At 63.1% G+C, this 57,671-nt stretch carries 48 protein-coding genes, 2 tRNA genes, 1 pseudogene and 1 riboswitch (1 of these 52 cut by a window edge); of the genes and pseudogenes, 26 read left to right on the forward strand and 25 right to left on the reverse strand.

Annotated elements, in window-relative coordinates:
- Position 1: 1 nt before the first annotated feature.
- A tRNA-Arg gene (locus F759_RS0135700) sits at positions 2-78 on the reverse strand.
- Between the two features lie 120 nt (positions 79-198).
- Here F759_RS0135700 and greB point away from each other — a divergent pair.
- Complete coding sequence (gene greB, locus F759_RS0135705; protein WP_027803940.1) at positions 199-768, forward strand: transcription elongation factor GreB; 570 nt, start codon at positions 199-201, stop codon at positions 766-768.
- 102 nt (positions 769-870) lie between these two features.
- On the opposite strand, the gene F759_RS0135710 is transcribed toward greB, so the two are convergent.
- Together F759_RS0135710 and F759_RS0135715 are read right to left on the reverse strand one after the other, a co-directional pair.
- Positions 871-2,016 carry a porin gene (locus tag F759_RS0135710; RefSeq protein WP_027803941.1) on the reverse strand — a complete coding sequence of 382 codons (1,146 nt, stop codon included), beginning with the start codon at positions 2,014-2,016 and terminating at the stop codon, positions 871-873.
- 537 nt (positions 2,017-2,553) lie between these two features.
- A complete protein-coding gene (locus tag F759_RS0135715; protein ID WP_027803942.1) occupies positions 2,554-2,817 on the reverse strand; it encodes a hypothetical protein in 264 nt (87 codons plus the stop codon).
- Between the two features lie 878 nt (positions 2,818-3,695).
- On the opposite strand from F759_RS0135715, the gene F759_RS0135720 reads away from it, so the two are divergent.
- Complete coding sequence (locus F759_RS0135720) at positions 3,696-4,853, forward strand: exonuclease domain-containing protein (RefSeq protein ID WP_027803943.1); 1,158 nt, start codon at positions 3,696-3,698, stop codon at positions 4,851-4,853.
- Positions 4,854-4,960: 107 nt separating this feature from the next.
- On the opposite strand, the gene F759_RS0135725 is transcribed toward F759_RS0135720, so the two are convergent.
- The 7 genes and pseudogenes from F759_RS0135725 to pepN form a co-directional block, all read right to left on the reverse strand.
- On the reverse strand, positions 4,961-5,557 hold the full coding sequence (locus tag F759_RS0135725; protein ID WP_027803944.1) for a chorismate mutase: 597 nt from the start codon (positions 5,555-5,557) through the stop codon (positions 4,961-4,963).
- 283 nt (positions 5,558-5,840) lie between these two features.
- The gene (locus tag F759_RS43575) at positions 5,841-5,990 is read right to left on the reverse strand and encodes a hypothetical protein (RefSeq protein WP_006050185.1); all 150 of its coding nucleotides are present in this window, start codon (positions 5,988-5,990) and stop codon (positions 5,841-5,843) included.
- Positions 5,991-6,958: 968 nt separating this feature from the next.
- Positions 6,959-7,034, reverse strand: a tRNA-Thr gene (locus F759_RS0135740).
- 54 nt (positions 7,035-7,088) lie between these two features.
- Positions 7,089-8,105 (reverse strand): class 1 fructose-bisphosphatase, encoded by a 1,017-nt coding sequence (locus tag F759_RS0135745; protein WP_027803945.1) that lies wholly within the window; start codon positions 8,103-8,105, stop codon positions 7,089-7,091.
- Positions 8,106-8,235: 130 nt separating this feature from the next.
- The gene (locus tag F759_RS0135750; RefSeq protein ID WP_027803946.1) at positions 8,236-8,691 is read right to left on the reverse strand and encodes a HigA family addiction module antitoxin; all 456 of its coding nucleotides are present in this window, start codon (positions 8,689-8,691) and stop codon (positions 8,236-8,238) included.
- Positions 8,692-8,707: 16 nt separating this feature from the next.
- A pseudogene (locus F759_RS39980) lies at positions 8,708-8,990 on the reverse strand (type II toxin-antitoxin system RelE/ParE family toxin).
- A 202-nt stretch (positions 8,991-9,192) separates the two neighbouring features.
- On the reverse strand, positions 9,193-11,898 hold the full coding sequence (gene pepN, locus F759_RS0135765; protein ID WP_027803947.1) for an aminopeptidase N: 2,706 nt from the start codon (positions 11,896-11,898) through the stop codon (positions 9,193-9,195).
- Positions 11,899-12,150: 252 nt separating this feature from the next.
- On the opposite strand from pepN, the gene F759_RS0135770 reads away from it, so the two are divergent.
- On the forward strand, positions 12,151-12,852 hold the full coding sequence (locus F759_RS0135770; protein WP_027803948.1) for a DUF4136 domain-containing protein: 702 nt from the start codon (positions 12,151-12,153) through the stop codon (positions 12,850-12,852).
- Between the two features lie 59 nt (positions 12,853-12,911).
- On the opposite strand, the gene F759_RS0135775 is transcribed toward F759_RS0135770, so the two are convergent.
- A complete protein-coding gene (locus F759_RS0135775; RefSeq protein ID WP_027803949.1) occupies positions 12,912-13,484 on the reverse strand; it encodes a TMEM165/GDT1 family protein in 573 nt (190 codons plus the stop codon).
- 9 nt (positions 13,485-13,493) lie between these two features.
- Positions 13,494-13,712, reverse strand: a riboswitch (yybP-ykoY riboswitch).
- 522 nt (positions 13,713-14,234) lie between these two features.
- Between F759_RS0135775 and F759_RS0135780 the strand changes: the two genes are divergently transcribed.
- The 18 genes from F759_RS0135780 to F759_RS0135865 are packed head-to-tail and all read left to right on the forward strand — an operon-like array spanning position 14,235 to position 31,568.
- Positions 14,235-15,074 carry a beta-ketoacyl synthase chain length factor gene (locus tag F759_RS0135780; RefSeq protein ID WP_027803950.1) on the forward strand — a complete coding sequence of 280 codons (840 nt, stop codon included), beginning with the start codon at positions 14,235-14,237 and terminating at the stop codon, positions 15,072-15,074.
- Positions 15,058-15,852, forward strand: coding sequence for a lysophospholipid acyltransferase family protein (locus tag F759_RS0135785; protein ID WP_027803951.1), 795 nt, complete (start codon positions 15,058-15,060; stop codon positions 15,850-15,852). The genes F759_RS0135780 and F759_RS0135785 overlap by 17 nt, the downstream gene beginning before the upstream one ends.
- Positions 15,827-16,126: a phosphopantetheine-binding protein gene (locus F759_RS0135790; protein ID WP_027804154.1), complete on the forward strand. Its 300-nt coding sequence runs from the start codon at positions 15,827-15,829 to the stop codon at positions 16,124-16,126. The genes F759_RS0135785 and F759_RS0135790 overlap by 26 nt, the downstream gene beginning before the upstream one ends.
- 3 nt (positions 16,127-16,129) lie before the next feature.
- Positions 16,130-16,381, forward strand: coding sequence for an acyl carrier protein (locus F759_RS0135795; RefSeq protein WP_020069032.1), 252 nt, complete (start codon positions 16,130-16,132; stop codon positions 16,379-16,381).
- Positions 16,381-17,055, forward strand: a complete 675-nt coding sequence (locus F759_RS0135800; protein WP_027803952.1) for a COG4648 family protein — start codon at positions 16,381-16,383, stop codon at positions 17,053-17,055. The genes F759_RS0135795 and F759_RS0135800 overlap by 1 nt, the downstream gene beginning before the upstream one ends.
- Positions 17,052-18,761, forward strand: a complete 1,710-nt coding sequence (locus F759_RS0135805) for an AMP-binding protein (protein WP_027803953.1) — start codon at positions 17,052-17,054, stop codon at positions 18,759-18,761. Before F759_RS0135800 ends, F759_RS0135805 begins: the two co-directional genes overlap by 4 nt.
- Positions 18,761-20,485: a glycosyltransferase family 2 protein gene (locus F759_RS0135810; protein ID WP_027803954.1), complete on the forward strand. Its 1,725-nt coding sequence runs from the start codon at positions 18,761-18,763 to the stop codon at positions 20,483-20,485. Before F759_RS0135805 ends, F759_RS0135810 begins: the two co-directional genes overlap by 1 nt.
- Entirely contained in the window at positions 20,472-22,085 is a 1,614-nt protein-coding gene (locus F759_RS0135815; RefSeq protein WP_027803955.1) for an HAL/PAL/TAL family ammonia-lyase, read from the forward strand. Before F759_RS0135810 ends, F759_RS0135815 begins: the two co-directional genes overlap by 14 nt.
- A gap of 2 nt (positions 22,086-22,087) precedes the next feature.
- Entirely contained in the window at positions 22,088-22,519 is a 432-nt protein-coding gene (locus F759_RS0135820) for an acyl-CoA thioesterase (protein WP_027803956.1), read from the forward strand.
- Positions 22,507-23,262, forward strand: a complete 756-nt coding sequence (locus F759_RS0135825) for an outer membrane lipoprotein carrier protein LolA (RefSeq protein WP_027803957.1) — start codon at positions 22,507-22,509, stop codon at positions 23,260-23,262. Before F759_RS0135820 ends, F759_RS0135825 begins: the two co-directional genes overlap by 13 nt.
- On the forward strand, positions 23,262-25,751 hold the full coding sequence (locus F759_RS0135830; RefSeq protein ID WP_027803958.1) for an MMPL family transporter: 2,490 nt from the start codon (positions 23,262-23,264) through the stop codon (positions 25,749-25,751). Before F759_RS0135825 ends, F759_RS0135830 begins: the two co-directional genes overlap by 1 nt.
- A complete protein-coding gene (locus F759_RS0135835) occupies positions 25,748-26,932 on the forward strand; it encodes a beta-ketoacyl-[acyl-carrier-protein] synthase family protein (protein ID WP_027803959.1) in 1,185 nt (394 codons plus the stop codon). The genes F759_RS0135830 and F759_RS0135835 overlap by 4 nt, the downstream gene beginning before the upstream one ends.
- A gap of 8 nt (positions 26,933-26,940) precedes the next feature.
- Positions 26,941-27,426: a hotdog family protein gene (locus tag F759_RS0135840; RefSeq protein ID WP_027803960.1), complete on the forward strand. Its 486-nt coding sequence runs from the start codon at positions 26,941-26,943 to the stop codon at positions 27,424-27,426.
- The gene (locus tag F759_RS0135845) at positions 27,423-28,148 is read left to right on the forward strand and encodes a 3-ketoacyl-ACP reductase FabG2 (protein ID WP_027803961.1); all 726 of its coding nucleotides are present in this window, start codon (positions 27,423-27,425) and stop codon (positions 28,146-28,148) included. Before F759_RS0135840 ends, F759_RS0135845 begins: the two co-directional genes overlap by 4 nt.
- Entirely contained in the window at positions 28,148-29,374 is a 1,227-nt protein-coding gene (locus tag F759_RS0135850) for a beta-ketoacyl-ACP synthase (RefSeq protein WP_027803962.1), read from the forward strand. The genes F759_RS0135845 and F759_RS0135850 overlap by 1 nt, the downstream gene beginning before the upstream one ends.
- Complete coding sequence (locus F759_RS0135855; RefSeq protein ID WP_027803963.1) at positions 29,371-30,609, forward strand: beta-ketoacyl synthase N-terminal-like domain-containing protein; 1,239 nt, start codon at positions 29,371-29,373, stop codon at positions 30,607-30,609. Before F759_RS0135850 ends, F759_RS0135855 begins: the two co-directional genes overlap by 4 nt.
- A gap of 34 nt (positions 30,610-30,643) precedes the next feature.
- Positions 30,644-31,066 (forward strand): hypothetical protein, encoded by a 423-nt coding sequence (locus F759_RS0135860; protein WP_027803964.1) that lies wholly within the window; start codon positions 30,644-30,646, stop codon positions 31,064-31,066.
- A gap of 58 nt (positions 31,067-31,124) precedes the next feature.
- A complete protein-coding gene (locus F759_RS0135865; RefSeq protein ID WP_027803965.1) occupies positions 31,125-31,568 on the forward strand; it encodes an excinuclease ABC subunit A in 444 nt (147 codons plus the stop codon).
- Between the two features lie 16 nt (positions 31,569-31,584).
- On the opposite strand, the gene F759_RS0135870 is transcribed toward F759_RS0135865, so the two are convergent.
- On the reverse strand, positions 31,585-32,313 hold the full coding sequence (locus F759_RS0135870; RefSeq protein ID WP_027803966.1) for a class I SAM-dependent methyltransferase: 729 nt from the start codon (positions 32,311-32,313) through the stop codon (positions 31,585-31,587).
- Between the two features lie 123 nt (positions 32,314-32,436).
- Here F759_RS0135870 and F759_RS0135875 point away from each other — a divergent pair, with 123 nt between their 5' ends.
- A complete protein-coding gene (locus F759_RS0135875; protein ID WP_027803967.1) occupies positions 32,437-33,690 on the forward strand; it encodes an NAD(P)/FAD-dependent oxidoreductase in 1,254 nt (417 codons plus the stop codon).
- Positions 33,691-33,810: 120 nt separating this feature from the next.
- On the opposite strand, the gene guaD is transcribed toward F759_RS0135875, so the two are convergent.
- The 10 genes from guaD to F759_RS0135930 all read right to left on the reverse strand — a co-directional run bounded on the left by guaD (position 33,811) and on the right by F759_RS0135930 (position 47,415).
- Complete coding sequence (gene guaD / locus F759_RS0135880; protein ID WP_027803968.1) at positions 33,811-35,175, reverse strand: guanine deaminase; 1,365 nt, start codon at positions 35,173-35,175, stop codon at positions 33,811-33,813.
- A gap of 107 nt (positions 35,176-35,282) precedes the next feature.
- Complete coding sequence (locus F759_RS0135885; RefSeq protein ID WP_027803969.1) at positions 35,283-36,329, reverse strand: adenosine deaminase; 1,047 nt, start codon at positions 36,327-36,329, stop codon at positions 35,283-35,285.
- A gap of 68 nt (positions 36,330-36,397) precedes the next feature.
- A complete protein-coding gene (gene xdhC / locus F759_RS0135890) occupies positions 36,398-37,414 on the reverse strand; it encodes a xanthine dehydrogenase accessory protein XdhC (protein ID WP_020069013.1) in 1,017 nt (338 codons plus the stop codon).
- 172 nt (positions 37,415-37,586) lie between these two features.
- Entirely contained in the window at positions 37,587-40,037 is a 2,451-nt protein-coding gene (xdhB, locus tag F759_RS0135895) for a xanthine dehydrogenase molybdopterin binding subunit (RefSeq protein WP_027803970.1), read from the reverse strand.
- On the reverse strand, positions 40,037-41,581 hold the full coding sequence (gene xdhA / locus F759_RS0135900; protein WP_027803971.1) for a xanthine dehydrogenase small subunit: 1,545 nt from the start codon (positions 41,579-41,581) through the stop codon (positions 40,037-40,039). Before xdhA ends, xdhB begins: the two co-directional genes overlap by 1 nt.
- Before the next feature lie 667 nt (positions 41,582-42,248).
- Positions 42,249-42,758 carry a disulfide bond formation protein B gene (locus F759_RS0135910; RefSeq protein WP_027803973.1) on the reverse strand — a complete coding sequence of 170 codons (510 nt, stop codon included), beginning with the start codon at positions 42,756-42,758 and terminating at the stop codon, positions 42,249-42,251.
- Between the two features lie 125 nt (positions 42,759-42,883).
- Positions 42,884-44,263 carry an amidase gene (locus F759_RS0135915; RefSeq protein WP_027803974.1) on the reverse strand — a complete coding sequence of 460 codons (1,380 nt, stop codon included), beginning with the start codon at positions 44,261-44,263 and terminating at the stop codon, positions 42,884-42,886.
- 147 nt (positions 44,264-44,410) lie between these two features.
- On the reverse strand, positions 44,411-45,091 hold the full coding sequence (locus tag F759_RS0135920) for a GntR family transcriptional regulator (protein WP_027803975.1): 681 nt from the start codon (positions 45,089-45,091) through the stop codon (positions 44,411-44,413).
- 265 nt (positions 45,092-45,356) lie between these two features.
- Complete coding sequence (locus tag F759_RS0135925; protein ID WP_027803976.1) at positions 45,357-46,706, reverse strand: MFS transporter; 1,350 nt, start codon at positions 46,704-46,706, stop codon at positions 45,357-45,359.
- A 22-nt stretch (positions 46,707-46,728) separates the two neighbouring features.
- Positions 46,729-47,415, reverse strand: a complete 687-nt coding sequence (locus F759_RS0135930; RefSeq protein ID WP_027803977.1) for a DUF2848 domain-containing protein — start codon at positions 47,413-47,415, stop codon at positions 46,729-46,731.
- Between the two features lie 167 nt (positions 47,416-47,582).
- Here F759_RS0135930 and F759_RS0135935 point away from each other — a divergent pair, with 167 nt between their 5' ends.
- The 3 genes from F759_RS0135935 to F759_RS0135945 all read left to right on the forward strand — a co-directional run bounded on the left by F759_RS0135935 (position 47,583) and on the right by F759_RS0135945 (position 52,113).
- A complete protein-coding gene (locus F759_RS0135935) occupies positions 47,583-49,340 on the forward strand; it encodes a cation:proton antiporter (protein WP_027803978.1) in 1,758 nt (585 codons plus the stop codon).
- A 128-nt stretch (positions 49,341-49,468) separates the two neighbouring features.
- Complete coding sequence (locus F759_RS0135940; protein WP_027803979.1) at positions 49,469-51,022, forward strand: gamma-glutamyl-gamma-aminobutyrate hydrolase family protein; 1,554 nt, start codon at positions 49,469-49,471, stop codon at positions 51,020-51,022.
- A 374-nt stretch (positions 51,023-51,396) separates the two neighbouring features.
- Positions 51,397-52,113: a DUF2968 domain-containing protein gene (locus F759_RS0135945; RefSeq protein ID WP_027803980.1), complete on the forward strand. Its 717-nt coding sequence runs from the start codon at positions 51,397-51,399 to the stop codon at positions 52,111-52,113.
- A 68-nt stretch (positions 52,114-52,181) separates the two neighbouring features.
- Here F759_RS0135945 and F759_RS0135950 read toward each other — a convergent pair whose 3' ends face one another.
- Positions 52,182-53,411, reverse strand: coding sequence for a hypothetical protein (locus F759_RS0135950; protein ID WP_027803981.1), 1,230 nt, complete (start codon positions 53,409-53,411; stop codon positions 52,182-52,184).
- 253 nt (positions 53,412-53,664) lie between these two features.
- Complete coding sequence (locus F759_RS0135955) at positions 53,665-54,210, reverse strand: GNAT family N-acetyltransferase (protein ID WP_027803982.1); 546 nt, start codon at positions 54,208-54,210, stop codon at positions 53,665-53,667.
- Between the two features lie 313 nt (positions 54,211-54,523).
- Between F759_RS0135955 and tcuC the strand changes: the two genes are divergently transcribed.
- Positions 54,524-55,825, forward strand: a complete 1,302-nt coding sequence (gene tcuC / locus F759_RS0135960; RefSeq protein WP_027803983.1) for an MFS transporter — start codon at positions 54,524-54,526, stop codon at positions 55,823-55,825.
- A gap of 106 nt (positions 55,826-55,931) precedes the next feature.
- On the opposite strand, the gene F759_RS0135965 is transcribed toward tcuC, so the two are convergent.
- A protein-coding gene (locus F759_RS0135965; protein WP_027803984.1) for a tetratricopeptide repeat protein crosses the window boundary here: on the reverse strand, positions 55,932-57,671 show its 3' portion. Its footprint extends 108 nt past the window's final position; the window shows 1,740 of its 1,848 coding nt (coding positions 109-1,848); the start codon falls outside the window, past its right edge; it ends in the stop codon at positions 55,932-55,934.

Here is a 57,671-nt window from a genome sequence, read left to right on the forward strand (position 1 = left end):
GTGGTGCGGCTGGCAGGATTCGAACCCACGACCCCTTGGTTCGTAGCCAAGTACTCTATCCAACTGAGCTACAGCCGCACGCAGAAACGAGATTATAGCAAAGGTTTCAAAAAAGGGAAGCGTGTAACTGCGATTTGTCCCGTTGGCATGATCGTGTACCCTAGTGAGGCAGTCTTTTGCTGCAGCTTATGGATCATCATGAACAAGGCCTTTGTCAAAGAGTCGAGTGAAGAGAACGATGACGATCTCGACGTCGCCCAGCCGGACATTCCCGCGGGTACAAAAAACTACATTACGCCTGCCGGCTACCGCCGCATGCGCGACGAACTATTGCATCTCATCGATGTGGAGCGGCCTGAGGTCGTCAAGCTCGTGTCGTGGGCCGCGTCTAATGGCGACCGCTCCGAGAATGGCGATTACATCTACGGCAAACGCCGCCTGCGCGAGATAGACCGGCGCATCCGCTTTCTGACTAAGCGTCTGGATCTCGCGGAGATTGTCGACAGCAGCAAGCAGGAGAACGTCGATCAGGTCTTTTTCGGAGCGACCGTCGAATATGCGACCGAAGACGGCGAGGAACACAGCGTGACGATTGTCGGTATCGACGAGGTCGATCTGGATATCGGACGCGTGAGTTGGATCTCGCCGATCGCGCGGGCGCTGCTGAAGGCGAAGGTCGGCGACACGGTGACGTTGTACACGCCGGCCGGTCCGCAGCCGATCGACATACTCGACGTCAAATATCCGCCGCCCGATAGCGGCGGCTAGTCTCCTGTCACATCGAAGCTGACCTGCATAAACTGTTGTCGACGGACAATAAAAAAGGCGCCGCGAACGGCGCCTTCGATGTTGCGAGTACTGCCCGCCGCTTTAGAAGCGGTGACGCAGACCTGCCGTCACAGCAACCTGCTTGTTGTTGCTCGAAGCAGCCAGACCGTTGATGTCTGCACCAACGATAGCGCCCTCGTTGACTTGCTGGTATTCGCCTTGCAGATAGACGTCCGTGCGCTTGGACAATGCGTACGCCGTTTGCAGATTGAACTGGTTCCAGTGCGGACGTGTGCCGGCCAGGCTTGCACGCGTGTACGTGTACGAACCGGCGATGCTCACAGCCGGCGTCAGAGCGTAGCGAGCGTTTGCTTCGAAGTTCTGGAAGTGCGCGCTGTTGCTCGGGAAGCCGATGCCGCCGGTTTGACCCGATGCACCTGCGCCGATGCCGGCGAGGCCCGACAGGTTGGTCTGCGAATAGACGAGGCCGACGGTTGCCGGACCGAACGCATAGTTGGCGCCTGCGCCCCACGTCTGCTGACGGCCAGCGAAGAACGTATTGTCGCTCGACACGGCACCACCCGAGTTGAACGCCGCAGCCGCGCCGGTCGCGCCGTTGCTGTTCAGTTGCAGGTACGCTGCGCCGACGTTCAGGCCGCCCCAGTTGTACGACGCGCCCGCGCTATAGGCGCGGTTGTTGGCGAAGCCATCAGCCTGGTTCGAGAAGCCGTACATGCCGCCGAACTTGAAGCCGCCATAGTTTGCGCTCGTGTATTTCACCGAGTTGTTGACGCGGAACGAGTTGTTCAGGTTGTCGTTGTCAAACGGGTGGGCGAACTGCGTGCCGCCGTATTGCGTGCCGGTCAGCGCCAGCGGGCCGACGAAATCGACCATGCTGTCATATTGGCGACCGAGCGTCACCGCGCCGAACTGGGTGCTCGACAGGCCGACGAATGCCTGGCGGCCAAATTCGCGACCGCCTTGCTTCAGCGAGCCGTCATTGATGCCAAAGCCGTTTTCCAACGTGAAGATAGCCTTCAGGCCGCCGCCCAGGTCCTCAGCCCCGCGCAAACCCCAGCGGCTGCCGTTCACCGAGCCGCTCGTTTGTTGCCAGTTGCTGTGGCCGTGCTGATTGTTGGTGTAGGTGATGCCGGCGTCAATCAAGCCGTACAGCGTGACGCTGCTTTGCGCGTGCGCCGCAGTTGCAAAAACGCCCGTGAGGGCCGCGACCATGAGAGTCTTTTTCATCTTGTTACTCCGAGAGCAAGAGTGGGCAGTGAATCGTGCTTCGGGAACCTTCGAACGGGCGCTGCGAGAGGCGTATCCGTGCAAAGTGCGCCTTAACGGCGGGGCGCTGGTTTCCGGTTACGCAAAGTGTAGAGAGAGCCTCTGACGAATGGACGTTTCGATTCCTGCAATAAAGTATTACGCGATCGGAAACGATATGCGAATCCGCTAGAAGCCCCGCTAGACGGGGCTCTACAGTGTGCGAGGAAGTTATCCGAGAAACGCGCGCACAATTGCGTTGCTAAAGTGCGACGCTAATTCGATGCAGAAAAACAACAGCCGCCAATTGCCCAATCATTGTTGTGATTCGAGCAACAGACGATTGCTATTTGTGTGAATAATCGAATGAGGGATTAAACGCTATACTGAAAGTTCTGCTTTCCGAAGCGGACTTTTTCGTTGACGAAAAAGATCTCCAAACCTTTGTCGGCGCGACTTCCCAGTCGCGCTTTTTTTTCGTCTCATCGGCGCGTCGATGTGGCGGCGTGTGATTGGTAATCAGTGCGCAGATGCGGCGTGATCGGCGTTCCACCACTCGGTGGCCGTCGTGGCGCTCCAGTCTTCCATTACGTAGCGGCGCGCGTCCATTGGCGAGGACAGTAAATTCTGCCAGTGGTCACCGTGCCACATGGGGTCCACTTCCAAGGCTGACGGCGTGCCCCGGTCCGATTCGCCGCGCGACGCGTCCTGCGCTTGCGCCTGCGACAGCAAGCCACGGGGAATGAGCTTCGAAAGGAGGCGGCGGATTTCAAATAGCTGCATGGCAATCTCCTTATGCATTACTGCAGGTACTGACTTTATGATGAGGTTCGGCACCTTCCGCGAATACCCGGAGAAACACTTACCAAAGTCACAAATTGTTACTTTCCGCCTTATGCCGGCAAATATTTCCTTTCGGGTAGTTTGAAGTAGTCTTGGACCGTGTGCATGTATCTAATGATCTACGTGTACGTCATCGAATCATTGCTGCCCTCGGACGCAGTGCTTAAGCGACTAATAACCTCGGCAATAGCTTTCAGTTCCGATCACGGCAAAGCCGAATTCGGAACCGCCTCTAAATGTGCAATGCATCTAGAATATTCTCGATAAGTGAACGGCAATCCATTGAGGCGTTAGGGCATTGCCCAATTGATGATTCGTAAAGAAACACGAACTGAAACTAGGTATTACCAGATAGTTTAACGACGGAAGGGGTTGGCTTCACTACATAGGATACGGGTAGTGACCGTCTCTTTGGATACTTCTTGGACATCTGCATTGAAGCGTTCAGATCGCTGAACGAGAATTACCACGTATGCTCGACGTCAAGGCGGGTCCGGAAAGGCAAGCCGTAGCGAATGTCCGGCCGTTCTGCCCCACAACGCCGCGGCTTGGCGTCATGCCGACATGAATTCGTAACAAGCCCTCGCCTGAAATCCGTAGGTTTTTTCCCCGGAATGGTTCGATCTGAAGAAGTATTGAATTCGGTGTCAAGGCTGTAAATGGAAGAATCTGGAATCGATGTCGCTAGCCAAAGGCTGCGACCCAAGAAAAGAGCTGTCGAAGGGTAGGGCGGATACGATCGGCGCCGTACTCCCAAAGTCAACGGCCGCTAACTAGTGCATACTTGCCGCAAAGTCACGCGTCCAAGCATCCCTTTCATGTCTGAACAGTTTTTGGCAGAACCGGCCCTTAAAGAGCCAATCGTCTTCGTCGATCTCGAAACCACTGGCGGCTCGACGAACGAGCATCGCATCACCGAGGTGGGCGTCGTCGAAGTGGGGCCGACGGGCGTCACGCGCTGGAGCAGCCTCGTCGACCCACAGCAGCCGATCCCGTCGTTCATCCAGCAACTTACCGGCATCACCAACGCGATGGTGCGAGGGGCACCGACATTCGACGCCATTGCGCCCGAACTGTTCGCGCGGCTCAAGGGCAAACTGTTCGTCGCGCATAACGCCAGCTTCGACCGGGGTTTTCTGCGCGGCGAATTCCGCCGCGCCGGTCTTTCATTCGACCCGGACGTACTGTGTACGGTGCGCCTATCGCGCGCGCTGTTCCCGGCTGAAAAGCGCCACGGGCTCGATGCACTGGTTGAGCGTCACTCGCTCGTGCCATCCGATCGCCATCGCGCGCTTGCCGACGCCGATCTGATCTGGCAGTTCTGGCAGCGTCTGCATGGTCTCGTGCCGCTGGACATGTTGCGCACGCAGATCGAGCGCACCACGCGGCGCTATCGGCTTGCCGGCGATATTACCGAAGACCTGCTCGAGACCGCGCCTGCGGGATGCGGCGTCTACGCATTCTATGGAGACGACGATTTGCCGCTGTACGTCGGGCGGAGCGTGCGTGTCCGTCAGCGGCTTCGCGCGCATCTGACAGGCGAGCGGCGTTCGTCAAAGGATATACGGCTCGCGCAGCAGGTGAGGCGCGTCGAGTGGCGCGCGACCGGCGGCGAACTGGGCGCGATGCTGGCGGAGGCGCAGTGGATTGCGACGCTGCGGCCTGGGCACAACCGCGTGCCGCGCGTCGCGAAAAGCGATCCTGCCGGCGCGCCCTGGCCGTTTCAGGGGCCGGTCGTTTTCGAGGAGCGTGAAGAGGCGTCGCAGGCGCGCGCTTTTCATGTCGTCGACCAGTGGTGCTACATCGGCCATGCGCCGTCGCTCGCGCAGGCAACGGAGCTACACGCTTCGCGTGTGACCGGCGGATTTGAGCCGTCGACGTACAAAATTCTGCAAAGCCACCTCGCACGCGGTTTGCAGATGATGCCGCTGAGCGTGTCGGCGTGCACCGTGCCTGTCGCAGTAGGCCTCGTTTGATTGCGTTTGCTTGATCGCGCAGTCAGCGTTGCGCAGTCACGCAAATTTGCGTCGTTCCGTCGGCGCAAATGTCGTCTTCGTCACGGTGCCTTCGGTCTTATGCGCTGTCAGCCGGTTGCGCCGACACCGCCGCTTGCACACACGTGTCCAAGCGCGCGAGTCAATGCGTTTGACCGCGACGAGTCGTAGCGAGTCAGGGATTTCCAGTTGGCCAGCGACTGTGCGACGCGCGTCGGACAATCCGGCGCCGCGCGCAGCGGTTGCACGCGAGCAAGGCCGGCGACGAGCGATTGCGTCAGGCGATCCAGTTGGGGCCGCGTGCTGGCCGCGAGGTCGGGCGCCGGCTCCCGCGGCGGCTGCGTTGCACGCCAGCTTGCGAATAGCGCGTTCTGCACGTCTTTGCTGGCGTCGATCTGATCCTGGAAGAAGGCGCGCGCGAACGCCGGATCGACGTTGGCTGCTGCCGCGCGTCTCTCCACGTCGGCGAGCAGCGCCTGTTCGCGTGGCGTGTCGGTGATCACTTGATGATTGGCCCACTTCCAGCGCGCCACCGGCTCCGCGAGCGCAAGTCGCTGTGATGCGAGCGCGATCAGATTAGTGAGCGCCGTATCGTCGCCGTCTGCTAGGGCGGAGACGGGCGTAAAGGCGAGGCAGGCGAAGAGCGCAAGCGCGCAGGGCGCGGCAAAGCGAAACAAACGATTCATGGGTGAACGACGGCCGGACGGCCGCGGAAGAAAACCAGAGAATAGACGATGTGTCGTCGCGGACGATTTCTCGCCCGCAGGCAATCGATGTTGCAAGTGGCAGCAGACGGGCAGTTCACGAGCAACGGCGCGCTCGAACCTGAATCTGGAGCGAGAGCAGCGACACTAGGCGGCGCTAATCCGCCTGACTGACGCAAGCGGCCAAAAGCACTTCAGAAACGGGCGAGCAGCCGCGCCTCGTGCGGTAAACACGAGGGCCGCTACCACGTCGCGCCAGTGTCTATTACTTCGCGTCGCACGACTTACGTTGTTCGTCGAAAAAGGCGCGCACGTGCTCCGGCAGTTCGGCCCCCAGAAATTCGACGCCGACAGGTTCCGGATCCGGGCTAAAGACTTTATCCGGGGTCGGAATCTTCGGTGGTTTCGCATCCATGGTCTATCTCCTTTACAAACCGATTATCGGCCTCGGGCCCCGTTTTGCACCAGCGTCCGATCAGCATCCCGCCTTCTTTGTTGCTTTAACGGCACAGCGCACCATTTCAGGCACGTGTTCTGATTAAATTTATAGATTCAATGCTTTCATTCTTCTGCGGTCTCGCGCACGGTTCACGTAGCGATTCTTCGGTTTATTCGCCTCGGGCCTTGCGTGGCGGGCGTTTCCCGTAAGAGTCGCACCGTTTCAAGCACTCACTCCCCTAGTCCATTCCGGGTATTCCCCGATTCAGTGGAAGTTTGTGCAATGCCGCATCGGAACCATTTTCCGATTAAAGGCGAACGTTCGTTTATTACCGAGGGACGTTTATCGGGCACAAGTCCTTTACTCAGTAAACGAACGATTCACCACCTCGTTGACGACTTACAAAACTTTAAAACGCGACCAAGAAATGTAGTGACGTCCGCAAATTTCGTGGGCCACTTCATGCTGCCGGTATTCACATCGCGCACTTTGCGCCAAAACATCGTCTGATTCGATGAGAAGGTCGGCCGCGCCAACATCGGCTCCTATGATCGGAACTGGTATCGGCGGTCCACGGTGCGTGAGCAACGGGCGCCGGCCGCCGACGCGCAAGATGGTTCTCACCGCCTTCAGAGAGTCGGTCATGGAAAACGCTGTTTACTGGAATGGACGCCAGGTCGGGATCGAAATATGACGGCCGCATTTCGTGGTTTCCGTCAGCGCCCCAGGAGGCAATCGCCGCCTATGGTGCCTATAGCGGCACGCAGCGCGCGGGACAGAAGCAGGCTGATGGGACACGAGCGATGCAGTCGTCGCGCGCAACCTCAGCACGATTGCGCACTTCGATAGACCACCTAACTTGCGCGGCTAGGAAGCGAGCCGAAGAGGTCGACGAAAAGCAAAAAGCCCAGTCGCAAGGACTGGGCTTTTTGCTTGAATCTTGATGGTGCCGGAAAGAGGAATCGAACCCCCGACCTTCGCATTACGAATGCGCTGCTCTACCGTCTGAGCTATTCCGGCATCAGGAGAAACGAGATTATAGGGACTTCTTTATTGGCTTGGCAAGTCCTCGAATCACTTTTTTGTTTCGAGATGGTAGCGGGTTACGCGGTCCACTTCGTTCTTCGAGCCGAGGAACACTGCGACGCGCTCATGCAGGCTCTTCGGCTGAATGTCCAGAATCCGTTTCTCGCCGTTCGTTGCAGCGCCGCCCGCCTGTTCGACGATAAACGCCATAGGATTCGCTTCGTACATTAGCCGCAGCTTGCCAGGTTTGTCCGGCGTACGCTTGTCGGCCGGATACATGAAGATGCCGCCGCGATTCAGAATACGGTGCACGTCCGCGACCATCGAGGCGATCCAGCGCATATTGAAGTCGCTCTGGCGCGGACCGTCTTTACCCTGCTTGAGTTCGCCGATGTACTGCTCGACCGGCGGATACCAGTGGCGCTCGTTCGACGCATTGATCGCATACTCGCGCGTTTCGACAGGAATGCGCATATCGCTTTGCGTAAGCACCCACGAACCGAGTTCACGGTCGAGCGTGAAGCAGTTAACGCCATTGCCGGTAGTGAGCACCAGCACGGTTTGCGGCCCATACACCGCATAACCCGCGGCGACCTGTTGCGTGCCCGGTTGCAGGAACGACTGCTCGGTGGGTTGTTGGCCGTCCGGGCAGCGCAGCACCGAAAAGATCGTGCCGATGGAAACGTTCACGTCGATGTTCGATGAACCGTCGAGCGGATCGAACACGAGCAGATACTCACCCTTCGGATAATTGGCGGGGATAGGGAAGAACTGCTCCATTTCCTCCGATGCCATGCCTGCCAGGTTGCCGCCCCATTCGTTGGCTTCGAGCAGAATCTCATTTGACAGAATGTCGAGCTTCTTCTGCACCTCGCCTTGGACGTTCTCGCTGCCCGCCGTGCCTAGCGCGTCGCCCAACGCACCCTTGCTGACGTGATAGCTGATCGCCTTGCATGCGCGCGCGACAACTTCGATCAAAAGCCGCAGGTCGGCCGGCAGGTTATTGGTTTCCCGCTGCTGCTCGATCAGGTACTTCGTAAGAGTGGTACGACGTTGCAAGGACATTGCTGTACTCCAGAGGCTTGAGGAATATCCCGATTTTAACCGCTCGGTGTGTCCGCTCCGTGCTTTTGACATCGAAGCGCACATGCAACGGCGCTCTGTCGGGCCGAGCGGCAGCGGATGACCGACACGATCAGCCTTTGCGCCGCGCCTTACCGGTCGTGGCAATGCCGCTCACGCTCGCTGCGAGTGCCGCGGCCCGAGCGTGCTCCGCCGATATCTTCGGCAGCTTCGGGCGGTCCGCCTTGGGCATGGGTTCGATTTCGCGTTCGATCTGTTCGCCCGCCGCCGCCGTGGCGACGCGCAGGTCGTATGCGATTTGCAGATTGAGCCAGAACTGTGCGCTCGCGCCGAAATAGCGCTCGAGCCGCAGCGCGGTGTCGGCCGAGATCGCGCGCTTGCCGCGGACTACGTCGTTGATGCGCGGCGCGGGTACGCGCAACGCAAGCGCGAGCGCATTGACGGACATACCGAGCGGTTCGAGGAATTCGCTACGCAGAATCTCGCCCGGATGAATCTCTTCGATGCTGTTTCCCGCGTCGATGTCTGAGAAATCGATACTGTCCAGATCGGAGCGTTTGATGACCATGCCGGTCTCCCAATAATCAGTGATAGTCGACAATCTCAACATTCAGCGCCTCGCCTTCGATAAAGTGAAAACAGATGCGCCACTGCGCATTGATCCGAATGCTCCATTGCCCGCTGCGCTCGCCTTGCAACGCTTCGAGCCGATTGCCGGGCGGCGTGTGCAAGCTGTGAATGGAGTTCGCCGCGTCGATCATGAGCAACTTGCGGTACGCGAGCGCCTGGATATGACGCGGCAGCGCATGCACAAACTTGCCCTGAAAGATTCTCGCCGTAGCTTTGTCGCCAAAATGTCGTAATCATGGGATGATATAACGTCATTCGTTAAACGTAAACCGTTAAATGAATGTGTTTACTTTCACCCCTCGCGGCGCGAACGAACAGTCAGCCAGATGGCTAACGTCGACGCGAGCCTGCGCCGCCCGAGTCGTCTGAAAACAAAAGGCGAAAAAAAGCCGGCAGGCGTGCCGGCTTTTCAAGAGCGATAACCGCGCTCAGACGTGCGTCACGCGAGCGCCTTTTCAACGATTTCGCGTACGTCGCGGGATTTGACCTGCGATGCCACTTTCTCCAGCGCCGCGCGCATGCCCTCACGCAGCGTGGGCGTGAAGCGGCGCCACAATTCGAGCGAGCGTGCGAGGCGAGCGGCCACTTGCGGATTGATCGCGTCGAGCGCGATTACCTGGTCTGCCCAGAATGCGTAGCCCGAGCCGTCTTCGGCGTGGAATTGCGCGGGGTTAGCCGCGCAGAAGCTGAAAATCAGCGAGCGTGCGCGATTCGGATTTTTCAGATTGAAGGCCGGATGCGTCATCAGCTTGCGTACGACGTCGATCACCGGACGCTGCGCGCTGCCCCGCTGCGTGGCCTGCAAAGCGAACCACTTGTCGATCACGAGCGGTTCCTTCTCGAAGCGCCGATAGAAGTCGTCGAGCGCATGCTGCGCTTTCGGGCTGCCGCCATGTGCCGCCGATGCATTGAGCAGCGCGGACAGCGCCGCCGCGCGGTCCGTCATGTTATTCGCCGCATCGTATTGCGCCGACGCGAGCCGTACAGCTTCGGCCGGATCGTCGAGCTCGGTGAGATAGGACAGCGCCAGATTCTTCAGCGCGCGGTGGCCTGCCGCCGCCGGCGTGGCTTCGTACGGGCCGGGCGTGCGGTGCTCTTCGTAGATTTTCAGCCACTCGTCCTTGAGCGCGTTGGCAAGGCGCTTGCGCACGAACTGCCGCGCGGAATGCACGGCAGCCGGATTCGATTCGGCCATCTGCTCGGCGAGATACGCCTCGGACGGCAGCATCAACGCGAGTTCACGGAACGCCGGCGACAGCGATTCGTCCGTGAGTACGCGTGCGAACGCGGCGGTTACCGAGTCGTCGAGTTGCAGTTCTGCGCCGCTTGCAGCCCGCCCGGCGAGCGTCAGCAGCTCGCGCGTGGCGAGCCGTTGACCGGCTTCCCAGCGGTTGAACGGATCGCTGTCGTGCGCGAGCAGGAACGCCAACTGGTCCGCCGGGTAATCGTATTCGACGATCACCGGCGCCGAGAAATTGCGTAGCAGCGACGGCAACGGTTCCTGCACGACATTGACGAACGTGAAGGACTGTTCGGTCTGTGTGAATTCGAGCACACGCGTGGTCGAATCCGAAGCTTGCGCCTCGCCTTCCAGTTGCAGCGGCAGATCATTGCCGTCTTTGCCGATCAGCCCGATCGCGAACGGAATCAGCAGCGGGCCTTTTTGCGTTTCGCGCGCGGCCGGCGCGGCGTCGCCGTAACCTTGTACGAGCGTCACGCTATAGCGCCGCTGCGCGGCGTCGTAACGCGTGCGCACGGAGACGCGCGGCGTGCCCGCCTGGCTGTACCAGCGCTCGAACTGCGCGAGATCGCGGCCGTTCGCATCGGCGAGCGCGTGGCGGAAATCGTCGCAAGTCACGGCCTGGCCGTCGTGCCGCTTGAAGTACAGATCCATGCCTTTGCGAAAACCGTCGCGGCCGAACAGCGTCTGATACATCCGCACGACTTCGGCGCCTTTTTCGTAGACCGTCATCGTGTAGAAGTTGTTGATCTCGACATAGCTTTCCGGGCGCACTGGATGAGCCATTGGGCCGGCGTCTTCGGCGAACTGCATCTGGCGCAGCACGCGCACGTCTTCGATGCGCTTGGTGGCGCGCGCGGCTTCGTCGCTGCCGTCGGTCTGGCCGCCTGCCATGTCGGCCGAGAATTCCTGATCGCGAAATACCGTCAGGCCTTCTTTGAGGCTTAACTGGAACCAGTCGCGACAGGTCACGCGGTTGCCGGTCCAGTTGTGAAAATACTCGTGGCCAACCACGGCCTCGATGTTCGCGAAGTCGGTGTCGGTCGCCGTCTCGGGATTCGCCAGCACATACTTCGTGTTGAAGATGTTGAGCCCCTTGTTCTCCATCGCGCCCATATTGAAGTCGCTCACCGCGACGATCATGAAGCGGTCAAGATCGAGTTCGAGCCCGAAACGCTCTTCGTCCCAGCGAATTGAATTGATCAGCGAATCCATCGCGTGACGGGTCTTGTCGAGATCGTGCGGCTCGACCCACACCTGCAACAGCTTTTCCTTGCCCGAGCCCGTCTTCACACGCTCTTCCAGCGCAACCAGCTTGCCGGCCACGAGCGCGAACAGATAGCTGGGCTTCCTGAATGGATCTTCCCAGCGCGCGAAATGGCGGCCGTCCGGCAGATCGCCTTCTTCGAGCAGATTGCCGTTCGACAGCAGCACCGGATAATCGGCCTTGCTGGCTCGCAGTGTGATCGTGTAGGTGGCCATCACGTCCGGCCGGTCGAGGAAATAGGTGATGCGGCGAAAGCCCTCCGCCTCGCACTGCGTAAAGAAGTTTCCGCTCGACACATAAAGGCCGGAGAGCGTCGTGTTCGCAGCCGGATTGCAGATGCTCGTGAGTGTAAGCTCGAAGTTCTCCGGCACGTTGTCGAGCAGCAAGCCGTGCTCGTGTGCATGGGCGTTCGGAAACGGCTGGCCGTCGAGCGTGGCGCTGACGAACTCCAGTTGCTCGCCCATCAGCTCCAGATGCGCGGCGCGCGACGCGTCCGGGTTGCGGCGCACGCGCATGCTGTTCTTCACGACCGTGCGTTCGGGCAGCAGATCGAACTCGAGCTCGACGGTGTCGATCAGAAAGGCAGGCGGCGCATAATCGGCGCGGCGAATGACATTGGGCGTTGCGGTATCGGCCATAGCGTTCTGTAGTGATGGGACTCGAGCGGCCGGCGCACGGAGGCACGCGAGCCGGGCTTGTCGAGCCATTGTACAAAGCCTCGGCGAATCGTGCGGAGCGAACTTTTTGCGCTATCGGGAGGCACGCGTATGACCGCCAGCGCGGGCAAAAGACGCTTGCGCGGCACTGGATCGGAACGGCGGGCATGGCCTGCGGTCTACGTACAATACGAACAGAACACGAGCCGACGAAAACGCTTCACGAGGTAGACCATGAAAACAAATCCGTGGGCGCGCCGCGCCATGCTGCTGCTGGCGGCGCTGGTAGTGCTGCTGTCCGGTTGCACGACTTACGTGACCACGCAGGTCACCGCGTTCTCCGACTGGAGCGGCAGCGACGCGACCCGCACGTATGCATTCACGCGCGAGCCGGAACAGCGGAACAACCTCGAACTGACCACCTACGAACGCATCGTCGCAAACGAACTGGCCACGCATGCATTCCGCCAGGTCGGCAGTGCAGAGGCGCGCTATCTGGTCGGAGTCTCCTATGGAATTCGCTCGGACCTGGTAACAGTCGCCGAGCCGGTGTACTACAACCCGTGGCCCGCGCCGTACTGGGGCTGGGGCCGGCCGTTCGATCCGTGGGGACCGTGGGGGCCGTTTCCCGCCGGATATGTGAACCAGAGCTACCCGGTCTTCACGCATCTGCTCGGCGTGCGGATCACCGAACGGGCGACGGGCAAGGAGGTCTACAACGTGACCGCGCGCAACTCGGGCGGCGAGTCGTCGCTCGTGAGGGCCATGCCGTATCTGGCGCGCAGCGCGCTTGCTGACTTCCCGCTCGGCAATGGTGTCGTGCGTACGGTCAAGATTCCACTCGACAAGAAGGCGGGCGCATCCAACGAAACGGCGGTGCCCGCCGCAGCGGCATCCGCGCCGGTGGCTGCGTCCGGTGCGAAAGCCGTGCAGTGACAGAACGGTGAGGGCGGCGCCGCGCGATCCGGCAAGGGGCTCAAATCTCGGCGTCCTGTTCAGGCTGCGGCGCCGAACAGCGCCATCGTACCGAGAACCACGAACAGCACCGCGGCGATGCCGTGCACGAGGCTGGTTGGCAGCCGATGCGCGAAACGGTCGCCGAGCAGGATCGCCGGGACGTTCGCGATCATCATGCCGAGCGTGGTGCCGGTCACCACGCCGAAGAAGTCGTGAAAGCGCGCGGCCAGAGCAATGGTCGCGATTTGCGTCTTGTCGCCCATTTCGGCGAGGAAAAAAGCCACGACGGTTGCGCCGAACACGCCGAGGTGCGTGCGGTTCGTGTTGGCTTCTTCGTCGGCGAGTTTGTCGGGCACGAGAATCCACAAACCCATGCCGACGAACGAGATGGCCAGCGCCCAGCGCATCACCGTGGGCGTAAGCAGCGAGCCGAGCCACGCGCCCAGCGCGCCCGCGCCAGCATGATTGACGAGCGTCGCGACCAGCACGCCGAGAATGATCGGCGCCGGCTTGCGATAGCGCGCGGCAAGAACGAGCGACAGCAATTGCGTCTTGTCGCCGATTTCCGCGAGCGCGACCGCTCCGGTCGAAATGAGAAAAGCGTGGATCACGTTGTTTGAATCCCCGGGCCGAGAAATGAACGAGCGACGACCCACGACACGCCGGGCCCAATTGCGACGGGGTGTGGGTCATCGGTCTCGCCAGGCCGGAGGCTGCGGCTGCCACGGCCGTGATGGCCGAGTTTGTTGACAGGCGCCCCCGCGAGTCGACGTTCTACGGGCCCGGCCTGACTGCCGGACGAACGTGCCGCGGGGCGGCTACTCCCCAATGAGGGGCGGATTATATCAGGCGTGACGGTGAGATATTTTTGCCGCTGACACGAGCGGCGGAAAGATGAATGTATTGAACTGCAACATCGTTCGCAGAAAGTTAATTGAAAGTATTGCAATGATTTCGCGTAAGTGCCGCGATTGGAGTGACGCCGAATCCGGTGCGGAAAGCCACGGCTATAGGTGTATTCCCAAGGCGTTGCCCGAAACGTCCGCAAATTGGAATACCGCCTGAAGCGCACCGTGGCAAAGGTGAGACGGATACAGATGGATACGTCTTTTCCGGCTGATTTAATCCAGAATATTCAGTATGATTTCGGCCACCACGGGAGCCCGAGCCAAACCACAAGGCGAATTGTCAGAGGGACCTAAATAATCTGGCCAATGTGCCGTTAATTCGCTGAACCCTACAAAAGAAGACTGGATTGCCTCCCGGCTGAAAATTGCCGGTCCGCGCGGCCCATACACTGTGACGCTGTGTATTTCGTCAGGCGCTTCAGCCTCTCCTTGCTTCTACGCGCGAACACCGATATGCCCGATCCTCACTGGACCATTCCGGTCGCTCGCTGGTCTAGCTGGCCTGCCGACGCATCTGCCGCACCCGACATCGGCTTTATCGAGCCGATCGTGCGGCGGCGTCTCAGCACGCTATCCAGAACCGCGCTGAAGGTTGCGCACGATTGTGTCGGCGCCGAAGAGGCCCGCGTCGTGTTCGCGTCGCGGCATGGGGAATTGCGCCGCACCACCGACATCCTTCGCGCGATCAGCTCGGGCGAGCCAGTCTCGCCGACCGCGTTCAGCCTGTCGGTGCTCAATGCAATGACAGGCGTGTTCGGCATTGCGCGCGGCGACCGCTCGGCAGCGAGCGCGATCTCGGCCGGTCCCGAAACGCTCGGCTATGCGCTTCTGGAGGCGTATGCGCAATACGCCATGCAGCCCGCGTCGCCGGTGTTGCTCGTCTACGCTGACGAACCCGCCGATCCCGCATACGGCACGATCGAGGACGAAGTGCAGGGCGGCGCCGTTGCGATTCTGCTGAGAAGCGAAGGCGCGTTGGGCGATCTGGTGTGTGAGCGCTCGGCGGCCGGCGGCCCGGACCCAGCGCAGGCAGTCGGGCAGGGCGACGCCAGCCCGACGGCTGCAACGGCTGCAAGCACCGAAGCTGGCGCAACGGCAAAAAACCTGGCGCTGAGTCAAAGCCCGGCAACCGACGCAGCCGGCGCAGCACAATCGCACAACGCCGGCCAACCCGAAGCCCGCTTCGCCACGCAGAGCCAGGCGCTGCTGCATTGTCTGGAAACCGGCACCCCCGCTGCCTGGCAAGGCGCCGGAGCAGTCTGGCATTGGAGATGGCATGACCGCGCGGCTTGACTACGCCTGGCGATTGTTCGCCACGGGCATGGCTTTCGTGGTGTTCGGCATCTGCGGCGTGCTGTTTTCGGTGCTTGTGTTTCCGCTCGCGTGGCTGTGGCCGCACCGCGCGTCCCGGCAGTTCGCGGTGACGGGCGTGATTCACTGGTTCTTCCGCGCGCTCGTCGCCGTATTGCAGCGAGTCGGCGTGATGGAACTCGAAGTATCCGGCGTGCACGCGTTGCGCACGCGCAAGCCGTCGATCGTGGTGGCGAATCACCCCACGTATCTCGATGTGATGGTGTTGCTCTCACTCACGCCGCATGCGTGCTGCGTCGTCAAGAACGCGCACTGGAGCAATCCCTGTTTCTGGGGCATCGTGCGCTCGGCGGAATACGTGAGCAATGCCGATCCGTCGGAACTGGTCGAAGCCGGCGCGAGGCAGCTTGCGGCAGGCTATACGATGATTATTTTCCCGGAAGGCACGCGCAGTCCCGCGCCGAACCGCCTGCATGCGTTTTCGCGCGGTTTCGCGCATATGGCGTTGAAGGCCGGCGCGCCGATCGTGCCGGTGCTGATGGATTGCGATCCACCCGCATTCACGAAGCAGATGCGCTGGTACGACGTGCCCGCACGAGCGTTCCGCATGCGCGTGAACGTGCTCGCGCCGCTTGGCGCGGACCGCCTCGCGGCAGACGACACTACACCGGCTCTCGCTGCGCGCAGCGTGACGAGCGCCGTCGAAGCACACATTACTCAGCACCTGTTCGACTATGGATTCTTTAAAACTGGAAATTAAGCAGCTCCTGATCGAAGCTCTCGATCTGGAAGACCTGAGCCCTGCCGATATCGATGACGACGCACCGTTGTTCGATACCGACGGCATCGGTCTCGATTCGATCGACGCACTCGAAATCGGCATCGTGCTGCGCAAACAATATCAATTGACCATTGCGGCGAATGACGAACGCACCCGCGAACACTTCCGCTCGATTAGCACGCTGGCCGCGCTGGTTGCGAGTCAGCGCGAAGCGGCGCACGCTGCGAACGAAACCAACAGAAAAGGGGAATAAACCGTGTCCGAGGCAGAGATTCTTGAGCGCATCCGCGCCATCTTCAAAGAGAACTTCGCAATCGAGCCCGAGCGCGTGACGCCCGACGCGCATCTGTTCGAAGACCTCGACCTGGATAGCATCGACGCGGTCGATCTCGCGATCAAACTCCAGGAGATGACCGGCCGCCGCATCAAGCCGGAAGAGTTCAAGTCGGTGCGCACGGTCGGCGACGTGATCGGTGCGGTCGAATCGCTGCTGGCGGCCCAAGGCTGATGCCGGCAGCGCGCTCGCGAACGCCGGCGGCGGGGCCGTGTACTGACCCGCGCGTTGCCGCGCCTTCGCTCGCCGGTGAACGTCATTGGGTCAAGGCAGTCGTGCAAGTGCTGGTGAAGCTCGCGTATCCGGCGCTGATCCTCTGCGCATGGCGTTGGGACACTCCGCGTTATGTCGGCTGCATGCTGTTCGCGATCCTGTGGTTGCAGCGCTGGGCCGGCAGCGGTCCTGTCGCGACTTCGCTGCGCCGCCTGTCGGCAATCGACTGGACGGTGGTCGGTTTGCTGAGCTGCGCATCGGCGGCCATCGTGTTGACCAACAGCGAACTACTGTTGCGCCTCTACCCATCGCTCGTCAATCTCGGTCTTTTGATCGCGTTCGGCGCGACGCTCGTGCGCGGGCCGTCGATGATCGAAAAATTCGCGCGCCTCGGCAAGCCCGACCTGCCGCCGGGCGCAGTGCGCCACACGCGGCGCGTTACTCAGGTGTGGTGTGTGTTCTTTCTGCTGAACGGTGCTTTCTCCGCCTATACCGCGCTCTACTGGAGCCGCGCAAGCTGGTCGCTTTATAACGGTGCGATTGCCTATGTGCTGATCGGTGTTTTGCTGATCGCCGAGGTCATTTGGCGCTACCTCGTGGTGCTGCCGCGCGCCGCGCGTTCGGAGGCCGCATGATCGCGTTGCACGATCTGTTGTCGACTCCGCTCGATGCAGACGCTGCCGAGGCTCCGGTATGCCGCGATCGCGGTTTGCTACTCGATCGCGCCGCATTTCGCGCACGCGTTGCGACGCTGCTGGCGGTCATTCAATCGGAAGCGGCACAGCGCTACGCATTGTGTATCGACGATCCCTTCGATTTCGCCTGCGCGTTGTTCGCGCTGTTCGCATGCGGCAAGGAGCCGGTGATTCCCGCGAACGCGACGCCCGGTTATCTCGCCGATCTCGCCGACGCCTACGATGTCGTGCTCACCGACGCTACGCTGCCTTCCCATACACAAGAAGATAACGCTCATACGCTGAACGCACGCATCGACCCGCAAGCACCGCTCACGCTCTACACGTCGGGCAGCAGCGGCCGCCCCAAGCCGATCCGCAAAACGCTCGCGCAGTTCAACGCGGAAGTGCATACGCTCGAGAAGCAGTGGGGCGCTCTGATTGGCGACGCGACCATGCTTGCGAGCGTGCCGCATCATCACATCTACGGTCTGCTGTTCCGCGTGATGTGGCCGCTGGCCGCCGGCCGCGCATTCGACCGTGAGATCAGCATCGAACCGCTGCATCTGCAAACGCAGCTTGCTCAGTGCGGCGCGGCCGCGATCGTGTCGACGCCCGCGCAGTTATCGCGCTGGCCCGCGTTGCCTGGCTTCGCCGCATTGACGCCCGCGCCGCGCGCTTTTTTTTCGTCGGGCGGTCCGCTTGCACTCGAAGCCGCGCACGAATATGCCGCGGCTTACGGCGCCGCGCCGCTCGAAATTTATGGCAGCACGGAGACGGGCGGCATTGCATGGCGCCGCCAGGATCAGACCGATGCGTGGCAACCGGTGACCGGCATCGAAGTGCGTCGCGACGAGGAGGGCGCGCTGAACGTGCGCTCGCCGCATCTGGACCACAGCGGCTGGCATCGCACCGACGACAAAATCGCTTTCGACGCGCAAGGCCGCTTCCGTTTGCAAGGCCGCCTCGATCGCGTGATGAAGCTCGATGGCAAGCGCGTGTCGCTGCCGGAACTCGAAGCGCGCCTCGCGCTGCATCCGTATGTCGTGCAAGCGGCAATCGTGCCGCTCGAAGGCGGCGCGCGTGAACGCGTCGGTGCAGTAGTGGCGTTGACCGAAGCCGGCAACGAGGCATTGCGCGACGCAGGCCGCGTGCTGCTCGCGAAAACTTTGCGGCGCCACCTCGCCGATTATTTCGATGTCGTCGTTTTGCCGCGTCATTGGCGCTTTCGCCTCGCGTTGCCGTTCGACGAACGCGGCAAGCTGCCGGTGTCCGCTGTTGCCGCCGCGTTCGAGCCACGTGCGGAAGGTGTCGAAGTGCTCGCCGAAGCCCGCTGTGGCCGCAGTGGCGGCAGTGAAGACACACTGCACTACGAGTTGCGCGTGCCGCCCACACTCAAGCATTTCACCGGCCACTTCCCCGGCTTGCCGATTCTGCCGGGGGTGGTCCAGGTCGATTGGGCGATGCGCCTTGCCGCAGAGCAACTGCCATGCGTGCGCGGGTTTGCGTCGATCGATCGATTGAAGTTCATGGCGCCGGTGCCGCCTGGCGCCGTGCTCACGCTCACGCTCGCGCACGATGCCGCGCGTCGGCGAGTGCAATTCGCATACCGGTTGAACGAGCGCGAATGCGCGTCCGGCGTGATCGTCTATCGTGAGGGTGCGTGATGAGCTTCGCTCCCTGCATCGTGATCCCGATCTACAACCATAAGGACGCCATCGGCGCGACCGTCGCGCATCTCGCGGTACACGGCTTGCCGATTTTCATCGTCGACGACGGCAGCGACGAAGCAACTCAGCAGGTGCTCGCACAACTCGCGAGCGACTACGCGGCGCAGCTCACGTTGCTGCGCCTGCCGGTCAACGGCGGCAAAGGCGCGGCCGTGATGGCGGGCCTGCGCGCCGCGCGCGAAGCCAACTACACGCACGCGTTGCAGATCGACGCCGACGGCCAGCACGACGCCAGCGACGTGCCGCGCTTCATCGAAGCGGCGCGCGCAGAGCCTGGTGCGGTGATTCTAGGCCGCCCCGTCTACGACGAGAGCGTGCCGAAAGCGCGTCTCTACGGCCGTTATCTGACGCATGTGTGGGTGTGGATCGAAACGCTCTCGCTGACCATTCGCGATTCGATGTGCGGCTTCCGTTCGTATCCGCTTACGCTCGCTTGCGATCTGATCGACAGCGTGCAACTGCCCACGCGCATGGACTTCGACATCGAGATACTGGTGCGCCTTTATTGGCGGCGCGCCGCATTCCGCTCGATCCCGACGCGCGTCACCTATGCGAACGACGGCGTTTCGCATTTCGACGTGCTGTGGGACAACGTGCGCATCAGCCGCAGTCATACGCGGCTCGTGTGCGGCATGCTCGTGCGTCTGCCGATGCTGCTCGCGCATAAGTTCATGCCCCGGCGCGCCACGCTCGCGAATACACGAAGCGAGCCGAACGCGCAGGACTGGTGGCGTATCGCCGAACGTGGCAGTCATCTCGGCATGTCGTTGCTCGCGCTCAGTTGCAAGCTGTTCGGCCGCCGTTTCACCGCGCTGTGGCTGCATCCGATCGTCGCTTATTTTCTGCTGACGGGACGCGCCGCGCGCGAGGCGTCGGCCAATTATTTCAGGCGTTTGTGCGAGGCCGCACCGCACGGCGATACGCCTCGTCCGGGCTGGTTCTCCGCGTATCGTCACATGCTGGCATTTGCGCAATCGGGCTTCGACAAGCTCGCTGCGTGGTCGGGGCGCGTCAACAATGCAGACGTCCAATTCGAAGATCCCTCGGCGTTCGAAGCATTGGTCGCGAGTGGCAAGGGCGCGCTCGTGATCGGCGCGCATCTCGGCAATCTGGAGATGACGCGTGCGCTCGCCGCACAGGGCGCGTATGCGAAAGTCACGGCGGTCGTCTATACGGAACATGCGCGCCGCTTCAACAGCGTGCTGGCGTCCGCGAATCGCGAGTTCACGCGGCATCTGCTCGAAGTGGCGGACTTTGGCCCCGAAACCGCGATGATGATGCAGGAGCGCGTCGACGCCGGCGAGTTACTGGTGATCGTCGGCGACCGCGTGCCCGCGCACGAAGCCGGGCGCACCACCGAGGCGCGTTTTCTCGGCGCGACTGCACCGTTCGCTCAAGGTCCGTATGTGCTCGCGCATGCACTCGGCTGTCCCGTCTATCTGTTTTTCTGTCTGAAAGAGCGCGACGGTTATCGCCTTTATTTCGAGCCGTTCGCGGAGCGCATCGAATTGCCGCGCCGCGAACGCGCCCAGCATCTCGCGGCCTGGGCGCAGCGTTATGCGGCGCGTCTCGAACACTACTGTCGCAAGGCACCTTACCAATGGTTCAATTTCTTCGATTTCTGGGCTCGCCCCAAGCGAGGCGCGAATGGCCGAACATGATCTGATCGACACGCCGGATGCCGGCGTGCATGCGGCTTCCCATCGCGGCAGCAATGCGGCTCAAGTGGTGATTGGCGGGCGCAAGCTGAGCATCGAGGAGGTGGTTGCGATTGCCCAGCATCGCGCGCCGGTTGCGTTGAACGCGGACCCCGCATGGCGCGCCCGTATTCAACGCGGCGCGGATTTTCTGCGCCGGCACCTGGCCGCCGGTGCGACGGTCTACGGCGTCAACACGGGTTACGGCGATGCCTGCGTGGTCGACGTACCGATGGAGCTCGTCGAAGCCTTGCCGCTGCAACTCACGCGTTATCACGGCTGCGGCATGGGCCAGTATCTCGACGACGCGCAGACGCTCGCCGTCATCGCCGCGCGTCTGAACTCGCTCGCGTATGGTTTTTCCGGCGTGCGCCCGGTGCTGCTCGAACGCCTCGCGGACCTCGTCAATCATCGTGTGTTGCCGCGTATTCCCGCCGAGGGTTCGGTCGGCGCGAGCGGCGATCTGACGCCGCTCTCGTATGTTGCCGCAGCACTCGCGGGCGAACGCGAAGTCATGTTCGAAGGACATCTGCGTGACGTGCGCGACGTATGGAGCGAACTCGGGCAAACGCCGCTTACGCTCGCACCGAAAGAAGGCCTTGCGTTGATGAACGGCACGGCGGTGATGACGGGCCTCGCATGTCTCGCGTTCGCTCGCGCGGATCATCTGACGCGGCTCACCGCGCGCCTGACCGCGCTTTGCACCGTCGCCCTCGACGGCCGCGCCGCGCATTTCGACGCGACGCTCTCCGAGGTGAAGCCGCACGCCGGCCAGGCGCAAGCCGCCGCATGGATTCGCGAGGATCTGCAAGGCCGCGACGATACGCCGGGCCACCGCTTGCAGGATCGCTATTCGATTCGCTGTGCACCGCATGTGATCGGCGTGGCGCGCGATGCGCTGAGCTGGGTGCGCCGCGACATCGAAAACGAATTGAACAGCGCGAACGACAACCCGCTGATCGACCCGGATAACGAGCGTGTACTGCACGGCGGCAACTTCTACGGCGGTCATATTGCGTTCGCGATGGACTCGCTGAAGGTCGCCGTCGCCAATCTCGCCGACCTGATGGACCGGCAACTTGCGCTTCTGGTCGACGTGAACTTCAACAATGGCTTGCCGCGCAATCTGACGGGCGCTGCATCCGCGCGTGCCGCGATCAATCATGGCTTCAAGGCCGTGCAGATTTCGTCGTCCGCGTGGACGGCTGAAGCGCTGAAGAACACCATGCCCGCCAGCGTGTTCTCGCGCTCCACCGAGGCGCACAATCAGGACAAGGTCAGCATGGGCACCATCGCTGCGCGCGACTGTTTGCGCGTGCTGGAGTTGACCGAGCAGGTGGCCGCCGCGCATACGCTTGCCACGGTGCAGGCTGCGCGGTTGCGCTTGAGAATCGACACCGCGACGCCGGTTCCCGCGCCGTTGCAAACGTTCATGGAAAGCGTGGGCGCGCAATCGCCTTTCGTCGACGAAGACCGCGCGCTCGAACACGATCTGCGTGCACTGACCGCGCGCATCGCCGCATGCGAGTTGCTGCAAGACTATCGCGGAGGACCGCAAGCATGAACATGAGCGGAAGCCGCAATGTGTTGAACGCGAGTGCAATGGTCGAAGTGCCGTTCCACGACGTCGATGCGATGAACGTGTGCTGGCACGGCCATTATCTGAAGTACTTCGAGATTGGCCGCGCGGCGCTATTGCGCGCGTTCGACTACGACTACCGCGAGATGCAGGCGTCGGGTTATCTCTGGCCGATCGTCGAAGCGCATCTCAAGTACGTTCGTCCGGCTACATACGGTCAGGAGCTCGACGTGCGCACGCAACTGCTCGAACACGAAAACCGCTTGAAAATAGGCTATGAAATCGTCGATTGCGCATCGGGCACGCGGCTCACCAAGGGCTATACGATCCAGGTGGCCGTCGATGCCGCCACGCGGGAGTTGCAGTTCGTGTCGCCGCCGGTCGTCTTCGAGAAACTGGAGCGGGTATGGGGACGATGAATCCTCGCGCGCGTCTGTCGAACGTGCTGCGTGCATTTGCGGTCGCGACTGCGCTGAACGTCGCGATAGGGCCGGCGTACGCGGCGTCAACGACGGCAACGGCAACCGCAACCGCAACTGGTTCGGCGGCGCAAGCACCACAGTCGGCAACAAAAAAAGCAGTAGAAGCGGGGTCAACAGACGGCAACCCCGCGCTCGTTTCGCAGATCGCCTCGCACCTGGCTCAGGCCAAAGGCGTGCGCGCGCAATTCACGCAAACGCAGACGCTCGCCGCGATGAAGCAGCCGCTCGTCAGTACCGGTTCCTTGCTGTTCCTGCGTGAGCGCGGCGTGATCTGGCACATCGACACGCCGTACAAAGCCACTTACGTGATCACCGATGCTGGCGTCGCCGAGCTGAACGCCAACGGTCAGCGCGTCACGGCGCACAGTGCGCAAGGCACGCGCGGCGTCGCGCAGGTCTCGAAGATGATGCGTGCGATGCTCGGCGGCGATCTGTCCGCCCTCTATTCGCAGTTCGACGTGCAGGCCGAGGGCAGCGCCGCGCACTGGCGCATGCAACTCACGCCGAACCAGCCGCAGATCGCGCAGTCGATCAAAGGTTTGCAGATGACCGGCGGCGATTATCTGCAGAGCTTGCGCATTGCCCTCGCCAACGGCGATACGACGCAGCTCGAGTTCAGCAAAAGCGAGGCGGTGAGTGAACCGGCCGCGACCGAACGCAGCTTGCTCGGGGCGCCCTGATGGAGTTGCTGCAACACACGTCCGAGAAAAAAGCATGGGGCATACGCGCCGCGTGGCTGCTGCTCGCGCTCGTCGCGGCGCTGTATTGCGGCTGGCGTTTTGCCGGACCGTCGCCGTTGCAAACCAATCTGCTCGCGCTGCTGCCCGCGACCGAAGCGGACCCCGTCGCCGAAAAAGCTGTTGATACGCTTGCTAGCGCGCTGGGGGACCGCACGGTTTTCCTGGTGACCAGTCGCGACGACGCACACGCGAAAGCGGCGGCGAAGCAACTCGGCGCGTCGCTGCAAAAGAGCGGTGCGTTCACTTCGGTGACGGCGGAATTGCCGCCGTTCGATCTATCGCAGATCGCGTCGCTGTATATGCCATATCGCTTCGGTTTGCTGACGGCTGCCGACCGCGCTGTCATTGCCGGCAATAAGGCGTCGGATTCCGCGTCAAACTCCGCGTTACATGACGCGCTTGCCCAGCACATCTACAGCCCATTGCGCGGCGGGCTCACCACGTCGCTCGCCGACGATCCCTTCGGCTGGCTCGAACATTGGCTCGGCAATCTGCCGCTTGCGACATCGAAGCTTGAACTCGAAGATGGGCTGTTGGTATCGCATCAGGACGCGCATCGAGGCAACGCAACGAGCGTACTGATCGCCGCGACTCTACCGGGCTCGGCCTACGAAACAAAGACACAGCAAGCAGTACTCGCGGCGCTCACGCAAGGCGAAAGCGCGTTGAAGCAGGCATTCCCCGACGTATCCGTCGCGCGAACCGGCGCCGTGTTCTACGCAGAATCGGCGCGCAGCGCATCGGAACGCGAAGTGCATCTGATCGGCGTCGCATCGCTCGTCGGCATCGCGTTGTTGATGATGTGGGTGTTCCGTTCGCCGCGTCTGCTATTGCTTGGTTTCGTCTCAACAGCCCTCGGCATTGTCTGCGCACTCGCCGTGACGTTGCTTGTATTCGGCAAGCTGCATTTGCTGACGCTCGTGTTCGGCGCGAGCCTGATCGGCGAAGCGGTCGATTATTCGATCCAGTATTTCGTCGTCTATCTCGGCGCCGGGCGCGATTGGGATGCACGGCGAGGCGCGCGTGCCGTGCGTCCCGCGTTGAGTGTTGCGCTTGCCACGAGCCTGCTCGGCTACGCGATTCTCACATGGGTACCTTTCCCCGCGCTCAAGCAGATCGCGTGCTTTGCGATGGCGGGCATCGTGACGGCTTTCGCCTCGGTGATGTGGCTATTGCCCGCGTTGCTGCCCCACGCGCCGAAGCACAGCCCGCGGCGACTTTTCGAGCGCGCGGCGCGTTTGCTCAGTGCATGGCATCGCGCGATCGGCGGCAGGCGTGCATGGTTCGTCGCGGCGCTGCTGCTGGTCGTCGCAATTCCCGGCTGGTTGCGTCTCACGAGCGACGACGATATTCATCTGCTGATCCAGCGCGACCCTTCGCTCGTCGCGCAAGAGGATAAGGTGCGCGAGGCCGTGGGCGTCGATAACAGCGCGCAGTTTTTTGTCGTGCGCGGCGAAACGCCCGAGGTCGTATTGCAGCGGGCCGAAGCGCTCGGCGCAAAACTCGACGCACTGAACGGCACGCCGGACAAGGTGGGCGGTTATCAGTCGGTCGCGCAATTCGTGCCGTCGGCGCAGCAGCAGAATGAAGACCGCGCGTTGCTCGCACAGCATGTGTTCGACGATAAGGCTGCATTGCGCAGCACGCTGCTGCAAGCCGGCTTCAAGGACGAAGTCGCCGACGCGTGGATCGCCGCGCAAGCGAAACCGCAAGCGCTTCTTACCGTCGATCAATGGCTCGCCGTGCCGTGGTCGCAACCGTACCGGCATCTGTGGCTCGGCCAGGTCGATGCAGCGACGAAACCTTATGCCGCCGTCGTGATTCCGCAAGGCGTGACGCCGCGCAACGAGCCTGCATTGATCGCGACCGCACGCGCATTGCCCGGCGTCGCTTTCGTCGACAAGGCTGCGAGCGTGTCGAAGCTGTTCGGCGCGTATCGCGTGGATAGCGGCCGGTGGCTCGGCGGCGCGCTGACACTGGTGCTGATTCTGCTTGTCGTGCGATACGCCGCGCAGCGACTGCCCTCGGGCGATGCGGCGAAGGACCAGCCGTTGCAACACCGCGTGCGCGGCGGCATCGCCGTGACGCTGCCCGTGCTGCTCGCCGTGGGCGTCACGCTCGCGGTATTCGGCTACGCGCGCGTGCCGCTCAATCTGTTCAACTGGCTCGCGCTGATGCTGGTGCTCGGCGTCGGCGCAAATTACGCGGTGTTTCTGCGCGAAGGTTGTCTGCGCGCCGACGCGGATCTCGGCGCGGTGTGGACAGGTGTACTGCTGTCGGCGGCCACTACGCTGCTGTCGTTCGGCATGCTCGGCATGAGCGCAATGCCCGCGCTGAAGAGTTTTGGCGTGACGCTCGCGCTCGGCATCGCCGTGTCTGTGCTGCTCGCGCCGATCGGCATGCCATCGGAATCCAGGAGGGTCGCATGAAAGCGCCACCAGTTTATTTGCACGCGCTCGGCATGATCAACGCGCTCGGCGGCGACCTCGAAAGCATCGTGCCGGCGCTCGCCGCAAACCACGCGCGCGGCATGGCGGCGGTGCATACGGGCATCGGCGACGCGTTTGTCGGCAGCGTATTGACGCCGCTCGATCTTGCGCCGCCCGCCGATCTCGCGCGTTACGACTGCCGCAACAACCGCTTGCTGCTCGCCGCGCTCACGCAGATTGCGCCTGCTGTCGAAGCGGCGCGCGAGCGCTATGGTGCGCACCGGATCGGCGTGGTGCTCGGCACCAGCACATCCGGTATCGAAGCGGCCGAGGCCGCGTTCGTCTATCAGGCGCAAGCGGGCGACTTGCCCGCGAGCTTCAACTACCGGCAGATGGAGATCGGCACGGCCGCGCCGTTCGCGGCGGCCGCACTCGGCTTGCAGGGCCCCGCGTTCACGATCTCGACGGCGTGCACGTCGAGCGCGAAAGCGTTCGCGTCGGCGCGCCGTCTGCTGCAATTGCAGATGTGCGATGCGGTGGTCGTAGGCGGTGTCGATTCATTGTGCGAGCTGACGGTGCAAGGCTTTGCGTCGCTCGAATCGACGAGCAGCGTGCGCACCAACCCGATGAGCCGCAATCGTTGCGGGATCAACGTGGGCGAAGGCTCGGCGGTGTTTCTGATGAGCCGCGACGAAGCCGCGGTGCGCCTCGCGGGTGTCGGCGAATCGAGCGACGCGCATCATATTTCAGCGCCCGATCCGCAAGGTGTGGGCGGAGAAATGGCGCTGCGCGAAGCAATCGCGGATGCGGGTATTTCAGCGTCATCGATTGCTTATGTAAATCTGCACGCCACCGCCACGCGCAAGAACGACGAGATGGAAGCGAGCCTGATGTCACGCGTTTTCCCTGACGGCGTCGCGACGAGCGGCACGAAGCCGCTGACGGGTCATCAACTCGGTGCGGCGGGCGCGACCGAACTCGGCTTCGCCTGGCTCACGCTCGCGCGCGACGACGTTGCATTGCCACGTCATGCGTGGGACGGCGAAGCCGATCCCGCGCTGCCCTCGCTCGACCTCGTCGAGAGCGAACGATTCGTGCCGCGCGACGAGGGCTCGCAATACGTGATGAGCAACTCGTTTGCGTTCGGCGGCAGCAACGTCAGCCTGATTCTTGCACGGTGAGGCGCGCGATGAACTCAACACCAGGCATCGACGAACTGTTGCAGCAACCTATCGAGGCGATCATCCCGCATCGCGGCACCATGTTGCTGATCGACGCCGTCAACACGTTCGACGAACAGACGCTGATTGCGCGCGCAACCGTGCATGCCGATGCCTGGTATGCGGATGCGCAAGGCGCGATGCCCGCGTGGATCGGCATCGAACTGATGGCGCAGGCAATCGCGGCGCACGTTGCATTGCTGGCGATGCGTGGCGGCGGCCGCGCGCGGCCCGGTGTGCTGCTCGGTTCGCGCAGCTACAAGGCGTTGCAGCCGTCGTTCGCGGGCGGTGCGCAATTGCTGATTCGCACAACGGAGCTGCTGCGCAGCGACGAAGGCCACGGCGCATACGAATGCACGATTCATCATGGCGACGTGTGTTGCGCCGAGGCCGTGATCAAGGTATTCCAGCCGTCCGATTTTCAGTCATTCATTGAAGGGAGTTTCAGTTCATGAGCCGGCGTGTTCTCGTTACCGGCGCAAGCCGCGGCATCGGCCGCGCGATTGCGTACCAGTTGGCCGCCGACGGCTTTGCGGTATCCGTGCACTGCCGCACGGGGCGTGCCGAGGCCGAAGCGGTCGCGACGGGCATTGCCGCGCAGGGCGGCACCGCGCGCGTGCTGCAATTCGACGTGCGCGAGCGCGCGGTGTGCCGCGAAGTGCTCGAAGCGGACGTCGCTGCGTACGGTCCGTACTACGGCATCGTATGCAGCGCCGGCGTGACGCGCGACGCCGCTTTCCCTGCGCTCACCGACGAAGACTGGGACGTTGTAATCGAAACCGGTCTCGACTCTTTCTATAACGTCGTTCATCCGCTGACCATGCCGATGGTGCGCGCGCGCAAGGGCGGGCGCATCGTCACGATCGCGTCGGTATCCGGCGTGATGGGCAATCGCGGCCAGGTCAACTACAGCGCGGCAAAAGCTGGCCTGATCGGCGCGACCAAGGCGCTCGCGGTGGAACTCGCGACGCGCAACATCACCGTGAACTGCGTGGCTCCCGGTTTGATCGAAACCGGCATGCTGGAAGAGATGCCGCTCGAACACGCATTGAAGACGGTGCCGATGAACCGCGTCGGTCAACCTGCCGAGGTGGCGTCCGTGGTCAGCTTCCTGATGTCGGATGCGGCCTCGTATGTCACGCGCCAGGTGATCGGCGTCAATGGCGGGATGGTGTGATGAAGCGAGTCGTCATTACCGGCATGGGCGGTGTCACCGCGCTCGGCGATAGCTGGGACGCGATCGAAGCGCGCCTGAAAAGCGGCGTGAACGCAGTGCGGCGCATGCCCGAGTGGGACTACTTCGAATCGTTGCACACGCGGCTCGCATGTCCGTTGCCGGAGTTCGTCGCGCCCGCTCACTATCCGCGCAAGAAGACGCGTTCGATGGGCCCCGTGTCGATGTATTCGGTGCGCGCAAGCGAACTCGCGCTCGCCGACGCGGGCCTCGCCGACGACCCTGGCATCAAGGACGGCCGCATGGGTGTCGCATACGGTTCGTCGTCGGGTTCCGTGCAGCCGATCCGCGCGTTCGGCACGATGCTCGAAACGGGCTCCATGAGCGACGTCACATCGAACAGCTACGTGCAGATGATGCCGCACACGGCGGCAGTGAACGTCAGCCTGTTCTGGGACTTGAAAGGGCGAATCATTCCGACGTCGTGTGCATGTGCATCGGGCAGCCAGGCGATCGGCTACGCGTATGAAGCGATTCAGACGGGCAAGCAGACACTGATGCTCGCGGGCGGCGCGGAAGAACTGTCTGGCCCGGCGGTCGCCGTATTCGATACGTTGTACGCAACGAGCACTCGCAACGACGAGCCGCATCTGACGCCGCGTCCTTTCGATGCCGCGCGCGACGGCCTCGTGGTCGGCGAAGGCGCGGCCACGCTGGTGCTCGAGGAATACGAACATGCAGTCGCGCGCGGCGCGCGGATTCACGCGGAGATCGTCGGCTTCGGGTGCAACTCGGACGGCGCGCATATGACACAGCCTACCGCGGAAACGATGGCGCTCGCGATGCAACTCGCGCTCAACGACGCACAACTCCGGCCCGAAGCGATCGAGTACGTCAACGCGCATGGCACGTCGACTGATCGTGGCGATATCGCGGAAAGCCACGCGACCGCGCAGACGTTCGGCGAGCGCATGCCGATCAGTTCGCTCAAGAGCTACGTCGGCCATACGCTCGGCGCGTGCGGCGCGCTCGAAGCCTGGTGGACGATCGAGATGATGAAGCGCAACTGGTACGCGCCCACGCTGAATCTGCATGACGTGGACCCGGCTTGCGCGCCGCTCGATTACATCGTCGGCGCGGGGCGCGAGATCGACGCCGAACTGGTGATGAGCAACAACTTCGCGTTCGGCGGGATCAATACGTCGCTCATTTTCAGGCGCGTTCGATGAGCGTGAAGCTGCAACGCGTAGTTGTCACCGGCATGGGCATCGTGTCGTGCCTCGGCAATTCGCTCGACGAAGTGTCCGCGGCATTGCGTGCGGGGACATCGCGCATCGAGCGGATCGACGCGTGGCGCGAGCGCGGCTTTGCGTCGCAAGTCGCGGGCGTCGCTTCCGTCGCTAACGAGGCGCCGTTCGAGCGCAAACTGGAGCGCTTCATGGGCGATACAGCACGTTTCGCTTGCCATGCCGCGCGCAAGGCAATCGACGATGCCGGGCTTAATGCCGCCATGTTGCGCTCGCCGCTTGCCGGCACGGTGATGGGCTCGGGCGTCGGTACGATGTCGAGCTACGACGAGGCGATGGCCATTGCGAATACGCGCGGCGTCGAAAAAGTGCCGCCTTATACGGTGCCGCATGCAATGAGCAGCACCGCTTCGGCGAACGTCGCGCAGGTGTTCGGGCTCGAAGGCGTCAGCTATTCGCCGTCGTCGGCATGTACGACTTCCGCGCTGGCGATCGGCCAGGCGATGCAACTGATTCAGACCGGCCGCCAGCAGATCGTGCTCGCGGGCGGCAGCGAATCGCTGCACGACAACATGACGCTGATGTTCGACGCGATGGGCGCGTTGTCGCGCCGCTTCAACGACACGCCCGAGCGCGCCTCGCGTCCTTACGATACGGCGCGCGACGGTTTCGTGATTGCGTCGGGCGGCGGCGTGCTCGTGCTCGAAGCACTGGATCACGCATTGGCGCGCGGCGCACGCATCTACGCGGAACTCACCGGATTCGGCGATTGCACCGACGCCGGCATGGTCACACCGCGCGCGGCCGGCATCGCACGCGCCATGCGCGGCGCGCTGAACGAAGCGGGCAAGCGTCCGGATTACATCAACACGCATGCGCCTTCCACGCCGCCTGGCGACGTCGAGGAACTGCATGCGTTAAGGCAAGTGTTCGGCGCGGCATCGGACCACGGCGTGCCCGCGTTTTCGTCGACCAAGAGCATGACCGGGCATCCGCTTGGCGCATGCGGCGCGCACGAAGCGGTCTACACGTTGCTGATGATGCGCGACGGGTTTATAGCGGGCACAACGGGAATAGATTCAGCGGAGCCGGAAATCGACGGCATGCCGCTCGTGCGCGAAACACGCGATGCGCGCATCGGCACGGCGATGTCGGTGTCGTTCGGATTCGGCGGAAGTTGCGCGAGTTTGATGTTCGAGGCGTGGCAGGGCGGCTGAACGGTCGCAACTTTAAAAAACGAGGGTGACGAAAATGAAAAGAGCTTGGGTGCTAGGCGCATTGACGATTGCAGCGGCGACGCTGACGGGTTGTGCGACGCAGGTGAAGTCGCTGCCGCTGGCGGCCGCGGGCGGCGAATCGCGCGGTGGCGTGCCCGTGTATTTCGGCGAGCAGAGCCATCCGGCCGTGAAGAGCGAACTCGGCAACGTGTCGTACTCCGTGCGCATCGCGCGCAAGGTCGCAGGTCCGGACGACGCGTGCCGCGAGGCGCTTGGTGAAGCGATCGGCAAACTGCGCGCGGCGGCACGCGAGCGCAATGCGAATGCAGTGATCGACGTGACGACGCGCTTTCACAGCAGCGAAAGCAATTCGTCGAGCGAGTTCACCTGCGGCGTGAGCCCGAGTGCTGCCGCGATTGCGATCAGCGGCCGGCTTGCCGTGCTCGAGGCGAACTGAGTTGCAACGCAGTGGATAAGAAAAACGTAAAACCCATAACAACCACGAAGGAGTATCAATGAAACGTCATCTGATATTGGTCACACTCGCTACTTCGTTTGCGATGCTGAGCGCCGCGCCGGCCTTTGCGCGCGACTCGGTGAGCAACTATCCGATCAGCGAAGCGTTGCAAAGCGAACCGGGCAAGGTCGGCGACGACGTTGCGCTGTATTTCGCAGGCCAGCGGCATCCGGCCGTCGCGAAGACGATCGGCGAATTCGCGACGAACAAGAAGACGAACGCGTTCGGCAAGAGCGATGAGGCGGCATGTCAGCATGTGTTCCTGTCGGCGGTGATCGAGTTGCAAGACCGCGCGCGCAAGGAAGGCGGCAACGCGGTGATCAACATCAAGAGCAACTACAAGAACGAAGTGCGCGAGAGCGCGACCGAGTTCACCTGTGGCGCGGGCGCGGTGATCGCCGGCGTCGCGCTGAAGGGCGATGTGGTCACGCTGCGCAAGTAACGCGACTTAAGCCAGTTCAGGTGGCCTTCACCGCCGCGACATTGACGAGCGTTTCGCGGCGCTTGCCGGGTTGCGGACGGTAAAGGCCGAGTCGCTCCAGCAGGCCGAAGTCTTTCGCACGGCTCCACCACAGGTACGGCAGCGAGACGTTGCGTTCGGTGAAGCTGAAGCCGCTGCGGCGAATCATGTCGAGATAGCCATCCGCGCTTTTTTGCACATGCATCGGATGGCGAAACAGCAGCCGGATCACCCACGATCTGATGTACGCGTCGGTGGATTCGGCGAACAGCAGGACGCCGCCAGGCTTTAACACGCGGCGGAACTCGGCGAGCGCGCGGTCCTGCTCGACGAGATGATGGAAGGTCTGATGGCAGAACACGATGTCGGCGCTTGCATCGGGCAGCGGCAGTGCCGCGCAGTCGCCGTGCAGCAGTTCGATGTCGGCGAGCTGATTGCGGCAAGCAGCGGCGGCGTTGACGGCGAGCTTTAGCGACGCCTCGTGATAGTCGATACCGACGATGCGGCACGGCTTGAATGCATCGGCGAGCAGGCGAAACGAAATACCTTGTCCGCAGCCCACGTCGACGATAACGGGCGCTGCGGGCAACGGCGTATCAATCAAACGTTTGAGATCGTTGATCGCGACGCGCAACACATGATGTTCCCATGTGTGAGTACGCAGGAACCAGATTCCAAATGCCGTTTCCGGCACGAAAGGCACGCTGGATGTTGGAGACGGCGACACGCTGGGGCTCCCCGGTGAATGGTGGTTATTGCTGTTAGAGATGCAATGTAACAGGACGTAAGGATGCAGCGTAATGCTGCGTCGGGCAAGCAAACGATTGAGGCAAACTTGAGTACACATGACATGAAGCACACGGCCGGGCACATCGCCGTTGACGTAGCGATCATCGGCGCCGGTCCGGCCGGCGCGGTGGCGGCCGCGTTGCTGCGCAAAGCGGGCCGCTCGGTGCTCGTGCTGGAGCGCCAGCACTTCCCGCGTTTTTCGATTGGCGAGAGCCTGTTGCCGCAAAGCATGGCTTACCTCGAGGAAGCGGGCATGCTGCAAGCGGTGGTCGAGGCGGGCTTCCAGTACAAGAACGGCGCGCAGTTCGTGTATCGCGGCCAGTCGTCGTCATTCGACTTCCGCGACAAGCATTCGGCGGGATGGGGCACGACCTACCAGGTCGAGCGCGCTGTGTTCGACGACATCCTGATTCGCTGCGCGGCCGAGCAGGGCGCGGACGTGCGCTTCGGGCATACGGTGCAGGCTGTTCATACGGACGAGGGCACGGGCGCTGCGCCGCGCGTCGACGTGACGGACGAAGCCGGTCATGCGTATCAGGTTCAAGCGCGCTTCATATTCGATGCAAGCGGGTTCGGCCGCGTGCTGCCGCGTCTGCTGAGTCTGGAGGCGCCCACGCGCTTGCCGACCCGCGCGGCGCTTTTCTCGCATGTCTATGATGGCCTGCCGGCCGGCGCCCACGATCGCAACAAGATTTGCGTGGCAACGCATCCTGAGCGCCGCGATGTGTGGTTCTGGATGATTCCGCTTGCGGGCGGGCGGTCGTCGGTGGGTTGCGTCGCCGAGTCGAGTTATCTCGACGTGCCCGAAGCCGAGCGCGAGGCGAAGCTGCGTGCGCTGATCCAGAAAGAGCCGACGTTTAACCGGCTGATCGGCGACGCGCCGTTCCTGATGCCGGTGCGTCATATCGGCGGTTATTCGGCGAACGTCGAGCGTCTGCACGGACCCGGTTACGCACTGCTCGGTAATGCCGGTGAGTTTCTCGATCCGGTGTTCTCCTCGGGCGTGACGATCGCGCTACGCTCGGCGTATCTGGCAGTGCAGACCTTGAACCGCCAACTGGATGGCGAGCAGGTCGACTGGTCCGCGAACTACGATGTGCCCTTGCGCAAGGGCATCGACACATTCCGCGCGTTTGTCGAGCGCTGGTACACGGGCGAATTGCAGGACATCATTTTCTATCCCGACCAAACGCCGTCGATCCGCCGCATGATCAGCGCCGTGCTGGCGGGCTACGCGTGGGACGAATCGAACCCGTATGTCGCCGATCCGGTGCGCAGGCTCAATGCATTGCATGAGGTGTGCACGCACGGCTGAGTCCTCGCACGCAACGTATGCACTGCATGCGGAAACTGAAACGGCGCTCCCTTGTCATGCTTGGGAGCGCCGTTTTCGTTCGATATCAGCAAAGCACATCAGGCCACATTCGAACGTCGATCAGGCCGCAAACCGTGCGACGCGCGGCACATGCTGCCGTACATCGTCGCGGCGGTGCACGCGCTTGCCGGCCGCATACGTTTCATAGACAGCGCGATCGTCGCCAAGCAGCGCGAAAGCGAACAGCAGTTCTTCGAGCGATTCTGTGCGCGCCGTGCGGCGCGCGAGAAGCGGCGTTGCTTGCGGATCGAGCACGACGAAGTCCGCTTCCGACTTCGGCTTGAGCGCGCCCACCTTGTCGGCGAGATCGAGCGCTTCGGCCGCACCCGCTGTCGCGAGATAGAACATGCGCGTGGCCGTCAGATGATGGCCCGTCAAACGCGCGACTTTGTGCGCCTCGTTCATCGTTTGCAGCATCGAGAACGACGTGCCGCCGCCGACGTCGGTAGCGAGCGCGATCGGCATGCCGGCTTCATCGGCCTTGTCGAAATCGAATAGGCCGCTGCCGAGAAACAGGTTCGAAGTCGGGCAATGCGACGCGACGGTGCCGGTTTGAGCCATGCGTTGCCGGTCTTGCGCGTCGAGATGAATGCAGTGGCCGTACACGGCGCGGCGGCGCAGCAGACCGTAGTGGTCGTAGATGTCCAGATAGCTGCGATGACCGGGGAAGAGACTGTTCACCCACTTCACTTCATCGGTGTTTTCCGCGACGTGGCTCTGGATGAACACATCCGCATGCTTGCCCGCCAGCACGCCGCATGCTTCCAGTTGCGCTTCGGTCGACGTCGGCGCAAAGCGCGGCGTGAGCGCGTACATTTGACGGCCGCGATTGTGCCAGCGGCCGATCAGCTCGGCGCTGTCGTCGTAGCCGGACTGCGCGGTGTCGCGCAGAAACTCGGGACAGTTGCGGTCCATCAGCACCTTGCCCGCCACCATGCGCAGATTGCGCGCCTCGCTTTCGGCGAAGAGCGCGTCGGCCGATTCCTTATGCACCGTGCAATACACGAGCGCCGTGGTCGTGCCGCAAGACAGCAGTTCTTCGAGGAAGAAGCTCGCCGTATCGCGCGCATAGGCTTGATCGGCGAAACGGCGTTCGGTCGGAAACGTGTACGTGTCGAGCCAGGGCAACAGGCCGGGCGCAGGCGACGCGATCATGTCCGTCTGCGGATAATGAATATGCGTGTCGATGAAACCCGGCACGATCAGCTTGTCGCGCATGTCCTGCACCGGCGCGCCCGCCGCTAGCTGCGGCGAGAGCACCGCATACTCGCCCGCTGCGACGACATGGCCGTCTTCGACGATCAGCAGGCCGTCCTCATTGAAGACCGCTGCATTGGGCGAGCGCGACGGATCGCCGTTGAAAGTCAGCAATTGCGCGCGGAATGCCGATTGGGCTGGATTAGCCGTTTGCGCCGGGTGAGTCATGAGAAAGCCGTCTCCGAATGTGAAAAGCCAGGCAGCGTGGAAGGCGGCGTTGCGATGCCGGATTCGTCGAGGAGTCCACGCCGTCCACGCTGCGATACATCGGCCCGTCAGTGCGGGCCGTTTTGATTCCAATGTGCGTCGAGCTTCGCGATCAGCTCCGCGCGTTGCCCGGGCGTAACGAACGACGCTTCGAAACCGTTGCGGATGATCGTGTAGACCTCGGCATCGTCGAGCTTCAATGCGTCGATGGTCGCCGCATAGTTCGCGTTCACATAGCCGCCGAAATACGCGGGATCGTCGGAATTCACCGTGACGGCGACGCCGCGATCGAGCAAGTCTTTCAGCGTGTGTTTCGTCATGTCGTCGAATACGCAGAGCTTGAGGTTCGACAGCGGACACACCGTCAACGCAACGCGCGTGTCGGCAAGACGCGCGACGAGCGCCGGATCTTCGATGCTGCGCACGCCGTGATCGACGCGGTCCACCTTGAGCAGATCGAGCGCTTCATAGATATACGACGGCGGTCCTTCCTCGCCCGCATGCGCGACGAGCTTCAGGCCGACCGCACGCGCTTTCGCGAAGACGCGCTCGAACTTCGAGGGCGGATGGCCGCGCTCCGACGAATCGAGCCCGACGCCGATCAGACGATGCCTGTACTGCTCGAATAAAGGCCGCGCTTCCTCGAATGTGGCGAGCGCATCTTCTTCCGACAGGTGACGCAGGAAGCACAAAATCAGCTTGCTCGACATGCCGCGCTTTTCAGCGTCGGCGAGCGCGCGCTCGATGCCGGCTACGACCGTCGCAATAGGCACGCCGCGCTCGGTGTGTGTCTGCGGATCGAAGAAAATTTCGCTGTGAATCACGTTGTCGGCGAGGCAGCGCTCGACATACGCCATCGTCATGTCGTAGAAATCCTGCTCGTGCAGCAGCACGCTTGCGCCGGCGTAATAGATGTCGAGAAACGATTGCAGATCGGTGAACGCGTAGGCGTCGCGCAACGCTTCGATCGAGTCGTAAGCGAGCTTCACGCCGTTGCGCTCGGCAAGCGCGAAAATCAGTTCGGGTTCAAGCGAGCCCTCGATGTGAATATGCAACTCGGCCTTCGGTGCGAGCATGGCCTTTTCGATGAGGGACGTAGCGGTTGTTGTATTCATGGTCGGTCAGGAGTTCATTGGTGTCGTTGTGCGCCGGATGCGTGAGCGTGATGTCGACCTGCCGTTCGTCAAACGGTCTGCGCTGCGCGATGCACGCTCGCATTCGCTTCGACAGCTTGCAGCAGTTGCGCGGCGGCGGAAATCGCAATGATTTCCGGCGACTTGTCGACAATGCCGTCCACGCCGAGCGGACACTTCATCCGCGCAATCCGCGACGGATCGATGCCGCGCGCGGCGAGCCGGTGTTCGAACTGCTTGCGCTTGCTGTGCGAGCCGATCATGCCGAAGAATGCGAAGTCGCCGCGCCTCAGAATGCGCTCGGCCAGTTCGAGGTCGCGCGTATGGTTGTGCGTCATCACGATGAAGTACGTGTTGGGCGCGGCGGTGTCGACGGCTTCGTCGGGCGCGTCGTTCGCGTCGATCTTCACGTTGTGCGCGTGCAGCGATTCGACGGGTGGAAACTGCGCGTCGCGTTCATCGACCCAGCGTACCGTGCAAGGCAGCGTGGCCAGCACGCGAACCAGCGCGGCGCCCACATGGCCCGCGCCGAACAGCACGACCGGGAAGTCGCCTGGCGCAATGGTTTCGGTGAGCAGCGCGCCGCTGTCGTCGAAACCGGCGCCGTCCCACAGCAGGCAGTCGGCGGCATCGACGCCCGGCTCGGGGTCGGACAGCATCACCGCATCCGGTGCGGGGCCGAATGATACGCTACGCACCGTCGATTGACCGGCGGCCACGCGCTTCGCAAGCGACGTAATCCAGCCGAGATCGCCGATGTCGAGCCGTTCGAACGCGAGTATCACCGCGCCGCCGCAGCATTGGCCGAGGCTCGGGCCGAGCGCGAAACGTTCGAGCCGGCGCATATGCGGCGAGCGCATGCCGTCGCGCAGCACCTGGCGCGCGGTCTCGATTGCTTTCCATTCGAGGTGTCCGCCGCCAATGGTATGTTTCGCCGAATCGCGGGTGACGATCATCTTGGTGCCGGCCTCGCGAGGCGCCGAACCTTCGACGCGCGCGACCGTCACCAGCACGGCGGCGTCGCCGTGCGCGAGCAGTTGTTGCAGGTCAGGTAGCCAGGCTTGCATCCGGCGATTCTCCGTACAGTGCCGCTCGGGGTTTCCGTGCGGGTAGTTGAGCGTGGCGCGAGGCGTTTGTATCGCATCGGGCGTTGAGGTTCGTCACTTTTCTATTCGCTTGAGTTCTGCGTTTCGGTTCTGTCTTTCGGTTCTTTGCTTCGGCCCCTGCTTTGCGCACGTCTCAGGCAGTCGTGTTCGTGGCCGTCGCTTCCTTTGCCGTTCCTTGCGCCAATGACGAATCGCTCGCGCTTTGTGCGTGCAATGCATCCAGTGCATCGAGAATCGCTTCGGGCGTGGCGGGCGCGCGCAACATCGGCGCATGTCGAGCGGATGGCACCGCGGCTGCAATTGCGTCGCGAATCGCAAGAAACACCGAGAACGGTAGCAGCAGCGGCGGCTCGCCGACAGCCTTCGAGCGGAACACCGTCGGCTCGGCGTTCGGGTTCTCATAGAGCCGCACGTGGAACGCAGCGGGCGTGTCGTTCACAGCCGGGATCTTGTACGTGGACGGCGCGTGCGTCATCAGACGGCCATCGCGATTCCACCACAATTCTTCGGTGGTGAGCCAGCCCATGCCCTGAATGAAGCCGCCTTCGACCTGGCCGAGATCGATTGCCGGATTGATCGACTGGCCGGCATCGTGCAGCACGTCGGCGCGCAGCAGCTTCCATTCGCCGGTCAGCGTGTCGATCACCACTTCGGACACCGCCGCGCCGTACGCGAAGTAATAAAACGGATGACCGGTCAGCGTTTTCGCATCCCAATGCACTTTCGGCGTTGCGTAGAAACCGTCCGACCACAACTGCACGCGCGCGAGATACGCCGCGCCGATAAGTTGATCGAAGGGCATCGCGCCGCCGTTCACCGATACTTCGCCGTTGATGAACCGCACATCGTCTGCATTGCCGCCGAGTTGTTTCGCTGCCAGTTCCGCGAGCCTCGCGCGGATCGTTCGCGCGGCGGCTTCCGCAGCCTTGCCGTTCAGATCGCTGCCGGTCGAAGCGGCGGTCGCCGACGTGTTGGCGATTTTCGACGTGTCGGTTGCGCTCACACGCACGCGCGAAAGCGGCAAGCCGAACTCGTTCGCGACGACTTGCGCGACCTTCGTGTTGAGTCCCTGGCCCATCTCGGTGCCGCCGTGATTGATGAGCACCGAGCCGTCCTTGTACACATGCACCAGCGCTCCGGCCTGATTCAGAAACGGCACGTTGAACGAGATGCCGAACTTGACCGGCGAAAACGCGAGGCCGCGCTTGAGCACCGGGCTCTTGGCGTTGAACGCGGCGATCGCTGCGCGGCGCGCGCGATAGTCGCTCGAGTCGAGCAGATCGTCGGTCAACGGCGCGATGATGTTGTCTTCGACGCGCTGTCCATAAGGTGTCGTATCGCGTTCGCCTATGCCGTAGTAATTGGCGATACGTACATCGAGCGGATCGCGGTTCAACTGACGCGCGATGCTGTCGAGCATCACCTCCATCACGAGCGCACCTTGCGGTCCGCCGAAGCCGCGAAACGCGGTGTTCGACTGCGTGTTGGTCTTGCAGCAGAGCGCGACGATGTCGACGTCGGACAGGTAGTACGCGTTATCGAAATGGCACACGGCGCGCGTCGCGACCGCGCCCGACAGATCGGCGGAATAGCCGGCGCGCAACGCGATTTCCACGCGTGCGCCGAGAATGCGGCCGCTGTCGTCGAAGCCCGCTTCGTATTCGTAGATCGCGTCGTGCCGCTTGCCGGTGATCATGAAGTCGTCGTCGCGATCGGCGCGCAGTTTGACCGGACGACGCAGCAGCTTCGCCGCAAGCGACGCCACGCACGCAAAGAGCGCCGATTGCGATTCCTTGCCGCCGAAGCCGCCGCCCATCCGGCGGCATTCGCACACCACGTTATGCGCGGACCAGCCGAGCATATGCGCGACGACCTGTTGCATTTCACTCGGATGCTGCGTCGAGCTATAGACGAGCATGCCGTCCATCTCTTTCGGCACCGCGTACGCGACCTGGCCTTCGAGATAGAACTGCTCCTGACCGCCGACCTCGAACGTGCCGCGAATTTTGTTCGGTGCGGCGGCGATCTTCGCGTCGGGATCACCGCGCTTCAGATGCAGCGGCGGCAACACGAACTGTCTCGCGGCCTTCGCGTCCGCCGGCGTGAGGATCGCTTCGAGCGGTTCGTAGCGGATCACGTCGTCGCTTTTCGCGAGGGCCGCCGCGCGGCGCGCGAGTTCGTGGCTCTCGGCGATCACGGCGAACACGGGCTGGCCAAGGTACAGCACTTCATCGACGGCGAGAATCGGATCGTCGTGCAGCACCGGGCCGCAGTTGTTTTCTCCGGGGATGTCTTCTGCGGTCAGCACCGCGATCACGCCCGGCGCTTTTTTTACCGCGTCGAGATCCATCGACACGATGCGCGCGTGCGCATGGCGCGACAAGCCGAGCGCCGCGTGCAGCGTGCCGTGTAGTTCGGCGATGTCGTCGGTGTACGTGGCTTCGCCGCTCACATGCAGCGCGGCCGATTCATGCGGCAGCGCGACGCCGATTGCGGCTTCGGGTTGCTGCCGGGCGGCGTGCTTTTCAGCAGGGTTTTCCGCCTGCCGTGCAGCGCGTTGGACAAAAGCATCGGTGCGGTTCATCACGACGGCTCCTTCGCAATTGCGTCCGGCACGCCGGCTTCGAACGCGAACGCATTGACGTCGAAGAGCGCGAGCGGCGCGTCGTCGCGCGTTTCCAGATGAAAGCGCCACAGCAGGTTGCGCGCCACCTTCAGCCGATAGGCGCTCGATGCGCGCATGTCGGTGAGCGGCTGGTAGTCGGCGACGAGTGCGTTCATGGCCTGCCGCGCGGTGCTCTCGTTCCACGTCGCGCCGGTCATTACAGCCTCGGTTTGCGCGGCCCGCTTCGGCGTCGCCGCCATGCCGCCGAATGCGACGCGAGCGTCGACGATCTTGCCGCCATCGCCGATATGCAAAGCGAAGGCCGCACAGACCGCGGAAATGTCCTGATCGTAGCGCTTCGATACTTTGTATGTGCGAAAGCGCAGATTGCCCGCCGGCCGCGGCACGCGCAGCGCGGCAACGAATTCGCCCGCCCCGAGCGCGGTTTTCTGATAGCCGAGATAGAACGCGTCGAGTGGCAGCGTGCGCGTTTTTGCACCGTGGCGCAGCACGACTTCGGCGCCGAGCGCGAGTAGCGGGGGCATCGAATCGCCGATCGGCGAGCCGTTTGCAACATTGCCGCCGAGCGTGCCGGCATTGCGGATGGGCAGCGACGCAAAGCGCGTCCACAACTCGGCGAGTTCGGGATAGTCGGCGGCGAGGGCCGCATATGCGTCTTCGAGCGTGACGGCCGCGCCGACAGTCAGCGTCTGCGCATCGCGCTCGATCGTCTTCAGTTCGCGGACGTTGCCAATGTACAGAACCTCGCCGAGATCGCGGAACTGTTTGGTGACCCACAAGCCGACGTCGGTACTGCCGGCGACGATCCGGGCTTGCGGATATTCGGCGCGAAGGCGCGCGAATGCGTCGAGCGTAAGCGGCGCATAGAACGCGGGCGCACCGAACGCGGCGCCGCGCGTGTCGGGCGCGCGGTACTCGAAGGTGTCGTCGCGTCGCAGTGTGCGCAGGGCCGCTTCGACTGCCTTGCGGTCAAGCGTGACGCGCGGGTATTGCGCGTAGTCGAACATTTTCTGCGATGCGTCCACAATCGGCCGGTAGCCGGTGCAGCGGCACAGGTTGCCGGAGAGGGCGGTGTTGATTTCGTCGCGAGTTGGCAGGCCGGCGGCGGCCGGCTGGTTTTCGTACAGCGCCCACATCGACATGACGAAACCGGGCGTGCAGAAGCCGCATTGCGAGCCGTGACAGTCGACCATCGCCTGCTGCACGGAATGCAGCGTGCCGCCGGCGGTGCGCAGGTCTTCGACGGTGAAGAGCGCTTTGCCGTCGAGCGTGGGAAGAAACTGGATGCAGGCGTTGACCGCTTTCAGCGCGAGCGCGCCTTGCGCGTCGAGTTCGCCGATTACCACCATGCACGCGCCGCAGTCGCCTTCAGCGCAGCCTTCCTTGGTCCCGGTGCAATGCAGGTCTTCGCGCAGATGCTGGAGCACGGTGCGCGACGCAGGGGCGCCCGCGACCTCGTGGACGGACCCTTGGCGATAAAAGCGGATGGTTTGCGTTGTCATGGCGAATCCAGAAGACAGTGCGGACCGGGCGCGCGTTACGCATGGGGTCGCGCCGAAGCCGGCCTCGCGCACGTAGATCGCCATCCATATCCGAAGATAGCATTACGGCGCCTCAAAAATATTTCCGATGTCGCATGAAGCTTATTCGGAACATGCAATGAGATAAGTCTGATTTGAGTCGGATTCGTCTGGAGCGGGGAAGTTGCGTCGGGCGGGGCAGAGATGGACCGGGGAGTGTGGCCGATAGCGAAGTGCGGGCCGCGGCGGGTGTGGCGAAGCGGCGGGGTCGATGGCGAGGGGGCGAGGGGCGGGAGACGGGTCTACGCGATCGACGGGCGGGCCGAAAGTGCGGCAGGACAGGAAAGGCTGGAAAGGCTGGAAAGGCTGGATAAGCAGCACACCAGCGCCAGGCGAGCGCGAACCATGCGGGCGCAGTACCTGCGGTTTGAAGCGGGGCCAACCCAGAGCGCCGACCGGCGGCAGTACCAGCACAGCACCAGCACCAGCCAGCACAGCACGAACGCGGGCAAAAAAGCCGGCGTGGGGCAATAGCGCGGACCGCGGTGCTAATTCACGCAGGCAACATTATTGCGGCTACCCTCGACTTCCGTTGCCGCGCCGCGAAGCGCCCAACGCACTCGAGCATCGCCTGAACCGGCAAAACCGTTCACGCAATCCGTCTGCGATTGCGCACGAGGCTAATCGTCAGCGGCAAAAACGCCAGCACGAACCCGACCAGCGCCCACATCGGCAGTGTCAACCCCAGCATCGGCGGATAGGCCGTTTCGCATAGTCCTGCGACCTTGAACACGCCCGGCAGCCAGTGCGCAGGCGGTAGGCTGTCGACCACCGGCTGCAACGCGTCGAAGCCGCAGCTGAAGCCCGGATTGGCCTGCACGTACACGTGCCGCACCGCGGTCACGATGCCCGCCAGCGCCGACAACGCCGCCATCGCTTCGAGCAGACGCACGCCGCGCCAGCTGTTGAACCGCGCGCCGAGGAACGCGAAGATCGCGATCAGCAGGAAGAAATAGCGCTGGATGATGCACAACGGGCACGGATCTTCGTGCTTGAAGTACTGCAGATACAGCGCGCCGGCCACGAGGCCGACGCAGATCAGGCCAAGCAGGACCAGCAGGGAGCGCTCGCGGCGCAGCATCGCATTGTCGTTGTTCATGGATCGTTGTGGCGGTTCCGTTGCTGTTGTGTGGCTGCCAATAAGCGAAAAAGGCGGGTGCTCGCGATTCTAGCGCGAACCTCCGCCCCCACGACGCCGCGTCCGCATGCAAACCGTGACGCCGCTCAGCGAATCGCGTTGAGCACTGCTTCGGCGCCCCGCCCGATTGCGAGAAGCGCTTCGTCGGCGTGCGGCGCGCCGGCCAGCATCAGGCCGACCGGTGCATCTCCGCGCAGATGGCAGGGCAGCGACAGCGCGCAGGCGTCGAGGAAGTTGAATACGCCCGGGTTGCGCAGCATCAGCGCGTTGGTGCGGCCGAACAGATCGTCGTCGGAAACGAGTTCGGCGACGCGCGGCGGCACCATCGGCACGGTCGGCGCGACTACCGCGTCGAAGCGCTGCCACAGCGTGCGGGCGGCTTCGGCGAGCATCGCGTCGCGCTCGGCGAGCAGATCGAGATAATCGGCGGCGCTCGCGGGCTGCCCCTTGAGAATGCGCACCAGCACGCGCGGATCGTATAGCTCGCGGTGTTTTTCCAGCAACGGACGATGCCACGCATACGCCTCGATCGGCGAAAAGCCGAAGCGGTTGATGTCCGGCAGACGGTCGAGCGGAGCGAAGCGCACTTCGCTGACAATCGCGCCGGCCGCTTCGAGATGCTTGAGCGCGGTGTCGATCGCCGCCGCAACCGCGGGCTCGACGCCGTCGGTAACGTAGTGGGTCAACACGCCGAGGCGCACGCCTTCGAGCGGACGCGCGGCCGGCACGCGCGGCTCGAGGCCGGCGAGCATCCGGTCCACCAGCGCGCAGCACGCCACCGAGACGCCGATTGGGCCGAACGAATCGAGCGTCGACGAAAGCGGCACGCCGCCTTGCTTCGGAATACGCGCGGCGGTCGGCTTGAAGCCGGTCAGGCCGCACAGCGCGGACGGAATGCGAATCGAGCCGCCGGTGTCGGTGCCGAGCGCGACGGCGGCCATGCCGTCGGCGACGGAAGCCGCTGCACCCGACGACGAGCCGCCCGAGATGCGCTCGTCGCCCTTCACGCCGCGCCGATACGGCGACAGCGGGTTGCCGTAGTGCGGATTGAGCCCGAGCCCGGAAAACGCGAACTCGCTCATATTGGTTCGCCCCACGATCACCGCGCCCGCCCGCTTCAGACGTGCGACCGCGACGGCGTCCTCGTTCGCGGCGGGGGCGTCGGCGAGCACGGTCGAGCCTGCGCGGGTCGGCTGGCCTTCGATGTCGAACAGGTCCTTCACCGACACGGGGATGCCGGCGAGCGGCGACAGAACCGTGCCGGCGGCGCGCAAACGGTCGTGCGCGTCGGCGGCCTGGCGTGCGCCTTCGGCGTCGACGTGCATGAAGGCGACCGCGCCCTGGCCGGCCGGATCCGCGATCCGTTCGAGCGCGATTTCGACGAGCGCGCGGCTCGTCGTGCGTCCCGCAGCAAGATCGGAGGCGAGCTGTGCAAGTGGCGGGAAGGGCGTGTATTCAGTGGCCATGATGTCGTTCGATCCGGTTGTGCTGTGTGAAGACGCTTGCGAACCGCTCAGGTATCGCTTAGGCGTTGCTTAGGCATTGCTTGGGCATTGCCTAAGTCTTGCCTGGGTGTCGCTATTCGCAAACGGGTTAGTCAGATGCGTTTTTTCTCACATACGGTTGAAAAGCGTCGCGCGGAACGCCTCGATATGTTTCTGCACCGAACGGCGCGCGCCTTCGGCGTCGCGCTCGCGCAGCAGGCGGAACAGTTCCAGATGTTCTTCGTGTACGTCCTCCAGATGATGCGGCTCGGACAGCGAAATAAACCAGAAACGCAACGAGCGCTCATGCAATCCACGCAGGATGTCGGCGAGAACTGCGTTGCGCGAGGCGGCCGAAATGGCCAGATGGAACTCGCGGTCGATGTCCATCATGCCTTCGATGTCGTGCGCCGCGACGCACACGGCCGAGCGCTCCAGCAGCGCCTGCATTGCGTCGTAGTCGTGCTGCTGCGCGTGGCGCGCGGCGAGCTCTACGCAGTAGCTTTCGTTGACGAGGCGCACGTCGATGATCGCGAGGACGTCGTCGAGCGAAACCGGGCGGACCATGATGCCCTTACGCGGCATGATGGTCAGCATCCCTTCGTGCACGAGCCGGTGCAGCGCCTGATGCACGGGCGTCCGGCCGATGCCGGTCAGTGCCATCAACTCCGCTTCGTTGAGCACCTCGCTCGGCCGCAAGCGCATCGTGATGATCTCGCGCTTGACGAACGCATAAGCCTGTTCGGCGAGGCTCGCGTTGGCTGTCGCTCGGGTGGGCCTCGGAGGGCGGGCGGTCTGCAAAAGCGTCATGTGAAGAAGAGGCGGACGATGTCGTCCGCGCATTGTAGAGCAAGGTCAAGCGAGGTTTTTGCGGGCGGGAGAGGCGGTGGCTTTGGCGCGGTGTGCGGCGCGTGGGTCATGCGGTTGTAGGCGCGTAAGTCATTGAGGTCACTGAGGCTGTCTAGCTCACTGCAGCCACTGAACCCACCCAACGCACGGAACCCACCGGAGCCGCTCAGGTCAGCCAGATCAAGCGAGCCAATCGAGCCTCCAACCCACTCAAACTACCCACCCGTCACGCGCTGCCCGCGACCGCTGCCGCTGCGTGCTGCACCTTCACGCGCGGCATCAGCAGCGTGACGAGGCCGCCCACGATCAGCGCGCCCGCGATCAGCACGAGCCCAAACGTCACGCTATGTGTTGCGTCCTTCACGATGCCGAGCACATACGGGCTGACGTAACCGGCGAGGTTGGCGATCGAATTGATCACCGCAATGCCCGCAACCGCAGCGGTGCCTTGCAGGAAACTCGTCGACATCGACCAGAAGATGCCGAAGCCGGCCAGAATGCCGACATACGCAATCGACAAACCGGTGACCGCAAGCGGAATCGAGTTCGTAACCGACGCACTGCCCAGCAGCCCGGCCGCGCCGATAAAGCAGCACACGGCGTAGTGCCACCGGCGCTCGCCGGTCACATCCGACGAGCGGCCGATCAGGATCATGCCGATGCCCGCTGCCAGATACGGAATCGCAGTGACGAAGCCATTGCTCACGAGATTCGTCACGCCGAGATCCTTGACGATCTGCGGCAGCCAGAACGAGAAGCCCGCATTGCCGGTGACGAGGCAGAAGTAGATCAGCGTGAGCAGCCAGAAACGGCCCGAACGCAACGCGACCGCAAGACTATGTTCGGCGCCTTCTTCGGCAGCCGCAGCGTTTTCGCGCGAGAGGCGGGCGAGGATTGCGCGCTTTTCGTCGTCGGTGAGCCACGCGGCTTCCGCGGGCGTGTTGCGCAACACGGCGAGCGCCCAGAAGCCGGCGAGAATCGACGGAATGCCTTCGATCAGGAACATCCACTGCCAGCCACGTAAGCCGTGCGCTTCATGCAGCGCCGACATCAGGAAACCGGACAACGGCGCGCCGATAATGCCCGCCACTGGAATCGCCGCCATGAACACGGCGACCATGCGCGCGCGCCGGTCGGACGGAAACCAGAAAGTCAGATACAACACGACGCCCGGCACGAGTCCCGCTTCGGCGACGCCGAGAAAAAAGCGCAGCACATAGAACATGGTCTCGCTGCGCACGAACATCATCAGACACGACAGCAGGCCCCACAGCATCGTGATGCGCGCAATCGTGGCGCGCGCGCCGAACTTCTTCAGTAGGAGGTTGCTCGGCACTTCGAACACGAAGTAGCCGAAGAAGAAAATCCCCGCGCCCAGTCCGTACGCCGCGTTCGAGAGACCGAGGTCGCCGGTGAACTGCAGCTTCGCATAACCGATGTTGACGCGATCCAGGTACGACAGCACATAGACGAGAAACAGGAACGGCATGATGCGCCACGTGATCTTGCGGATAGCGGCGGCTTCGAGCCAGACGTCGGAGGACGCGTCGGCGGCGGATGGCGAAGGGATGCTCATGAATGCCTCATTCGACGATAGTTCATTCAACAACAGGTAAGGCGCGCACGCGATAGGCGTGGCGCACCGTGCGGTTCAGAACCGGGTCGTGCAATTCGAGTTCGAGCGCGTCGCCGTCGCCCATGCCGACAATGCCGCCTTGTACCGCGAGCGTGCCGCAAAACATGGCCGCACCTTGTGCGAGCGGCGCGCGCGCCAGCAGTTCGGCGGCGGGCAACAGCGAGGCAACGCTTCCTTGCTGATACATGCGCCGCTCGCCGTTCGTCACCGCATAGGCGCGCAGTTCCAGTTGATCCCAATGGCCGACGACATCGTCGAAACGCCAGGCGTCACGCGCGACCGGTTTCGGACACACCTGCTTCGAGACGGTCACACCATAGGCCTCGACCTCGCGGTCGGTATGGTCGGAGCCCACGGTGACGAACAGCCCCGCATCCGATTGCACCAGCACGCATTCCGCTTCGCCGCTCGACTTCGTGCCGACCACGTCGATCTGTTCGGCTTGCGTCAGCAGTTCCGAGCCGAGGCGGTAGAAACACGGCGTGGTCGACGGGCGCTTCACGCCGAGTTCCGCGAGCTCGGCAATGTGGTGCTCGATCGCGGCCTGATCGCGGCCGGCCCAGCCGGCGATGGTCAGGTGATCCACTTCTATGGAAACGGCGCGCGCCGTGCCGGAACGTTCTACAACTTGAAAAGACACGTGCTGCATTAATCGACTCCGAGGAAATATGCAGCAAATATTATTGTGATATTTCACAGGTGTCCAGCGTATCAAAAACATTTCGCCCGGCTCGCCGAGTCCCGCCGGGCCGCAGCGCGGGCGACCGTTTGTTACACTGCGCATCCCGGGATATTACTTTTTGTAAGGAACAGCGCATGCACGAGGGCATCGGCTTCATTCAGGATCTGGCGGTCGTGATGGCGCTCGCCGGCGTCGTCACCGTGCTGTTCCATCGCCTGAAGCAGCCGGTGGTGCTCGGCTACATCGCTGCGGGCGTGATCATCGGGCCGTACACGCCGCCATTCCAGTTGATCCGCGACGAGCAGACCATCAAGACGCTGGGCGAACTCGGCGTCGTGTTCCTGATGTTTTCGCTCGGACTCGAATTCAGTTTGCGCAAGCTTTTCAAGGTGGGCGCGACGGCGATCGTCGCGGCGCTCTCGGAGATCGTGCTGATGTTGTGGCTCGGCTATGAGATCGGCAGCGCGTTCGGCTGGAGCCCGATGGATTCGCTGTTCCTCGGCGCGATACTCGCCATTTCGTCGACGACGATCATCGTCAAGGCGTTGTCAGAGCTTGGCTTGAAGCGCGAGAGTTTCGCGCAACTCGTGTTCGGCATCCTGATCGTCGAAGACATTCTCGCCATTGCGATGCTCGTGCTGCTGTCCGGCATTGCGCAGACGGGGCAACTGAGCGCGGGCGTCGCGGTCGTCACGCTCGGCAAGCTCTTGCTGTTCATGACGGTGTCGCTGGTGGTCGGCATTCTCGTCGTGCCGCGTGCGTTGAACTACGTGGCGCGTGCGCGTAGCGACGAGATGCTGCTAGTCGCCGTGCTCGGCTTCTGTTTCGGCTTCTGTCTGCTGGTGGTCAAGCTCGACTACAGCATCGCGCTCGGCGCGTTCCTGATCGGGGCGATCATGGCGGAGTCGCGCCATCTGCATCGAATCGAGCATCTGATCGCGCCGCTGCGCGACGCGTTTTCAGCGATCTTTTTCGTGACCATCGGCCTGATGTTGAACCCTGCGGTGCTGGTCGATTACGCGTGGCCGATTGCGGTGATCACAGTTGCGGTAATCGTCGGCAAGATCGTCTCGTGCGGGCTCGGCAGCTTTCTCGCTGGACGGGATGGCCGCACGGCGATGCGCGTCGGTATGACCGTTTCGCAGATCGGCGAGTTCTCGTTCATCATCGCGTCACTCGGTCTCACGCTGAAGGTGACGAGCGCGTTTCTCTATCCGATCGCGGTCGCGGTGTCGGCGCTGACGACGCTCTTTACGCCCTATCTGATCCGCGCCGCCGATCCGCTCACGCGACGTCTCGCCGATGCGATGCCGCGCACGCTCGTCAATGTGTTCGGCATGTATAGCCAGTGGTTGAGCAGCCTCAGCACAGGAAGCGGCGAGCCGACGCTTTTCAGCATGACCCGGCGAATCGTCGTGCAGATCGCGGTGAATCTTGCGCTGGTCGTCGCGATCTTTCTGATCGTGTCCTACGGCGCGCCTTACATCAGTACTGTGTTGACACGCTGGGTGAGCGCCGAGCCGATGCAGCGCGCGATGCTCTGGGGCGCCGCGTTGCTGGTGTCGATGCCGTTTCTGGTGGCGGTCTATCGCAAGACCAAATCACTCGCGCTGCTGCTCGCCGAGGTCAGCGTGCAGCCGGCGACGGCCGGGCGCTTCACGAGCGCGCTGCGTTATGCGATCTCCGATCTCGTGCCGGTGGCGTGCATGGTCGGCGTGTTTCTGCTGGTCGCGGCGCTTTCGGGCGGTATCCTGCCGCCGACCGGTTTGCTCGCCGCGGTGCTCGTCTGCGCGGCGCTGCTGCTTGCACTCGTGTGGCGCTGGTGCGTGAAAATTCACGCGGCAATGCAGATCGCGCTGCGTGAAACTTTCGACGAACAGCCGGATCCCTAAATCAGACGGGACTGCGTGGGGCAGCCCGACAATGTGAGCAATTGTGTGCGCGTTTGCCGGGTCCGGCACGCTGGCGGATAATCAGGGCATATTCATTCGTTCGCGTGGAAGGCGCCTGTCCGACAGTCATGAGCGAAAACAAACCTGAAAACGCCGGTCAACCCGGCAGTCCTACGCCGCCTTCGGCATCGCCGGCAACGTCCGGCAAAGCCCCGGCCGAACCGGCGGCATCGTTACCCATCTCCCATGAAGATGCCGTCCAGTCGCCGGTCAAGGATTCGTTGACGTCGAAGGCGGCGCCCTCGTCTGGCTCGCCAGCGGTGCCTGGCGCGTATCTTCCTTCCGAGGCGTCAGTGCCGGTTACGGCGTCGATTTCAGCGCCGGCCGGTGCGTCCGAGGCGGCAGCGAGGTCGTCGACCGACGAGCCTGAAAGCGCGTCCACCGTCACGCCCGTCGTCAAGCGCACGACCCAGCAACGCGACGCGGCAGAGGCGCGTAGTTCCGCCGCGGCCTCCACCGCTAAGCAGGAGGCGGCGGTCCACGAACGCGACGCGCGCACGGCCCGTGGGCGCGAGGTGCCGTCAGCGTCGTCCATGTCGTCCTCACAGACGCGCAGCGCGGCGCCACTGACGAGCGAACCGATTCAGGGCGAACTGATCACCTCGACCGACGACGCCCTCGCCGCCGAGGAAGCCGCTGCATCCACAGCGCGTCCGGCAAGTTCGCCGCCGCCGGGCTTTGGCGCCGCGCCGGACTTCAGCGCGACCAACCCGCCGCCGCCGAATGCGTTGCCTCCGTCGCCGCCGCGCTATCTGAAGCAGACGGACTCCGCGTGGTCGGTGTTCGGGCGCATCATCGCGGCGCGCGCGCGTCAACTGTTCGATCGTGCCGGTCAGCGGATCACGCAGCGCACGCTGCGCATCGGCGTATCCGCGCGAATCTTTCACCCGGAGCCGGGCGCGAAGGGGCTGCGCGGCAAGACACTGCAATATCTCGAGGAATCGATTGCGCACTGGGTGATGTCGCGCGACGTGCTGGTGTTCATGATTCCGACGGTCGGTCATCAGGGCATGCTGCATCCGAGCAATATCCGTTTGCGCGACTACGCGAAGCACCTCGACGGCCTGCTGCTGCAAGGCGGCGCGGACGTCTCGCCGCAGTCGTATGCGGAAGCGGCGACACGTCCCGAATGGCCGGGCGACCGCGTGCGCGACATGTACGAGCTCGAACTGCTGCATGAGTTCATCGAATCGGGCAAGCCGGTGCTCGGCGTGTGCCGCGGCTGCCAGCTCATCAACGTGGCGTTCGGCGGGACCTTATACCAGGACATCGCGACCGATGTACCCACCGCCGGTGCGCACGTTAACGAAGATTACGATCAGCATCGCCACGCAATCCATTTCCCGGATGGCTCGACGCTCGCCAACATGTTCCCCGCCCGGCGCGATGCGATCGTCAACTCGATTCACCATCAGGCGGTCAAGACGCTCGGTCGCGATCTGAACATCGAGGCCGTGTCGGCGTCGGATGGGATCATCGAAGCCGTGCGCTACCGGCGCGCGCCGTTCGTGATGGGCGTGCAATGGCATCCGGAGTTCCATCGCGCGGGCGGTCCCGAGTTGCTCGATTGCACGCCGCTGCTCGACACCTTCCTGCGAGTGGCGCGCGAAACGCGCTTCTAGGGCGGTTGCGACAACTCGGGTCGCGCGTTGACGGCGCGGCTTGGGTCGGGAGAAATGAATAGTGCGAGGCGCCACCGTGTAGGTGGCGCCTCTTTTTTTGCTCGTGGCCCGTGACGCGTGACCCATGCGCCGTGGCCCGTTGTTCGTTGTCTCTTGCGTATTCTCCTGCTGCCGGATGCCGCGTGATTCGCCGCGTGCCGGCCTTATCCAGGTATGTTTTTATTTCGCGATAGGCGGGTGTGTCGTGTAATTCGTACAACGTAGTTTTATCTCGATTTAAAGTCTGTTTTTGCGACGCTTCAATGCTTCGCTTAAGCGCTAATCCGCGCGATAATCCAAGGCTGTTTTTCTGGATTCGCATGGAGCATGCACGTATGAAGTACCCCTTATTTCTACGGCGCGCCATGCTGCTCGCGACTTCGTGTGCGCTATTGCAGCATGGCGGGTTCGTGCTGGCTGCGCAAGGCGACGAGGCCGCGCCAATAGTCGGCACGCGGCCGGCCATGAACACGCTGACGCCGCAGCCTGTTGCCGCTGCGTTGCGCGATACGGCGTCGGCTTCGTCGCCGGTGGCTGGCGAAGCGCAAGGCAATGTCGCTGAGTTGATGCAAATGATTCAGGACACGAAGCTGAGCGAACTGCGCACTACCTACAACGGCAGTTATGGTGCGAGCCTGTTCTTCTATCCGCGCGAAATGACGTACTACGTCGCGTTGTTTCAGGACAAGCATTTCTGGCGGGTGATCAAGTCCGCAGACGTGAGCCGGGCAGAAGCGATCTATGCAGGCTTCGCGCAGCAAACTGCGCAACTGGCCGACGTGGAGATTCACCGAACGCAGTTACAGGCGCAGAAAGCGTATATCGAGGACATTATCGCGTTGTCGGAGGATCGTGCGAAGCGCCTGCAAGCCGACCTGGAAGTCGCCCGCACGCAGCAGGCGAAGGTCAACGACTACCAGCGGCAAACCCAGAACGAAGCCGCCGCGCTGCGCGAGGAGAAGGAAAGGGCGCAGGCGCAGTTGCGACAGGTGCAGGGTCAGGTCATGCAGTTGCAACGGCAGACCGAAATGGGCTTGCCCGGCCAGAAGTAAAAGCGTTTGAAGTGCGAACAAAGCCCGGCCTCGGTAGCCCGGGCTTTTTTATACCGTCGCTCGCGCGGCTATCTGGCGAATTGATCCGGGACTTCGGTCACGCGGCGATGCGTGACCCGATCGATCCACTGCTGTCCGCTGCCTGCGGACAAATGCGCGGATGATGCTGGCGGCGTCTGCTGGATCGTGCTGCCGTGGTGGGTGTGCGCGATCGTGTCGACGGACGCGTAGTCGTCGGTGCCGAGCAGCGCTGGGGCAAGCGGCGAGTATGGACCGGCAGCCGACGGTTTGATGAGCGTCTGCGTTATGGGCGGCGGCGCTGCGATAGTGGCCGCGTAGTTGGACGCGTAGTTGGCCCTGTAATCGGCTGAGTATTGCCGGTGGTTCGCGGCGGCGGTTCTGGCGAGATGCCGCTCGCGGGTCCGGTGCCGGTGCTTGTTTACGGCAAGCGGGCTGCGTGTGTGGGCGATGCTTGTCGGCACGTGCGGTTCGATGGATGCCGTTGGACGTGCGCGCGACGCAAGGTCGCTCACAACGACGTTGCGGGCCAAACCAGACACCGGCGCGGCTTGTGCAAGCTGCGGCAAGGACGCTGCGCCCGCGTTTTTCCGACTTGCCGCTTCGACGACCTTTTGCGAAGCGTCAACGGTATCGCTCAATCGATTCTGGGCGGTCGGCGCTGCGCGCCCGGCAATGGCTGTGTCGGCGGATTTCGCCTCATGGCGATTGCGCGGATCATGGACGCCGACATGACCGTACATCGCCCATGCAAGCAGTGCGGTGCCGCTCAGCGCGCAGACGCCGCCCGCCAGCACCCACCGCGGCGCGAAAGACGAGCGAGGCGTGGACCGGGCGACATGCCCTTCGACTGGCGCAAAGACGTCGGGAAAAGCCGAGTCATTTGCAAAAGCTGAAACTCCGGCTAAGCCCGGATCGTGGGCCGGAACACGATCCAACCAAGCGATGCTGTCCGAAATGTTCGACGTTTTTGCCTCGCGGCCGCCGACGATCCCAGGCATTCCCATGCCGATCGCCGCGCCCACATTCGTTGCCGCCGCCGTTGCGTCGGCACGCCGATTCTCCGGAACCACCCATCGGCAGAACGAGCGAATAGGCTGGTCGCTGAAGCTGAACGTTTCGAGTACCGCACCGTAAAGCACGTGCAGCCTGGCGTCGAGGCGGTGATCTTGCGCGAGCAATGTCCAACTGCGGCCGAAGGGTGCCGGCACATCATCGAACGGACGCGAGCGCGGCAACGCCATTGCGCCGTCGACTATGGTTAAAGGTGTGGTGGACATCGGTCTCTTCCAGCGCCTCGCGAAGGGACGCTGGCTGGCGTCCCGTTGATCGGTGGGACGAAGGCCTCGGAGCAATACGCAAAAAGCGCCTCGCGCGCGTGCGGGCGCAAGAGCGTGTATTGACGCCTATGGATGCATCAGCGCCTCAGCGGGAAAGCCATCGTCGGGAAGCGAGCATGATGCGCCCGAACGGAACGATGTAACGCTCAGACGCTTCCCAACCTGGGTGCAGATAGGTCTTCGATCGCCTGCATCAGGACGCAGATAAAACGCTCGACGTATCCAATCGATAAACATAGCGCAGCGCCGTGATATCCACGCCGCCCATGCGATCCGGCTCCGCGCCGACGAACTGCCAGCCTTGCCGCTCGTAGAAACCGATGGCCGGCACGTTGCCTTTCAACACATACAGATACAACTGCGCCTCGCCCTGCGCGCGCGCCCAGTCTTCGGCGGCGCGCATCAGCAGCTTGCCGGCGCCGATGCCCTGATACCCCGGCAGTGCATGAAGGTTATCCAGCAATACGCCCCACGCGGATTCCGGCTGACGCTCAGCGCATACAAAGCCAATCGGCTCGCCGCCCAGTTCGGCGATTACCACCATGCGCCGCTCGCCACCCGGTGCGCTCATGCGCGCCCGCCAATAGGCGGCCCGTTCGTGCGTGACTTCGCTGTCCAGAAAAGCGTCGGGCAACAGACCGCGATAAGTGGCGCGCCAACTCGTGCTGTGAATGGATGCGATAAGCGCGGCATCGGCGACGGTTGCGGGGCGCAGCGAAAGGGCGGAGGCGGTTTGCATCGAGAGAGTGATCAACTGGAATTGCCGAGCCGCAATTCTAGCGGTCGCGCGCCGCGCCAGTGCCTGTAATGAAAATGTATGGAATACGCAACAGCGCCATCGACGGTAACATTGTGTGGCGCGGCTTCCAGCGGACCCGAACGTTTACCCTGATACCGCTCGGATGCATTCGGTCGCAAAATACAGCGCCTCCGGCGCGGCTCTTCCCGCGGCCAATCATTTGCCTGTGGCATCCGCGTTCTCAACGAGGGCGGATCGTTTCAACTGCCAGATCGCCGTCCGCTTGCGCGGCGTGGGCTCATCAGAGAATCTAATGTCAACAGCGTCACACGCTATCTCCTCGTCGCAAGAATCCAAGGTCAAGACAGTGTTCCGCGTGGTCAGCGGCAACTTTCTTGAGATGTACGACTTCATGGTCTATGGCTACTACGCGTCCGCGATCGCCAAGACCTATTTTCCGAGCGGCAGCGAATTTGCGTCGCTGATGCTTTCGCTGTCCGTGTTCGGCGCGGGCTTTCTGATGCGGCCGCTCGGCGCGATCATCCTCGGTGCTTACATCGACCACTACGGCCGGCGCAAGGGGCTTATCCTCACGCTGGGACTGATGGCGCTCGGCACGCTCACGGTGGCGTCCATTCCCGGATACGCGACGATCGGGCTGCTTGCGCCGGTGCTCGTGCTCCTGGGCCGCCTGCTGCAAGGCTTTTCCGCGGGCGTGGAGTTGGGCGGCGTGTCGGTATATCTGTCGGAGATCGCCACGAAGGGACACAAGGGCTTCTATTGCGCGTGGCAGTCCGGCAGCCAGCAGGTCGCCGTGGTGTTCGCCGCGCTGCTCGGCGTGATGCTCAACAAGATGCTGCCCGCCGACCAGATGAGCGCATGGGGTTGGCGCGTGCCGTTCCTGATCGGCTGCCTGATCGTGCCTTTCCTGTTCCTGATTCGCCGCTCATTGAAGGAAACCGAGGAATTCACCGCGCGCAAGCACCGTCCCGGAATGGGCGAGATCATGAAGAGCATGGCCGCGAACTGGGTCACCGTGCTGGGCGGCATGGGCATGGTCATCATGACCACCGTGTCGTTCTACATGATCACGGCTTACACGCCGACCTTCGGCAAGGAAGTGCTGAGGCTGTCGTCGATCGATACACTTGTCGTGACGGTCTGTATCGGTCTGTCGAACCTGGTCTGGCTGCCGCTCGCAGGTGCGCTGTCGGACCGCATCGGCCGTCGTCCGGTATTGCTGGCTTTCACGGCGCTCACCATCGTCACCGCTTACCCGGCGCTGCAATGGCTCGTCGCCGAGCCCTCGTTCGCGCGCCTGCTAGCGGTCGAGTTGTGGCTGTCGTTCCTGTACGGCAGCTATAACGGCGCAATGGTCGTGGCGCTGACCGAAGTGATGCCGGTCGAAGTGCGCACCGCGGGCTTCTCGCTTGCGTACAGCCTTGCGACGACGATCGGCGGTTTCACGCCGGCCATCTCGACGCTGCTGATTCATTCCACGGGCAACAAGGCGGCGCCAGGTCTCTTCCTGGGTGTAGCCGCGATCTGCGGGCTGATTGCGACGCTCGTCCTGTACCGCACGCCTGAATCGCGCGATCAATACAAAGCCGCGTGATTCGCAACGCATGCTGACGCCGCTCGCGCGGCCAGTGCAATAAAAAACCCCGCGTTCACAAAACCGCGGGGTTTTTTATTGCCGTAATACCGACGTGAGCGAACCGCTACCCTCGGCGCAATTCGCTTGCCACCGTCTCGACGATCTCGCGCCACGCACCGGGCCGCGGCTGACGTACCAATGTGGCGCTGGCGTACCACGCGCTGCGCGTGTCGCCGGGACACCAGCGCCAATCCGGCGCGAATGGCAGCATCAGCCACAGCGGCTTGCGCAGCGCGCCGGCGAGGTGGGCAATCGACGTATCGATCGACACGACCGCGTCGAGGCGCTCGATGATCGCTGCCGTATCCGCGAAGTCGCCGATCCGCTTGTCGAACCGGTGAATCGACCCGGCTCGCGGATGCGCGTCCAGCGCGGCGTGTTCGTCCGCATTGAGATCGGGCTGCAACACGATCCAGTCGATGCCTTCAATGGCGAAGAGCGGATCGAGCTCCGCGAGCGGCATCGAGCGCGTTTCGTTCCGATGGATGCGCCCCGACCATGCGAGCCCGATCTTGCGCCTCGCCTGGCCACCCAGCGAGCCGCGCCATTTGCGGCGGTACGCGGGCGGCACGCTCAGGTAGGGCGTGCGCTCGGGGATACTGTCGAGCGTCGTGCCGAGCGCGAGCGGCAAGCTCAGCAGCGGACAGTGCAGGTCGGCAGCGGGACGCGGTGCGCCTCTCGCAACGAGCGTGACGCGCCAGGCCTGCGCGACCGGTTCGAGCAGAGGCAGCAGTTGCGGCTGCACTTCGAGCACCACGCGCGCCGCGCGCTGCGCGGCCAGCGGAACGAAGCGCACGAATTGCAAGGTATCGCCGAAACCCTGTTCCGCGTGGATCAGAAGCGTGCGGTGTGCGGCCGGCTCGCCATGCCAGCGCGGCAAGGTTTCGATGGCGGGCTCGGCGATGGTTTGCAGCCGCCATTCGTATTCCGGCAGTCCGCGCGCGAAATCGCACAGCGCTAGCCACGCAAGCGCGCGGTTCATATGGGCGGACGCGAGATCGGGCTGCACGCGCAACGCCTGATCGAATGCGCGCACGGCGGTGGCGTGCGCGCCGAGCGCCTGATGCGCGGTGCCGAGGCTCAGCCACGCGAGCGCGAATTGCGGATCGAGCCCGACGGAGCGTTCGAGGTACGGTATCGCCTCGGTATGACGCCCGATCGCGGCGAGCGCGTTGCCCATCCCGAAGATGGCCGGCGGCAGGTTCGGCTGCAGTGCGAGCGCCGCTTCGAACGACGCGACCGCTTCCGCGTGACGGCCGGTGGCGTCGAACGTATTGGCGAGGTTGAAGTGCGCAGCGACGAAGCGCGGCTCGGTGGCCAATGCGGCCTGGAAGCACGGGATCGCTTCGGCGGCGCGGCCGAGCGCATTCAGCGACATGCCCATGTTGTTGAGCGCGCCGGCGTGGCCTGGGCGCAGCTCCAACGTGCGCCGGAACGAGGCGATGGCTTCCTCGTGACGCCCGAGCGCGTGCAACGCATTGCCGAGATTGTTGTGCGACGAGGCGTCATCAGGTTGCAGATGCAACGAGCGGCGGAATGCGTCCGCGGCGTCTTCGTGACGGCCTGCCGACGCATAGGCGTTGCCGAGGTTGTAGTGCGCCATCGGAAACGACGGCGCGAGCGAGAGCGCGTTGCGGAACTGGTCGATGGCCTCGTCGATCTGGCCGAGCGCCTTCAGCGCGTTGCCGAGGTTCAGTTGCAGCGCGGCGTCTTGCGGGCGCAGGTTGACCGCGCGCCGCACCAGTTCGGCGGCTTCGGCGTGCTGGCCCTGCTGATGGCGCAGCACGCCCAGGAGGTGCAGCGC

It is taken from the genome of Paraburkholderia dilworthii, assembly GCF_000472525.1.
In the GTDB taxonomy this organism is placed as follows: domain Bacteria; phylum Pseudomonadota; class Gammaproteobacteria; order Burkholderiales; family Burkholderiaceae; genus Paraburkholderia; species Paraburkholderia dilworthii.

Coding starts and splice junctions, on each gene's coding strand:
- F759_RS0135720 (WP_027803943.1), top strand. CDS start 3,696: ATGTCTGAACAGTTTTTGGCAGAACCGGCCCTTAAAGAGCCAATCGTC.
- greB (WP_027803940.1), top strand. CDS start 199: ATGAACAAGGCCTTTGTCAAAGAGTCGAGTGAAGAGAACGATGACGAT.
- F759_RS0135780 (WP_027803950.1), top strand. CDS start 14,235: ATGCCCGATCCTCACTGGACCATTCCGGTCGCTCGCTGGTCTAGCTGG.
- F759_RS0135835 (WP_027803959.1), top strand. CDS start 25,748: ATGAAAGCGCCACCAGTTTATTTGCACGCGCTCGGCATGATCAACGCG.
- F759_RS0135955 (WP_027803982.1), bottom strand. CDS start 54,210: ATGCAAACCGCCTCCGCCCTTTCGCTGCGCCCCGCAACCGTCGCCGAT.
- F759_RS0135865 (WP_027803965.1), top strand. CDS start 31,125: ATGAAACGTCATCTGATATTGGTCACACTCGCTACTTCGTTTGCGATG.
- F759_RS43575 (WP_006050185.1), bottom strand. CDS start 5,990: ATGGATGCGAAACCACCGAAGATTCCGACCCCGGATAAAGTCTTTAGC.
- pepN (WP_027803947.1), bottom strand. CDS start 11,898: ATGGCCGATACCGCAACGCCCAATGTCATTCGCCGCGCCGATTATGCG.
- F759_RS0135920 (WP_027803975.1), bottom strand. CDS start 45,091: ATGACGCTTTTGCAGACCGCCCGCCCTCCGAGGCCCACCCGAGCGACA.
- F759_RS0135785 (WP_027803951.1), top strand. CDS start 15,058: ATGACCGCGCGGCTTGACTACGCCTGGCGATTGTTCGCCACGGGCATG.
- F759_RS0135860 (WP_027803964.1), top strand. CDS start 30,644: ATGAAAAGAGCTTGGGTGCTAGGCGCATTGACGATTGCAGCGGCGACG.
- F759_RS0135750 (WP_027803946.1), bottom strand. CDS start 8,691: ATGGTCATCAAACGCTCCGATCTGGACAGTATCGATTTCTCAGACATC.
- F759_RS0135875 (WP_027803967.1), top strand. CDS start 32,437: ATGAAGCACACGGCCGGGCACATCGCCGTTGACGTAGCGATCATCGGC.
- guaD (WP_027803968.1), bottom strand. CDS start 35,175: ATGACTCACCCGGCGCAAACGGCTAATCCAGCCCAATCGGCATTCCGC.
- F759_RS0135935 (WP_027803978.1), top strand. CDS start 47,583: ATGCACGAGGGCATCGGCTTCATTCAGGATCTGGCGGTCGTGATGGCG.
- xdhC (WP_020069013.1), bottom strand. CDS start 37,414: ATGCAAGCCTGGCTACCTGACCTGCAACAACTGCTCGCGCACGGCGAC.
- F759_RS0135885 (WP_027803969.1), bottom strand. CDS start 36,329: ATGAATACAACAACCGCTACGTCCCTCATCGAAAAGGCCATGCTCGCA.
- F759_RS0135715 (WP_027803942.1), bottom strand. CDS start 2,817: ATGCAGCTATTTGAAATCCGCCGCCTCCTTTCGAAGCTCATTCCCCGT.
- F759_RS0135790 (WP_027804154.1), top strand. CDS start 15,827: ATGGATTCTTTAAAACTGGAAATTAAGCAGCTCCTGATCGAAGCTCTC.
- tcuC (WP_027803983.1), top strand. CDS start 54,524: ATGTCAACAGCGTCACACGCTATCTCCTCGTCGCAAGAATCCAAGGTC.
- xdhB (WP_027803970.1), bottom strand. CDS start 40,037: ATGAACCGCACCGATGCTTTTGTCCAACGCGCTGCACGGCAGGCGGAA.
- F759_RS0135770 (WP_027803948.1), top strand. CDS start 12,151: ATGAAAACAAATCCGTGGGCGCGCCGCGCCATGCTGCTGCTGGCGGCG.
- F759_RS0135850 (WP_027803962.1), top strand. CDS start 28,148: ATGAAGCGAGTCGTCATTACCGGCATGGGCGGTGTCACCGCGCTCGGC.
- F759_RS0135945 (WP_027803980.1), top strand. CDS start 51,397: ATGAAGTACCCCTTATTTCTACGGCGCGCCATGCTGCTCGCGACTTCG.
- F759_RS0135940 (WP_027803979.1), top strand. CDS start 49,469: ATGAGCGAAAACAAACCTGAAAACGCCGGTCAACCCGGCAGTCCTACG.
- F759_RS0135810 (WP_027803954.1), top strand. CDS start 18,761: ATGAGCTTCGCTCCCTGCATCGTGATCCCGATCTACAACCATAAGGAC.
- F759_RS0135840 (WP_027803960.1), top strand. CDS start 26,941: ATGAACTCAACACCAGGCATCGACGAACTGTTGCAGCAACCTATCGAG.
- F759_RS0135815 (WP_027803955.1), top strand. CDS start 20,472: ATGGCCGAACATGATCTGATCGACACGCCGGATGCCGGCGTGCATGCG.
- F759_RS0135825 (WP_027803957.1), top strand. CDS start 22,507: ATGGGGACGATGAATCCTCGCGCGCGTCTGTCGAACGTGCTGCGTGCA.
- F759_RS0135915 (WP_027803974.1), bottom strand. CDS start 44,263: ATGGCCACTGAATACACGCCCTTCCCGCCACTTGCACAGCTCGCCTCC.
- F759_RS0135950 (WP_027803981.1), bottom strand. CDS start 53,411: ATGTCCACCACACCTTTAACCATAGTCGACGGCGCAATGGCGTTGCCG.
- F759_RS0135820 (WP_027803956.1), top strand. CDS start 22,088: ATGAGCGGAAGCCGCAATGTGTTGAACGCGAGTGCAATGGTCGAAGTG.
- F759_RS0135745 (WP_027803945.1), bottom strand. CDS start 8,105: ATGTCCTTGCAACGTCGTACCACTCTTACGAAGTACCTGATCGAGCAG.
- F759_RS0135910 (WP_027803973.1), bottom strand. CDS start 42,758: ATGAACAACGACAATGCGATGCTGCGCCGCGAGCGCTCCCTGCTGGTC.
- F759_RS0135710 (WP_027803941.1), bottom strand. CDS start 2,016: ATGAAAAAGACTCTCATGGTCGCGGCCCTCACGGGCGTTTTTGCAACT.
- xdhA (WP_027803971.1), bottom strand. CDS start 41,581: ATGACAACGCAAACCATCCGCTTTTATCGCCAAGGGTCCGTCCACGAG.
- F759_RS0135845 (WP_027803961.1), top strand. CDS start 27,423: ATGAGCCGGCGTGTTCTCGTTACCGGCGCAAGCCGCGGCATCGGCCGC.
- F759_RS0135805 (WP_027803953.1), top strand. CDS start 17,052: ATGATCGCGTTGCACGATCTGTTGTCGACTCCGCTCGATGCAGACGCT.
- F759_RS0135855 (WP_027803963.1), top strand. CDS start 29,371: ATGAGCGTGAAGCTGCAACGCGTAGTTGTCACCGGCATGGGCATCGTG.
- F759_RS0135925 (WP_027803976.1), bottom strand. CDS start 46,706: ATGAGCATCCCTTCGCCATCCGCCGCCGACGCGTCCTCCGACGTCTGG.
- F759_RS0135725 (WP_027803944.1), bottom strand. CDS start 5,557: ATGAATCGTTTGTTTCGCTTTGCCGCGCCCTGCGCGCTTGCGCTCTTC.
- F759_RS0135830 (WP_027803958.1), top strand. CDS start 23,262: ATGGAGTTGCTGCAACACACGTCCGAGAAAAAAGCATGGGGCATACGC.
- F759_RS0135930 (WP_027803977.1), bottom strand. CDS start 47,415: ATGCAGCACGTGTCTTTTCAAGTTGTAGAACGTTCCGGCACGGCGCGC.
- F759_RS0135800 (WP_027803952.1), top strand. CDS start 16,381: ATGCCGGCAGCGCGCTCGCGAACGCCGGCGGCGGGGCCGTGTACTGAC.